Origin of the sequence: Pseudomonas sp. IPO3778 (assembly GCF_013386825.1) — a bacterium.
Lineage (GTDB): Bacteria > Pseudomonadota > Gammaproteobacteria > Pseudomonadales > Pseudomonadaceae > Aquipseudomonas.
Map to the genome: position 1 here is coordinate 1 of NZ_JACARC010000045.1, position 57,091 is coordinate 57,091.

At 61.3% G+C, this 57,091-nt stretch carries 52 protein-coding genes and 1 pseudogene (1 of these 53 cut by a window edge); 22 read left to right on the top strand and 31 right to left on the bottom strand.

Features of this window, described 5'->3' with window-relative positions:
- Positions 1-187 precede the first annotated feature (187 nt).
- The 7 genes from HX855_RS24140 to HX855_RS24170 all read left to right on the top strand — a co-directional run bounded on the left by HX855_RS24140 (position 188) and on the right by HX855_RS24170 (position 6,169).
- Positions 188-769, top strand: a complete 582-nt coding sequence (locus HX855_RS24140; RefSeq protein WP_177089773.1) for an alpha/beta hydrolase — start codon at positions 188-190, stop codon at positions 767-769.
- A 49-nt stretch (positions 770-818) separates the two neighbouring features.
- A complete protein-coding gene (locus HX855_RS24145; RefSeq protein WP_177089772.1) occupies positions 819-1,745 on the top strand; it encodes a sigma 54-interacting transcriptional regulator in 927 nt (308 codons plus the stop codon).
- A 149-nt stretch (positions 1,746-1,894) separates the two neighbouring features.
- A complete protein-coding gene (locus HX855_RS24150) occupies positions 1,895-2,677 on the top strand; it encodes a MetQ/NlpA family ABC transporter substrate-binding protein (protein WP_063033612.1) in 783 nt (260 codons plus the stop codon).
- Positions 2,678-3,236: 559 nt separating this feature from the next.
- Positions 3,237-3,902, top strand: a complete 666-nt coding sequence (locus HX855_RS24155) for an amino acid ABC transporter permease (RefSeq protein ID WP_177089771.1) — start codon at positions 3,237-3,239, stop codon at positions 3,900-3,902.
- Entirely contained in the window at positions 3,883-4,542 is a 660-nt protein-coding gene (locus tag HX855_RS24160; RefSeq protein ID WP_177089770.1) for an amino acid ABC transporter permease, read from the top strand. The genes HX855_RS24155 and HX855_RS24160 overlap by 20 nt, the downstream gene beginning before the upstream one ends.
- The gene (locus HX855_RS24165; RefSeq protein WP_177089769.1) at positions 4,539-5,315 is read left to right on the top strand and encodes an amino acid ABC transporter ATP-binding protein; all 777 of its coding nucleotides are present in this window, start codon (positions 4,539-4,541) and stop codon (positions 5,313-5,315) included. Before HX855_RS24160 ends, HX855_RS24165 begins: the two co-directional genes overlap by 4 nt.
- Positions 5,312-6,169, top strand: coding sequence for a transporter substrate-binding domain-containing protein (locus tag HX855_RS24170; protein WP_177089768.1), 858 nt, complete (start codon positions 5,312-5,314; stop codon positions 6,167-6,169). The genes HX855_RS24165 and HX855_RS24170 overlap by 4 nt, the downstream gene beginning before the upstream one ends.
- Positions 6,170-6,345: 176 nt before the next feature.
- On the opposite strand, the gene HX855_RS24175 is transcribed toward HX855_RS24170, so the two are convergent.
- Complete coding sequence (locus HX855_RS24175) at positions 6,346-7,506, bottom strand: AAA family ATPase (RefSeq protein WP_177089767.1); 1,161 nt, start codon at positions 7,504-7,506, stop codon at positions 6,346-6,348.
- Positions 7,507-7,628: 122 nt separating this feature from the next.
- On the opposite strand from HX855_RS24175, the gene HX855_RS24180 reads away from it, so the two are divergent.
- The 4 genes from HX855_RS24180 to HX855_RS24195 all read left to right on the top strand — a co-directional run bounded on the left by HX855_RS24180 (position 7,629) and on the right by HX855_RS24195 (position 15,152).
- Positions 7,629-8,732 carry an efflux RND transporter periplasmic adaptor subunit gene (locus tag HX855_RS24180; protein ID WP_177089766.1) on the top strand — a complete coding sequence of 368 codons (1,104 nt, stop codon included), beginning with the start codon at positions 7,629-7,631 and terminating at the stop codon, positions 8,730-8,732.
- Positions 8,729-9,799 (top strand): efflux RND transporter periplasmic adaptor subunit, encoded by a 1,071-nt coding sequence (locus HX855_RS24185; RefSeq protein WP_177089765.1) that lies wholly within the window; start codon positions 8,729-8,731, stop codon positions 9,797-9,799. Before HX855_RS24180 ends, HX855_RS24185 begins: the two co-directional genes overlap by 4 nt.
- Positions 9,796-12,849 carry an efflux RND transporter permease subunit gene (locus HX855_RS24190; RefSeq protein ID WP_177089764.1) on the top strand — a complete coding sequence of 1,018 codons (3,054 nt, stop codon included), beginning with the start codon at positions 9,796-9,798 and terminating at the stop codon, positions 12,847-12,849. The genes HX855_RS24185 and HX855_RS24190 overlap by 4 nt, the downstream gene beginning before the upstream one ends.
- 119 nt (positions 12,850-12,968) lie before the next feature.
- Positions 12,969-15,152, top strand: coding sequence for a glycoside hydrolase (locus HX855_RS24195; RefSeq protein WP_177089763.1), 2,184 nt, complete (start codon positions 12,969-12,971; stop codon positions 15,150-15,152).
- A gap of 111 nt (positions 15,153-15,263) precedes the next feature.
- Here HX855_RS24195 and HX855_RS24200 read toward each other — a convergent pair whose 3' ends face one another.
- The 13 genes and pseudogenes from HX855_RS24200 to HX855_RS24255 all read right to left on the bottom strand — a co-directional run bounded on the left by HX855_RS24200 (position 15,264) and on the right by HX855_RS24255 (position 27,163).
- The gene (locus HX855_RS24200) at positions 15,264-15,890 is read right to left on the bottom strand and encodes a bifunctional 2-polyprenyl-6-hydroxyphenol methylase/3-demethylubiquinol 3-O-methyltransferase UbiG (RefSeq protein WP_177089762.1); all 627 of its coding nucleotides are present in this window, start codon (positions 15,888-15,890) and stop codon (positions 15,264-15,266) included.
- A gap of 39 nt (positions 15,891-15,929) precedes the next feature.
- Positions 15,930-16,574 carry a methionine ABC transporter permease gene (locus HX855_RS24205; protein WP_177089761.1) on the bottom strand — a complete coding sequence of 215 codons (645 nt, stop codon included), beginning with the start codon at positions 16,572-16,574 and terminating at the stop codon, positions 15,930-15,932.
- On the bottom strand, positions 16,564-17,682 hold the full coding sequence (locus HX855_RS24210; protein WP_177089760.1) for a methionine ABC transporter ATP-binding protein: 1,119 nt from the start codon (positions 17,680-17,682) through the stop codon (positions 16,564-16,566). Before HX855_RS24210 ends, HX855_RS24205 begins: the two co-directional genes overlap by 11 nt.
- A 2-nt stretch (positions 17,683-17,684) precedes the next feature.
- A complete protein-coding gene (locus tag HX855_RS24215) occupies positions 17,685-18,494 on the bottom strand; it encodes a MetQ/NlpA family ABC transporter substrate-binding protein (RefSeq protein ID WP_177089759.1) in 810 nt (269 codons plus the stop codon).
- Between the two features lie 11 nt (positions 18,495-18,505).
- Positions 18,506-18,595 (bottom strand): annotated as a pseudogene (locus tag HX855_RS33485) (outer membrane lipoprotein carrier protein LolA); the annotation flags it as partial.
- A gap of 17 nt (positions 18,596-18,612) precedes the next feature.
- The gene (locus tag HX855_RS24220; RefSeq protein WP_177089758.1) at positions 18,613-19,965 is read right to left on the bottom strand and encodes an LLM class flavin-dependent oxidoreductase; all 1,353 of its coding nucleotides are present in this window, start codon (positions 19,963-19,965) and stop codon (positions 18,613-18,615) included.
- Positions 19,965-21,158 carry an SfnB family sulfur acquisition oxidoreductase gene (locus tag HX855_RS24225; RefSeq protein ID WP_177089757.1) on the bottom strand — a complete coding sequence of 398 codons (1,194 nt, stop codon included), beginning with the start codon at positions 21,156-21,158 and terminating at the stop codon, positions 19,965-19,967. Before HX855_RS24225 ends, HX855_RS24220 begins: the two co-directional genes overlap by 1 nt.
- Positions 21,159-21,181: 23 nt before the next feature.
- On the bottom strand, positions 21,182-22,423 hold the full coding sequence (locus tag HX855_RS24230; protein WP_177089756.1) for an SfnB family sulfur acquisition oxidoreductase: 1,242 nt from the start codon (positions 22,421-22,423) through the stop codon (positions 21,182-21,184).
- 183 nt (positions 22,424-22,606) lie between these two features.
- The gene (locus tag HX855_RS24235) at positions 22,607-23,392 is read right to left on the bottom strand and encodes a hypothetical protein (RefSeq protein ID WP_177089755.1); all 786 of its coding nucleotides are present in this window, start codon (positions 23,390-23,392) and stop codon (positions 22,607-22,609) included.
- Positions 23,393-23,729: 337 nt separating this feature from the next.
- A complete protein-coding gene (tcyN, locus tag HX855_RS24240; RefSeq protein WP_177089754.1) occupies positions 23,730-24,476 on the bottom strand; it encodes an L-cystine ABC transporter ATP-binding protein TcyN in 747 nt (248 codons plus the stop codon).
- Positions 24,477-24,479: 3 nt separating this feature from the next.
- Entirely contained in the window at positions 24,480-25,145 is a 666-nt protein-coding gene (tcyL, locus tag HX855_RS24245; protein ID WP_177089753.1) for a cystine ABC transporter permease, read from the bottom strand.
- The gene (tcyJ, locus tag HX855_RS24250) at positions 25,145-25,939 is read right to left on the bottom strand and encodes a cystine ABC transporter substrate-binding protein (RefSeq protein ID WP_177089752.1); all 795 of its coding nucleotides are present in this window, start codon (positions 25,937-25,939) and stop codon (positions 25,145-25,147) included. Before tcyJ ends, tcyL begins: the two co-directional genes overlap by 1 nt.
- A 231-nt stretch (positions 25,940-26,170) precedes the next feature.
- The gene (locus tag HX855_RS24255; protein ID WP_177089751.1) at positions 26,171-27,163 is read right to left on the bottom strand and encodes a D-cysteine desulfhydrase; all 993 of its coding nucleotides are present in this window, start codon (positions 27,161-27,163) and stop codon (positions 26,171-26,173) included.
- A gap of 166 nt (positions 27,164-27,329) precedes the next feature.
- Between HX855_RS24255 and epsC the strand changes: the two genes are divergently transcribed.
- Positions 27,330-28,256: a serine O-acetyltransferase EpsC gene (gene epsC / locus HX855_RS24260; RefSeq protein ID WP_177089750.1), complete on the top strand. Its 927-nt coding sequence runs from the start codon at positions 27,330-27,332 to the stop codon at positions 28,254-28,256.
- Positions 28,257-28,682: 426 nt separating this feature from the next.
- Positions 28,683-30,644 carry a choline BCCT transporter BetT gene (gene betT, locus HX855_RS24265; protein WP_218176012.1) on the top strand — a complete coding sequence of 654 codons (1,962 nt, stop codon included), beginning with the start codon at positions 28,683-28,685 and terminating at the stop codon, positions 30,642-30,644.
- 6 nt (positions 30,645-30,650) lie between these two features.
- Here betT and HX855_RS24270 read toward each other — a convergent pair whose 3' ends face one another.
- Positions 30,651-30,902, bottom strand: coding sequence for a hypothetical protein (locus HX855_RS24270; protein WP_177089748.1), 252 nt, complete (start codon positions 30,900-30,902; stop codon positions 30,651-30,653).
- A 176-nt stretch (positions 30,903-31,078) separates the two neighbouring features.
- The gene (locus HX855_RS24275) at positions 31,079-31,810 is read right to left on the bottom strand and encodes an SDR family oxidoreductase (RefSeq protein ID WP_177089747.1); all 732 of its coding nucleotides are present in this window, start codon (positions 31,808-31,810) and stop codon (positions 31,079-31,081) included.
- Between the two features lie 120 nt (positions 31,811-31,930).
- On the opposite strand from HX855_RS24275, the gene HX855_RS24280 reads away from it, so the two are divergent.
- From HX855_RS24280 to mgrA, 3 genes are all read left to right on the top strand, one after another.
- Positions 31,931-32,821 carry a LysR family transcriptional regulator gene (locus HX855_RS24280; protein ID WP_177089746.1) on the top strand — a complete coding sequence of 297 codons (891 nt, stop codon included), beginning with the start codon at positions 31,931-31,933 and terminating at the stop codon, positions 32,819-32,821.
- 161 nt (positions 32,822-32,982) lie between these two features.
- Positions 32,983-34,311 (top strand): OprD family outer membrane porin, encoded by a 1,329-nt coding sequence (locus HX855_RS24285; RefSeq protein ID WP_177089775.1) that lies wholly within the window; start codon positions 32,983-32,985, stop codon positions 34,309-34,311.
- A 109-nt stretch (positions 34,312-34,420) separates the two neighbouring features.
- Positions 34,421-35,458: an L-glyceraldehyde 3-phosphate reductase gene (gene mgrA, locus HX855_RS24290; protein WP_177089745.1), complete on the top strand. Its 1,038-nt coding sequence runs from the start codon at positions 34,421-34,423 to the stop codon at positions 35,456-35,458.
- A 147-nt stretch (positions 35,459-35,605) separates the two neighbouring features.
- Here the strand turns inward: mgrA and tauD are convergent, their stop codons facing one another.
- From tauD to HX855_RS24325, 7 genes are all read right to left on the bottom strand, one after another.
- The gene (gene tauD / locus HX855_RS24295) at positions 35,606-36,442 is read right to left on the bottom strand and encodes a taurine dioxygenase (protein WP_177089744.1); all 837 of its coding nucleotides are present in this window, start codon (positions 36,440-36,442) and stop codon (positions 35,606-35,608) included.
- Between the two features lie 21 nt (positions 36,443-36,463).
- Positions 36,464-37,294 carry a taurine ABC transporter permease TauC gene (gene tauC, locus HX855_RS24300; RefSeq protein ID WP_177089743.1) on the bottom strand — a complete coding sequence of 277 codons (831 nt, stop codon included), beginning with the start codon at positions 37,292-37,294 and terminating at the stop codon, positions 36,464-36,466.
- Positions 37,291-38,070, bottom strand: a complete 780-nt coding sequence (tauB, locus tag HX855_RS24305; RefSeq protein WP_177089742.1) for a taurine ABC transporter ATP-binding subunit — start codon at positions 38,068-38,070, stop codon at positions 37,291-37,293. The genes tauC and tauB overlap by 4 nt, the downstream gene beginning before the upstream one ends.
- An 18-nt stretch (positions 38,071-38,088) precedes the next feature.
- The gene (gene tauA, locus HX855_RS24310; protein WP_177089741.1) at positions 38,089-39,066 is read right to left on the bottom strand and encodes a taurine ABC transporter substrate-binding protein; all 978 of its coding nucleotides are present in this window, start codon (positions 39,064-39,066) and stop codon (positions 38,089-38,091) included.
- A 212-nt stretch (positions 39,067-39,278) separates the two neighbouring features.
- A complete protein-coding gene (gshA, locus tag HX855_RS24315) occupies positions 39,279-40,862 on the bottom strand; it encodes a glutamate--cysteine ligase (RefSeq protein WP_177089740.1) in 1,584 nt (527 codons plus the stop codon).
- Between the two features lie 214 nt (positions 40,863-41,076).
- On the bottom strand, positions 41,077-41,460 hold the full coding sequence (locus tag HX855_RS24320) for a PaaI family thioesterase (RefSeq protein ID WP_008435797.1): 384 nt from the start codon (positions 41,458-41,460) through the stop codon (positions 41,077-41,079).
- On the bottom strand, positions 41,460-43,784 hold the full coding sequence (locus tag HX855_RS24325) for a Tex family protein (RefSeq protein WP_177089739.1): 2,325 nt from the start codon (positions 43,782-43,784) through the stop codon (positions 41,460-41,462). Before HX855_RS24325 ends, HX855_RS24320 begins: the two co-directional genes overlap by 1 nt.
- 356 nt (positions 43,785-44,140) lie before the next feature.
- On the opposite strand from HX855_RS24325, the gene ompR reads away from it, so the two are divergent.
- A complete protein-coding gene (gene ompR / locus HX855_RS24330; RefSeq protein ID WP_003213175.1) occupies positions 44,141-44,881 on the top strand; it encodes a two-component system response regulator OmpR in 741 nt (246 codons plus the stop codon).
- A gap of 116 nt (positions 44,882-44,997) precedes the next feature.
- Positions 44,998-46,311 carry an ATP-binding protein gene (locus HX855_RS24335; RefSeq protein WP_177089738.1) on the top strand — a complete coding sequence of 438 codons (1,314 nt, stop codon included), beginning with the start codon at positions 44,998-45,000 and terminating at the stop codon, positions 46,309-46,311.
- 124 nt (positions 46,312-46,435) lie between these two features.
- Here the strand turns inward: HX855_RS24335 and rimK are convergent, their stop codons facing one another.
- From rimK to HX855_RS24350, 3 genes are read right to left on the bottom strand one after another with little or no spacing between them, the layout of a single operon-like run.
- Positions 46,436-47,341: a 30S ribosomal protein S6--L-glutamate ligase gene (rimK, locus tag HX855_RS24340; protein WP_088424390.1), complete on the bottom strand. Its 906-nt coding sequence runs from the start codon at positions 47,339-47,341 to the stop codon at positions 46,436-46,438.
- On the bottom strand, positions 47,338-47,802 hold the full coding sequence (locus HX855_RS24345; RefSeq protein WP_375140093.1) for an ATP-dependent zinc protease: 465 nt from the start codon (positions 47,800-47,802) through the stop codon (positions 47,338-47,340). Before HX855_RS24345 ends, rimK begins: the two co-directional genes overlap by 4 nt.
- Positions 47,803-47,836: 34 nt before the next feature.
- A complete protein-coding gene (locus HX855_RS24350) occupies positions 47,837-48,616 on the bottom strand; it encodes an EAL domain-containing protein (RefSeq protein ID WP_177089736.1) in 780 nt (259 codons plus the stop codon).
- 116 nt (positions 48,617-48,732) lie between these two features.
- Between HX855_RS24350 and HX855_RS24355 the strand changes: the two genes are divergently transcribed.
- The 3 genes from HX855_RS24355 to HX855_RS24365 all read left to right on the top strand — a co-directional run bounded on the left by HX855_RS24355 (position 48,733) and on the right by HX855_RS24365 (position 51,872).
- On the top strand, positions 48,733-49,140 hold the full coding sequence (locus tag HX855_RS24355) for an RNA-binding S4 domain-containing protein (protein ID WP_177089735.1): 408 nt from the start codon (positions 48,733-48,735) through the stop codon (positions 49,138-49,140).
- A 108-nt stretch (positions 49,141-49,248) separates the two neighbouring features.
- A complete protein-coding gene (hslO, locus tag HX855_RS24360) occupies positions 49,249-50,151 on the top strand; it encodes an Hsp33 family molecular chaperone HslO (protein ID WP_177089734.1) in 903 nt (300 codons plus the stop codon).
- A gap of 179 nt (positions 50,152-50,330) precedes the next feature.
- Positions 50,331-51,872 carry a phosphoenolpyruvate carboxykinase gene (locus tag HX855_RS24365; RefSeq protein ID WP_177089733.1) on the top strand — a complete coding sequence of 514 codons (1,542 nt, stop codon included), beginning with the start codon at positions 50,331-50,333 and terminating at the stop codon, positions 51,870-51,872.
- Between the two features lie 59 nt (positions 51,873-51,931).
- On the opposite strand, the gene HX855_RS24370 is transcribed toward HX855_RS24365, so the two are convergent.
- From HX855_RS24370 to HX855_RS24390, 5 genes are all read right to left on the bottom strand, one after another.
- A complete protein-coding gene (locus HX855_RS24370; protein ID WP_177089774.1) occupies positions 51,932-52,783 on the bottom strand; it encodes a DMT family transporter in 852 nt (283 codons plus the stop codon).
- A gap of 109 nt (positions 52,784-52,892) precedes the next feature.
- The gene (locus HX855_RS24375) at positions 52,893-53,249 is read right to left on the bottom strand and encodes a DUF1493 family protein (protein ID WP_177089732.1); all 357 of its coding nucleotides are present in this window, start codon (positions 53,247-53,249) and stop codon (positions 52,893-52,895) included.
- 350 nt (positions 53,250-53,599) lie between these two features.
- A complete protein-coding gene (locus HX855_RS24380; RefSeq protein WP_177089731.1) occupies positions 53,600-53,929 on the bottom strand; it encodes a hypothetical protein in 330 nt (109 codons plus the stop codon).
- A gap of 304 nt (positions 53,930-54,233) precedes the next feature.
- Positions 54,234-54,827, bottom strand: coding sequence for a putative adenosine monophosphate-protein transferase Fic (locus tag HX855_RS24385; protein WP_177089730.1), 594 nt, complete (start codon positions 54,825-54,827; stop codon positions 54,234-54,236).
- Complete coding sequence (locus HX855_RS24390) at positions 54,827-54,997, bottom strand: YhfG family protein (protein ID WP_003213201.1); 171 nt, start codon at positions 54,995-54,997, stop codon at positions 54,827-54,829. Before HX855_RS24390 ends, HX855_RS24385 begins: the two co-directional genes overlap by 1 nt.
- Positions 54,998-55,206: 209 nt before the next feature.
- On the opposite strand from HX855_RS24390, the gene HX855_RS24395 reads away from it, so the two are divergent.
- Positions 55,207-57,091: the 5' portion of an ATP-dependent DNA helicase RecQ gene (locus HX855_RS24395; RefSeq protein ID WP_177089729.1), read on the top strand. Its footprint extends 53 nt past the window's final position; only the first 1,885 of its 1,938 coding nucleotides appear in the window; the start codon lies at positions 55,207-55,209; the stop codon falls past the right edge of the window.

Here is a 57,091-nt window from a genome sequence, read left to right on the forward strand (position 1 = left end):
CGTAAGGGCGGAACCCTAAGTCGCCGTTACCTAAATAACGGATATGCACCCCCAACCCCCTAAATCCCCACAAACACCTCCCCAACAACCATTTTGGTTATTAATAAATAGCTTCTTATTCCTTAACGAATATATACCCGGTGCCTATACTGACCCACAACGTTAAACGCTGCAGGAGGGCACACCCATGCACAGCGAGTCGATTCGTTATCTGATCGTGCCGGGCTGGCAAGGATCGCCAGAAGATCATTGGCAAAGTCACTGGCAGAACAGCCTGCCCAACAGCGCGCGCGTGGAGCAGGCCGACTGGCTCACCCCACGTCGCGAAGACTGGGTAGCAGCACTGGCCGAAGCCATTGCCGCCGACAGCACCCCGGTGATTCTGATTGCCCATAGCCTGGGCTGCATCACCGTCGCCCACTGGGCAGCCACCGCACCGGTGCAGTTTCTCCGCCAGGTACGCGGCGCCCTGCTAGTGGCCCCGGCCGATGTCGAACGCCCCGCCTGCGCCCCCGCCCTGCGTAATTTTGCCCCCATCCCCAGCGACCTGCTGCCGTTCCCAAGCCAGGTCGTCAGCTCCGACAACGACAGCGCCGTCAGCGCCACGCGGGCCCTGGAACTGGCCCGTCACTGGGGCGCCGAAGCAGGAATTCTCGCAGGGGCCGGGCACATCAACGTGAAGTCCGGCCATCACCGCTGGGAACAGGGCTTCGCCTACCTCTATCGCCTGCAAAATCGCCTGGAACACCACTCCCGGCGCCGTGCATAAAATTTTTTAGACGCCCCTTCCCCTTCGTGGACAGGGGCGGGAGCCTGCCATGAGCCTGCATGAAACCTTCGGCCAGCCGCTGCTGACCTTCCCCGACGCCGAAAAAAGCCCCCTGAGCATCCGTGCCAAGGCGCTGGTGTTTGTCGACCCGCGTTCGCGCCAATTGCGTGAAGACCTCGAAAGCCTCGCCCCCCGCGCCTTGCCCGTGCTGATCCGGGGTGAAACCGGCAGCGGCAAGGAGTTGCTCGCACGGCATATCCACCGGGGCAGTGACCGCACCGGGTTATTTGTCTCGGTCAATTGCGGCGCCATCAGCCCGACATACGCCGATGCCGAATTGTTCGGCTATGCCGCCGGCGCCCACAGCGGTGCGGCCAGCAGCCGTGCCGGCTGGTTTGGTTCGGCCAATGGCGGCACGTTGTACCTGGATGAAATCGGTGATTTGCCATTGCCGATCCAGGTCAAGCTGCTGGCGGCGCTGGAAAACCACGAAGTCACCCGCGTCGGCGCCCATCAGCCGAGCCCGGTGGATGTGCGGTTGGTGGCGGCCACCAGCATCGACCTCGCCCAGGCCGTAACGGCGGGCAAGTTTCACGAGCGCCTGTTCCATTACCTCAGCGAAGGCCAGTTGGAGCTGCCGGCCCTGCGCGAGCGGGTGGGCGACATCCTGTCACTGGCCGAGTATTTCCTCGGCATCTACAGCCAGCGCCTCGACCTGCCGGTGCCGCTGATCAGCGACGACGCCCAGCGCGTGCTGGAGCATCACAGTTGGCCGGGGAACACGCGGGAGTTGGAGAACGTGATTCACTTTGCCCTGCTGGTCAGCAGTGGCGACGAGATTTTGCCGGAGCACTTGAACCTGCCGCTGCCGTCGGTGACGCAGATCGAGCACCAGGTACGGCAGGTCCTCAGCAACGGCACCGAGGCCGAGCGCGGCGCGCTGAAGCGTCTACTGGAAGGGCTGGGGTCCGTATGAACAAAATGGAATATCACCGTGAATAAAAAGTATTGTTCTGGAATAAAAAATCTCGGTATCGTCCGCTTCACGCCGCGATAGCACTTCGCTGGCACCCCACTAAAAAAGCGGCCGTCAGAGACGACCCGGATTTTCGATAAGGACACTGCATGAAAAAGGTTCTGTTGTTTACCGCATTGGCGGCTGCTCTCACTGCCAGCTTTGCCCAGGCCAACGAGAAACTGGTGGTAGCGGCGACCCCGATCCCCCACGCCGAGATCCTGGAGCTGGTCAAGCCGACCTTGGCCAAGGAAGGCGTGGACCTGGAAATCAAAGTCTTCACCGACTACGTACAGCCGAACGTACAGGTGGCCGAGAAGCGTCTGGACGCCAACTACTTCCAGACCCTGCCGTACCTGGAAAACTTCAACAAGGGTAAAGGCACCAACCTGGTCACCGTGGTCGGCGTGCACGTTGAGCCCTTCGGCGGTTACTCGAAGAAGATCAAAAACATCTCTGAGCTCAAAGATGGCGCCACCGTTGCCATCCCGAACGAAGGCAGCAACTCCGGCCGTGCCCTGTTGCTGCTGCAAAAGGCGGGCGTGATCACCCTGAAAGATCCGACCAACGCCCTGGCCACGCCGAAAGACATCGCCAGCAACCCGAAAAACCTGAAATTCAAAGAGCTGGAATCGGCGCTGCTGCCACGGGTACTGGACCAGGTTGACCTGGACCTGATCAACACCAACTACGCCCTGGAAGCCGGCCTGAACCCGGCCAAGGACGCGCTGATCATTGAAGACGCCAAGTCGCCGTACGTGAATTTCCTGGTTGCCCGTCCGGACAACAAGGACAGCGACGCCATCCAGAAGCTGGCCAAAGCCCTGACCAGCCCTGAAGTGAAAGCCTTCATCGAGAAGAAATACAACGGCGCTGTCGTGCCGGCGTTCTGATCGAGCCCCAAAACCTCCTTCAAGGTTTAAACGCCGACGGCTTCTACAGCGTCGGCGTTTTTTATGGTTGGAATGCGGTCAAAACTGTGGGAGCTGGCTTGCCTGCGATAGCGGTGCATCAGTCACCCCATTGATATCTGACACAACGCTATCGCAGGCAAGCCAGCTCCCACACTGGATCGGTGTCGGCTTAAAGATTCCGGCTGTTAATGGCCCTGCGCAGCGCCATCAGCCACTTCACCAGTTCCTGCGGATCAATCGGTTTTTCCTCGGTCATCGCTCATTCCCTCGCCTGTTGATTGGCCGTCAGTCTGGCCACGCGCTGCCCATCCCTGAAGTGCAGCCCCGATAAAAAGAACCTTCCTACTTCCCCTGGCAACAGTAGCTGTCATCTGCGTGCACCGCGAATCCGCAGGTTATCTATTTGGGTGATATCAATATGCTATTTCGGTATTTAAATTTTACTTTTTATGCCTTTAAAGTCGGCGCTACTCAGCGTTACCCACGTTGAACCGGACCGCACCACCGCCGCATTATCCTGTGGCGTCAGGGATTTCAGATGACCTTCGATTACGCATTTATCCTCAGCACACTGCCGGCGTTTCTCAAGGCCGTGGGCGTGACCTTGCAAGTCGGCCTGATCGCCATCGGCACCTCCCTGTTGGTGGCCTTGATCAACGCTGCGCTGCTGGTGTTTCGCACGCCCTACGTGTGGCGCCTGGTGGCGTTGTACGTTGAGCTGGCGCGCAACACGCCGCTGCTGATCCAGTTGTTTTTCGTCTACTTCGCGTTGCCGGCCCTGGGGGTGAATATCTCCGGGTTCTGGGCGGCAATCATCACCATGACGTTTCTCGGCGGCGCTTACCTGACCGAAGTGCTGCGCGCGGGTGTGGAGGCGGTGCCGCTGGCACAGATCGAGTCGGGCAAGTCCATCGGCCTGTCCCACTGGCAACTGCTGCGCCATGTGATCCTGCCCCAGGCCGGGATCCTCAGCCTGCCGGCGCTGTTTGCGAACTTCATTTTCCTCCTGAAGGAAACCACCATCGTGTCGGCGGTGGCGGTGCCGGAGATTCTCTACACCACCAAAAGCTACATTGCCCTCTACTACAAAACCTACGAAATGCTCGCGGTGCTGACGCTGATCTGCGTGCTGTTATTCCTGCCGCTGTCGCTGCTGCTCAGCCGCCTTGAAAGGAGGCTCCAGCATGGCCAGTTCGGGTCTTGAATTACTCTGGGTGTCGTTGCCGCAACTGGGCAAGGGCGCTGCGCAAACCCTGTCGATCTCATTTCTGAGCATCGCCTTCAGTACCGTCGGCGGTGTGTTGTACGGCGTGTTGCGCACGCTGAACTCGAAAACCATCAACCTGATGCTGCGGGTTTACCTGGAGCTGTTCCGCGCCATCCCGGTGTTGGTGTGGCTGTATTTGCTGTTCTTCGGCCTGCCGATTTTCTTTGGCCTGAGCATCCCGAGCTTCTGGTGCGCGGTGCTGGTGTTGTCACTGTGGGGCGCCAGTGAAGTCGGCGAAGTGGTGCGCGGTGCCTTGCATTCGCTGCCACGGGGCCAGCGCGAAGCCGGCCTGTCGATTGGCCTGTCGGACCCGCAGCTGTACGGCTACGTGCTACTGCCCCAGGCCCTGAAGCGCATGACCCCGCCGACCATCAACGTCTACACGCGCATCATCAAGACCAGCTCCCTGGCGGTGCTGATCGGTGTGGTGGACGTGATCAAGGTCGGCCAGCAAATCATCGAGCGCACCTACGAGTCGGTGTTGATCTACGGCGCGCTGTTCCTGTTTTTCTTCTTTATCTGCTACCCGTTGTCGGCCGCCTCCAAGGTGCTGGAACGGCGCTGGGCCCAAGCATGAGCGCATTGATCGAGTTCCAGGGTTTCAACAAATACTTCGGCGAGCAGCAGGTGCTCAAGGGCATCGACCTGAGCGTGCAAAGCGGCGAAGTGGTGGTGATCCTCGGCCCCAGCGGCTGCGGCAAAAGCACGCTGCTGCGGTGCCTCAATGGCCTGGAAGTGGCCCACAGCGGCAGCCTGCGGTTTGCCGGCAAGGAGCTGCTGGACAAGGCCACCGACTGGCGCCAGGTACGCCAGGATGTGGGCATGGTGTTCCAGAGTTATCACCTGTTCCCGCACATGAGCGTGCTCGACAACCTCTTGCTCGGCCCGCTGAAAGTGCAAAAACGCGAACCCCGCGAAGCCCGTGCCCAAGCCGAAAAACTGCTGGAACGGGTGGGCCTTTCGGACAAACGCGACGCCTACCCGCGCCAACTCTCGGGCGGCCAGCAGCAACGCATCGCCATCGTCCGTTCGTTGTGCATGAACCCGCAGGTCATGCTGTTTGACGAAGTCACCGCCGCCCTCGACCCGGAAATGGTCAAGGAAGTGCTGGAGGTGATCCAGGGCCTGGCCCGGGACGGCATGACCCTGCTGATCGTCACCCATGAAATGGCCTTCGCCCGCGCGGTCGCCGACCGCGTGGTGTTTATGGAGGCCGGTCGCATCCTCGAACACAACACCCCCGAGGCATTCTTTACGAACCCGCAAACCGCACGCGCGCAGCAGTTCCTGGAGAAGTTCTCCTTCGTTTCAACACTGCCCAAAAGAACCAAGGAACTGGAGCTGATATGAAAACTGCCAAGTTGTTACTGCCATTGCTCGCCGTCGCATTGCTGGCCGGGTGCGATAAGAAGGCCGAAGAGTCGGCAAAACCCGCCGCCGCCGTGAGCTACATCGACAAGATCAAGGCGCGGGACAAGCTGATCGTCGGCGTGTTTACCGACAAGCCGCCGTTTGGTTTTGTGGATGAAGCCGGCCGCTACGTGGGCTTTGATACCGACATAGGCCGTCGTTTTGCCAAGGACCTGCTGGGGGACGAGAACAAGGTCGAATTTGTTGCCGTGGAACCGGCGAGCCGCATTCCGTTCCTGCAAAGCGACAAGGTCGACCTGATCCTCGCCAACATGACCGTGACGCCTGAGCGCAAGGAAGCGGTGGACTTTACCAACCCCAACCTGAAAGTGGCGGTGCAGGCGCTGGTACCGCAAGACAGTTCGGTGAAAAGCCTGGACGACCTGGCCACCCGCACCACCATCGTCACCACCGGCACCACCGCTGACATCTGGCTGACCAAGAACCACCCGGACTGGAAACTGCTGAAGTTCGAGAAAAACTCCGAGTCGCTGCAAGCATTGTCGGCGGGCCGTGGCGATGCGTATGCCCAGGACAACCTGGTGCTGTTCAGCTGGGCCAAGCAGAACCCGGGCTACCGTGTGCTGGAGCAGAAACTGGGGGATGAAGCGCCGATTGCGCCGGCGGTGAAGAAGGGCAACCTCGAACTGCGGGATTGGGTGAATGCCGAACTGGCGAAGCTGGGCGAGGAGAAATATTTGCTCAAGCTGTATGACCAGTATGTGCGCAAGGAACTGAGCGATGACACCAAGCCGGAAAGCGTGATTGTTGAAGGCGGGAAGTGGCAGGGCTAACCCGTAAATGATCGTTCCCACGCTCCGCGTGGGAATGCCGCCTTGGACGCTCTGCGTCTGCTGTTGGGACGCGGAGCGTCCCGGTATGCATTCCCACGCAGAGCGTGGGAACGATCATTAAACTCGGTCGAATGTGGGAGCGGGCTTGCTCGCGAAGAGGCCCTGACAGGCGCCGCCTAGCTCGGCCAATGCCACGCCGGCTCATCCAGCACCCGCTGCCCCACCACCTGGGTCTGCCCCATCACCTTCTCCAGCACAATCGAATTACACCCTTCATCCTGCTGCAACGCCGCAATCAAGCGGCTGGCATGGGACACCACCCACACCTGACACTGCTGTGACACCTGGATGATCAACCGTGCCAAGGCCGGCAACAGGTCCGGGTGCAAACTGGTTTCCGGCTCGTTCAGCACCATCATCGTCGGCGGCCTCGGTGTCAGCAGCGCCGCCACCAGCAACAAATAACGCAAGGTCCCGTCTGACAGTTCCGCCGCCGACAACGGCCGCAGCAACCCTTCCTGATAAAACTCGATGGCAAAGCGACCACCCTGCAATGGCGTGATGTTCAACCGCGCGCCAGGAAACGCATCGCTGATCGCCCGCTGCAAAGCCTCGGGGTCGCCGATCTCGCGGATGGTCTGCAACGCCGCCGCCAGGTCCCGGCCGTCGTGATGCAACACCGGTGTGCGCGTGCCCAGTTGCGGCTGGCGCACCGGGGCGTCGACGTCGCTGCGAAAGTGGTCATAAAAGCGCCAGCCGCGAATACTCTCCCGCAACAACAGCACCTCCGGCGAACCCCGCAGGCTGCCGACCTGATCGAACAGGCTGTGGTAGTTCGGCGTGTGCTGGGCCAGTACATCCCAGGCGCGGCCTTCGCGAGCGCGCACCATTGGCCCGGAGCGTTGTACCAACAGGCTCGCCGGGCGGTACACGTGGCCGGCCCAGATGCATTCCTTCTTGATCTCCGGGTCCAGGGAGAAATAGGACTCGCCGGGCTCCGGCAAACCCAGGGAGATCGCGTAGCTGAAATCTTCCCCGGCAAACCCCAGGCGCAAGCGCTTGGCACCCTTGGGCGCGGTCGCTTCCACCGCCACCTCGCCACTGAGCATGCGCCGGCTGATGGTTTCCGGCCCGGCCCAGAAGGTCGAGTCCAACCCGCCCTCACGGGCCAGGGCGTTGATCACGCCGCCCTGGGCCGTCTCCGCCAGCAGTCGCAGGGCGCGGTAAAGGTTGGACTTGCCGCTGCCATTGGGGCCGGTGATCAGGTTCAACCGATCCAGGGGCACCACTAATTTGTTGATGGAGCGGTAATTGGCTACCGCGAGGGTCTTGAGCATGGGAAAAATTATCGGCGTGGGAACCCTTGGAGTATGGGATTCTCCATGCAGATAAGGAACCCTGTTCTAAGCTCACAGTCGCATAGACACTGGCACGTCGGCATCACGCAAAAGGAGCCTGCATGGGCGGTCCCACCTCGACATTTATCCTCGGCCTTGGCCTGCTGGCGCTGCTGAGTGGCTGCGGCCAGGAAAAACCCGAACCCAAGGAACATTCCCGGGTGTTCGTGCTGACCGTGAAACCCACAGACTTTGCCGCCGCCGTCACCTTGACCGGTGACATCCAGGCGCGGGTGCAGACGGACCTGTCATTCCGCGTTGGCGGCAAGATCATCCAGCGCATGGTGGATGTCGGTGACCGGGTCAGTGCCAAGCAGGTGCTGGCCAAGCTCGACCCGAAAGATTTGCAGACCAATGTCGATTCCGCCCAGGCCCAGGTGGTCGCCGAACAGGCACGGGTCAAACAGACCGCCGCCGCCTTCGTGCGCCAGGAAAAACTCCTGCCCAAGGGCTACACCAGCCGCAGCGAATACGACGCCGCCCAGGCCGCGCTGCGCAGCAGTCAGAGCGCGCTGACCGCCGCCCAGGCGCAGTTGGCCAACGCCCGCGAGCAGTTGGGCTACACCTCGCTGATCGCCGACGCGCCGGGCATCATCACCGCCCGCCAGGCCGAGGTGGGCCAGGTGGTGCAAGCCACCGTGCCGATTTTCAGCCTGGCCCGGGATGGCGAGCGGGACGCGGTGTTCAACGTCTATGAGTCGCTGCTGGTGGAGCCGCCACCGGACAAACCGATCACCGTCAGCCTGCTGGATAATCCGCAGATTACCGCCGTGGGCAAGGTCCGCGAAGTCACCCCGGCCGTGGCCGCGAATACCGGCACGGTGCAAGTCAAAATCGCCCTCGACGCGCTGCCCAAGGGCATGCAATTGGGTTCGGTGGTCAGCGCCACGGCCAACGGTCCGGCCAAGGCCAGCATTGAATTGCCGTGGGCTGCCCTGACCAAAGACATCAGCGCGCCGGCGGTGTGGTTGGTGGACGCTGACGGCAAGGCGCAACTGCACAAGGTCACGGTCGCGCGCTACCTCACCGGCAAAGTGATCATCAGCGACGGCCTCAAGGGTGGCGAAAAAGTCGTGGTGGCCGGTGGGCAATTGCTGCACCCCGGCATGATCGTGGAAATCGCCCAGCCGCCGGATCAGGCCCAGGCCCAGGGAGTGCAGCCATGAAGCGCCTGACAGTTTTACTCGCCGCCAGCCTGTGGTTGGTGGCGTGCTCCAAGGAAGAACCGGCGCCGGAACCGGTGCGCCCGGTGTTGTCGATTGAAGTGAAGTCCGAAGACCAGGAAAACCTCGGCCGCTTCGCCGGTACCATCCAGGCCCGCTACGAAAGCAACCTGGGTTTCCGTGTGCCCGGCCGCATCGCCCGCCGCGCGGTGGACGTGGGCGCTGAGGTGGAGCAGGGCGCGTTGCTGGCCGTGCTCGACCCCACCGACCAACAGAACCAGTTGCGCGCCGCCCAGGGTGACCTGGCCCGGGTGCAGGCCCAGTGGATCAACGCCCAGGCCAACGCACGCCGCCAGCAAGAGCTGTTCAACCGTGGCGTCGGCGCCCAGGCCCAACTGGACATCGCCCAGACCGACCTGAAAACCACCCAAGCGTCCCTCGACCAGGCCAGGGCTTCGGTCAACCAGGCCAAGGACCAGCTCAACTACGCCGAACTGCGCACCGATCACGCGGGCATTGTCACCGCGTGGAATGCCGAGGCCGGCCAGGTGGTTGCGGCCGGGCAGCAAGTGGTGACCCTGGCGCGTCCCGACATCAAGGAAGCCGTTATCGATTTGCCCGCCGGCCTCGCCGAGCGCCTGCCGCCGGATGTGGTGTTCCTGGTGGCCGGGCAGATGGACCCGAACGTCAGCACCACCGCCACCGTGCGCGAGATCGAACCCCAGGCCCAAAGCGCCACCCGCACCCGCCGTGCGCGCCTGACCCTGGCCGAGACGCCCCCCGCGTTTCGCCTCGGCACCGCCATCAGCGTCACCCTCAGTTCGGCCATCGCCCCCCGCATCGAGCTGCCCCTGACGGCCTTGCAGGAAGCGGACGGCAAAACCCGCATCTGGGTGATCGACCCCCAAAGCCAGACCGTGCAGCCGCGCGATGTCACCCTCGTCAGCCGTGACGCCGACAGCGCCTTGCTCAACGCCGGCGTCAAACCCGGCGAGCGCGTGGTCAGTGCCGGCGTGAACAGCCTGAAACCCGGGCAAAAAGTCAAAATCGACGAGGACAGCCCGCGATGAAAGGGAGCTTCAACTTATCCGACTGGGCCCTCAAGCATCAGTCCTTCGTCTGGTACCTGATGTTCGTCGCGCTGCTGATGGGCGTGTTCTCGTACATGAACCTGGGCCGCGAGGAAGACCCCTCGTTCACCATCAAGACCATGGTGATCCAGACCCGCTGGCCCGGCGCGACCCAGGAAGAAACCCTCAAGCAGGTCACCGACCGCATCGAGAAAAAACTCGAAGAGCTGGACTCCCTCGACTACGTGAAAAGCTACACCCGGCCCGGTGAGTCCACGGTGTTTGTGTTCCTCAAGGACACCACCAGCGCCAAGGCCATTCCTGAGATCTGGTACCAGGTCCGCAAGAAGATCGACGACATCCGCGGCAGCTTTCCCCAAGGCTTGCAGGGGCCGGCGTTCAACGACGAGTTCGGTGATGTCTTCGGCTCCATCTACGCCTTTACCGCCGATGGCCTGTCGATGCGCCAGTTGCGTGATTATGTGGAGCAGGCGCGCGCCGAGATCCGTTCGGTGCCGGGGCTGGGCAAGGTCGAGATGATCGGCCAGCAGGACGAAGTGATTTACCTGAATTTCTCCACCCGCAAACTCGCAGCCCTGGGGATTGATCAGCGCCAGGTGGTGCAGAGCCTGCAATCGCAGAACGCGGTGACGCCCGCCGGGGTGATCGAGGCGGGGCCGGAGCGGATTTCGGTGCGCACCTCCGGGCAATTCGCCTCGGAGAAGGACCTGGCCAACGTTAACCTGCGGCTCAATGACCGGTTCTATCGCTTGGCCGACGTGGCGGAAATCACCCGTGGCTATGTCGACCCGTCGACGCCGATGTTCCGCTTCAACGGCAAGCCCGCCATCGGTTTGGCCATCGCCATGCAGAAGGGCGGCAACATCCAGGACTTCGGCAAGGCCCTGCACACACGCATGGACGAGCTGACCGCCGACCTGCCGGTGGGTGTGGGTGTGCACAAGGTTTCCGATCAGGCGGAAGTGGTGGAAGAGGCCGTCGGCGGCTTCACCAGCGCGCTATTTGAAGCGGTGATCATCGTGCTGGTGGTGAGCTTTATCAGCCTTGGCGTGCGCGCCGGGTTGGTGGTGGCCTGTTCGATTCCCCTGGTGCTGGCGCTGGTGTTTGTGTTCATGGAATACAGCGGCATCACCATGCAGCGGGTGTCGCTGGGCGCCTTGATCATCGCCCTCGGCCTGTTGGTGGACGATGCAATGATCACCGTGGAGATGATGATCACCCGCCTGGAAAAAGGCGAAACCAAGGAACAGGCGGCGACGTTCGCCTACACCTCCACGGCGTTCCCGATGTTGACCGGCACGCTGGTGACCGTCGCCGGGTTTGTGCCGATCGGCCTCAATGCCAGCTCGGCGGGTGAATACACCTTCACCTTGTTCGCGGTGATTGCCGTGGCGATGCTGGTGTCGTGGGTGGTCGCGGTGTTGTTCGCGCCGGTGCTCGGCGTGCATATCCTCAGCAGCAAGGTCAAACCTCACAGCGCCGAGCCGGGCCGCGTGGGGCGGGCGTTCAATGGCGGCATGCTCTGGGCCATGCGCAATCGCTGGTGGGCCATCGGCATTACCGTATTGCTGTTCGTAGCCTCGGTGTTTTCCATGCAGTTTGTGCAGAACCAGTTTTTCCCGTCTTCGGACCGTCCGGAAATCCTCGTCGACCTCAACCTGCCGCAAAACGCCTCGATCAATGAAACCCGCAAGGCCGTCGACCGCTTTGAAGCCATCATCAAAGACGACCCCGACATCGCCCGCTGGAGCACCTACATCGGCCAGGGCGCAATCCGTTTCTATCTGCCTCTGGACCAGCAACTGGAGAACCCGTACTACGCGCAGTTGGTGATTGTCAGCAAAGGCCTGAAAGAACGCGGCGCGTTGATTGCCCGCCTGCAAAAACGCCTGCGGGAAGATTTTGTGGGCGTGGGCAGCTTTGTGCAGCCACTGGAAATGGGCCCGCCGGTGGGGCGTCCGATCCAGTACCGGGTGTCTGGCAAGGACATCGACCAGGTGCGCAAACACGCGATCGAACTGGCGACCATGCTGGATAAAAATACCCATATGGGCGAGATCATCTACGACTGGAACGAGCCGGGCAAAGTCCTGCGGGTGGACATCGCCCAGGACAAGGCGCGGCAATTGGGGCTGTCGTCGGAAGATGTGGCGCAGTTGATGAACAGCGTGGTCAGTGGCGCGTCGGTGACCCAGGTGCATGACGATATCTACCTGATCAACGTGGTCGGCCGTGCCGAAGATGCCGAGCGCGGTACGCCGGAAACCTTGCAGAACCTGCAGATCGTCACGCCCAACGGCACCTCGATTCCGCTGCTGGCATTCGCCACCGTGCGCTATGAACTTGAACAGCCGCTGGTGTGGCGACGCGACCGCAAGCCGACCATCACCATCAAGGCGGCAGTGCGCGACGACATGCAGCCGACCGACCTGGTGAAACAGCTCAAGCCGGAAATCGACCAGTTCAACGCCGCATTGCCGGTGGGTTACAAGGTCGCTACCGGCGGCACCGTGGAAGAAAGCGGCAAGGCCCAGGGCCCGATTGCCAAAGTGGTGCCGCTGATGCTGTTCTTGATGGCGACCTTCCTGATGATCCAGCTGCACAGCGTGCAGAAGATGTTCCTGGTGGCCAGCGTTGCGCCGCTGGGGTTGATTGGCGTGGTGTTGGCGCTGATTCCCACGGGCACGCCCATGGGCTTTGTGGCGATCCTGGGGATCCTTGCATTGATCGGCATCATCATCCGCAACTCGGTGATCCTGGTGACGCAGATCGACGCCTACGAACGCGACGGCTATACGCCGTGGGACGCGGTGGTGGAAGCCACCGAGCACCGGCGCCGGCCAATCCTGCTGACCGCAGCGGCGGCCAGCCTGGGCATGATCCCCATCGCCCGGGAAGTGTTCTGGGGGCCAATGGCCTATGCGATGATCGGCGGCATTATCATTGCGACGTTGCTGACGCTGCTGTTTTTGCCGGCGCTGTATGTGGCCTGGTACAAGATTCGCGAGCCGAAGAAAGACCAAGCCTGACAGCCAGTGCGATGACATTCCTACATGGACGTGGGAATGTTCCCTGAAACATTTTTTGCCCTTGGCTCCCGGTCAATTGTTTTACCCTCCGGGCCTGATCCTTTGCCAAGGCTTGGCCCATGCCTTATTTCCTGCTGGTTTGTACCTTGTTGCTGTCGCCCGTGGCCCTTGCCGGCACGGTGCTGGAGAACGCCCTGTGGCGCGTTGAGCTGGACCCGGCGACTCTCGCGATCCATGTCACTCCCCGCGACAAGACCGCCGTCCAGGCTTCAGGCGGTGTCCCTGCGCACAGGGTCAACCCGCTCTCCCAAAGCGCCAGTCAGGCCAGTTGGCAATGGGACGATGGCGCCTATCGCCTGAGCGCCACCCTCGATCAGCGGGATCTCGCTCTGACAATCACTGCCCGTGATGCCGGTGAGCTGCCGATCCTCCAGCAACCCGCCAGTGCCATGGGCAAGGGCCTGATCTGGCCCCTGGCCGAAGGGCACTACGTGCCGGCGGGCAGTGCCGTGTGGCAAAAATTCCTGCTGGAACAGGGCGACGTCAACACCACCCAAGACCTCAGCCTGCCGCTGTGGGGGGTGGACCACGGCACGTTCACCCTCAACTGGCTGATGACCAATCCCTATAACAATCGCCTGCATTGGCAGGCTGACGGCAAAGGGCTGGCGTTGTCCGCTGCCCATGAATTCACCACGCTGGACCCCGCCGCGCCGATGACCCTGCTGTTGCACCTGGGCGAAAGCGACCCGCTGGCCGGTGCCAAGCGTTATCGCCAATGGCTGGTGGCACAGGGGCGTTATGAACCGTTGGCGGACAAGCTGCGGCAAACCCCTGAAGCGGAAAAACTGCTGGGGGCCAGCCATCTCTACCTGTGGGGCAATGATCTTCTGGGCCCGGGCGATGTGCGCGATTGGCCGCAACTGCTCAAGCTTTTACGCAGCGGCAAAGGGCTGGCGGCTGAATTGAATGGCCTGCTCGACAAGGAAGCGGCCCATGTTCGGCAGGTCAAGCAGCCCTATGAACAAGGCGTACTCCTGCGGGGCCTGAACGCCGCAATAAACAAAAAAGCCCGGCAGGGTTGGCAGCCCGCCACCGAGCCCGACATGATCCAACTCGCCGAGGGTTATGGTGCATTGCGCAGTGAGTTGGCCGTGGCCTTTGCCGGTGCCTTGAGCGCCACGCCCGAGACCTGGGGCAACACCTTGTCGGTCACCCGCGCGCTGAAAGACGCGGGTCTTAAACGCCTGCTGGTGACCCAGGGCGAAGGCTGGGAAGGCGGGCTCTGGCACCCTGAAGCGGTCAAGGCCGGGGTCGACGCCGGTTACTTGATGGCGCCCTACGACTCTTATGAAACGGCGTTGTCCGCCACCGAAAATCCCGACTGGACCACCGCCCACCTGGGTAGCAAGGCCTACGGCGAGTGCGCGATTGTGTTGAAGGGCGGCCAATTGAAGACCGGCTTCCAGAAGTCTGGCCACTACACCGACCCGCGTTGTGTGCGGCCGTTGCTGGAAGCGCGAATCAAGGCCGTGCAAGCCAAGTCCGGGTTCAATGCCTGGTTCCTTGATGCCTATGCCACCAGCATGTTGTTCGACAGCTATCGCCCGGGTGCGAGCCTGACCCAGGCACAGAATGCCGAAGGCAACATCGACGCTTCGCGCTGGATCAGTACGGTGCTCAAGCTGCCGGCAGGGTCCGAGGACGGCAACGCGATTACTGCGCAGGGCATCCTGTTTGCCCACGGCATGCAAACGCCAGTGCTGGGCTGGGGAGACAAGGAGATGACCCAGGACAAGCAGTCGCCGTATTACGTGGGCGCCTGGTACCCGCCGGAACAGCCGGCGGTGTTCTTCAAGTCAGTGCCGTTGAAGGAACCGTTTCGTACGGTCTACTTTGACCCGGCGATGCGCCTGCCGCTGTACCAGGCGGTGTTCCACGGCTCGGTGATCACCACGCACCATTGGCTGTTCGACAGCCTGAAGCTGAGCAATGTGCGGCGGGAGAACGAGCTGACGCAACTGCTGTACAACGTGCCGCCGCTGTATCACTTGAGTGCGGCGACGGTGAAGCAGCGTTTGCCGTTGATTCAACGTCAGGATGAATTTTTCCGCCCGCTGCATGAGCGGTTGGCGACTCAGGCCATGACGGATTTCCGCTGGTTGACGGCAGACAGGCAGGTGCAGCAGACCACGTTTGCGGATGGGACGCGGTTGGTGGCGAATTTTGCTGAGGGCAGTATCACGGCGTTTGTGCCGGGTGCGCAGGCGGTGGTGTATCAGGTGGATCAGGGGGGGCTGTGAATCCATCGCAGGCAAGCCAGCTCCCACATTTGACCGCGTTGCCAGCGCTTGCACCGATCAAATGTGGGAGCCGGGCTTGCCCGCGATAAGACCAGTTCAGGCAATGCAGCTCTAAACTTTCTTCCACACACTCGCCAGCCACGGCTGTTGTTCCCGAGGCAATCCCGCCGGCCGGAAGTAATGCTCCAACTCCACAAACCCTGCCGCCGTCAGCAGTTCCTGCCAGGCTTGCAAGTCGTGGTACGAGCCATACCGCGGCCCATTCCAACCTTCCTGGTTTTCACCCCGAGGGTTCGAACTGAACAACACGCCACCCACCTTCAACGCCCCATGCAACTGCCCGAGCACCCGCGGCAGTTCCTGCTTGGGAATATGAAACAGCACCGCATTGGCGAAGATCCCGTCGAAGCGTCCGGCGGGCAAATCGAGCTTCAGAAAGTCCTGCTGCAGCACTTCACAGCCGCTGTCTTCCCGGGCCATTTGCGCAAAACGCTCGGAGCCATCAAGCCCCACCGCGATGTGCCCCATGCGGGTAAACGTCTGCAAGTCCCGCCCCGGCCCGCAGCCGAAATCCAGCACGGTAAACGGCGCGTCGCCCTGGATATGTCGCAACAACGCATCGATGTTCTGGCTCACGTCGTGGTCACGGGTGCCTTCACGAAAGTCCTCGGCCACCTTGTTGTAGTGGCCGAGGGTGGTGGACGTGATCTGGTCGAGGTCATCAGGGGCGAGTTTCATGGCGGGTCATACCGGGCGCTGAGAGGGCCCGACTATACCTCACCTCTTGTTCAGAACCCTGGCCAACCGATCGCCGCCCAACTGAATCACCGCCACCAGGATCACCAGCAGCACGATCACCGTGAGCATGATCTGGGTATCAAAACGCTGATACCCATAGCGATAGGCAATATCCCCCAGGCCGCCAGCCCCAATCGCCCCGGCCATGGCCGAGGAGTTGATCATCGTCACCAGGGTAATCGTGAACCCACCGACAATCCCCGGCAGCGCCTCCGGCAACAGCACGTGCCGGACGATATGCCAGCGCCGGCAACCCATGGCTTGCGCCGCCTCGATCAGGCCGTGATCGACTTCGCGCAAGCTGACCTCGGCGATCCGCGCAAAAAACGGCGTGGCCGCAATGGTCAACGGCACCACGGCCGCCCACACGCCATAGGTGGTGCCGACGATCAGCCGGGTGAACGGAATCAGCGCCACCATCAGAATCAAAAACGGAATCGAGCGGAATAGGTTAACGAACGCCCCCAGCACCCGATTCAACGCGGGCGCCTGATAGATGCCGCCCTTGTCGCTGGTCACCAGGAACACCGCCAGGGGAATGCCCACCAGCAGCGCGATCAGCGACGACACGCCGACCATCAACAGCGTGTCGATGGCGCCCTGCAATAAACGATCAAACCACATAGCCCAGCACCTCCACCTGTTGTGCCCAGCGCCCGGCGCGGGTGCGCAGTTCTTCAGCGGAGAAGGCCGAGCCACTCACCGCCAGCAGCAATTGCCCCAAGGCATGGCCCTGGATGCGCTCCACGCCGCCTTGCAGCAAGCGCACGCGGCCGCCGAGGGCGCTGAACAGCGCGGCTAAATCCGGTTCGTCTTCGGCGCTGCCGGTCAATTGCAAACGCAGCACCACGGCGGCGTCTTTTGAGGCCGGGTGGGTGTGTAAACGGTTTTGAAGCTCCTCGGGCAACCCATGTTGCAGCGGGGCCAGCAGGGTTTTGCTGACCTCGTGCCGGGGGTTGCCAAACACTTCCCATACCGGGCCTTGCTCGACCACGTGGCCATGTTCCAGCACCACCACGCGGTCGCAAATTTCTCGAATCACGGCCATTTCATGGGTGATCAATACGATGGTAAGGCCCAGGCGCTTGTTGATCTCCCGCAGCAGGCCGAGGATCGATTGGGTGGTTTCCGGGTCGAGGGCTGACGTGGCTTCGTCACACAACAGAATCTGCGGGTCATGCACCAGCGAACGGGCAATGCCCACCCGCTGTTTCTGTCCGCCGGACAGCTGCGCCGGGTAGGCCTTGTGCTTGTCCTGCAAACCCACCAGCTCCAACAGCTCGCGCACTTTATTCTCGCGCTGTGCCTTGGGCACACCCGCGACTTTCAGCGGCAGTTCGACGTTCTGCCACACGGTCTTGGCCGACATCAGATTGAAGTGCTGGAAGATCATGCCGATGCGCCGACGCAGGGCCACCAGGCGGTCTTCGTCGAAGTCGCCGATGTCCACCTGGTCAATCAGCACCCGGCCGCTGCTCGGCTGTTCCAGGCGGTTGATGGTACGGATCAGCGACGACTTGCCGGCGCCGCTGCGGCCGATGATGCCGAACACTTCGCCGCGCTGGATCGCCAGGTCAATGCCTTGCAGGGCCGGCACGGCTTGGCCGTCATAGGTCTTGCCCAGGTTGATGAATCGCACATGGGCATGGTTCAGCGCCGGGTGCAGCTCGGTCTGCTGCGCGTCCAGGTGCGGTGGTTGCGACTCGCGTAGTTGTGCTGTGGCGGCGCTCATGATCAACCTTCCCAGCCGACTTGGTAGAGCGTGCCCAGGGATTTATCCAGGGCGGCCCGCACCACCGGCGAGTGCTGGTAGATGTCGATGAACTTGATCAGGCGCGGGTCGGTTTTGCTTTTCGGCTGGATCACGAACTGGATCACGTATTCCTTGTGGTCGATCCCGTCGAACAGCAAGGCCGACTCAGGATCGAAGGTCTTGGACAGGCGGATATAGGCCGGGTAGCCCTGCACCAGGTCGGCATCGTCATAGGCGCGCACCAGTTGCACGGCTTCCACTTGCAGGATCTTGATCTTTTTCGGGTTGGCGACGATGTCTTCTTCGGTGGCCTTGTAGCCCACGCCCGGCTTGAGGGTGATCAACCCTGCCTTGGCCAGCAGTTGCAGGCCGCGACCGCTGTTGATCGGGTCGTTGGCAATGGCAACCGTGGCGCCTTGGGGCAGGTCATTGAAGTTTTTGTACTTTTTGGAATACAGGCCGACGTTGTTGATGATCCCCGGGGCGAACGGCACCAGGTCAAAGCCTGCGGCGGCCTTGGCGTTCTCCAGGAACGGGATGTGCTGGAAGTAGTTCACGTCGATGTCGCCGGCCGCGAGGCTGACGTTGGGCGCGATCCAGTCGGTGAACTCCACCAGTTCGACTTTCAGCCCTTGTTTACCGGCCTCTTCGACGGCGGCTTCCAGGGGAATCGCGAAGGCGGCGGTGGTGCCGACTTTCAACGGCGCATCGGCGGCGAACACCGCCGAGCTGAACAATCCGAGGGCGAGGGCCAGTGCTTTGACTGGGTGGCTGAGCAATGTTTTTTTCATAGTGGGTTTCCAATGGTAGGAGCGAGCTTGCTCGCGAAAAACTTGAGGGCGCCGCGGGGTGTCAGGTGCCCCGCGTTATCGTTAGCGATTTTCGCGAGCAAGCTCGCTCCTACAGGGGTCAGTGGCGGTAGGTGGAGCCGGTGTGTTGTCCAGGCAGGTGCGCGGAGCTGTGGAACACTTTTTCCCGCAACGTCCCGGTCTCATACGCGGTCTTGTACGAGCCCCGGCGCTGCAGTTCCGGCACCACCAGTTCGATAAAGTCGACGTAGCTTTCCGGGGTCACGATGCGCGTCAGGTTGAAGCCATCCAGGCCGGTTTCGCTGATCCATGACTCCAGCTCGTCAGCCACCTGCGCAGGCGGACCCACCAGGGTGATGTAGCGGCCGCCGAGGGCGTGTTGCTCGAGCAATTTGCGCCGGGTCCAGTCGTTGTTTTGCAGGTTTTTGGTCGCCGACTGGATGGCGTTGCTCTTCACGTACTGGATCGGTTCATCGATGTCGTATTGGGAAAAATCAATCGCCGTGGACGCCGAGAAATGCGCCACGCCGGCTTCCGCGCTGGCATAGCTCAGGTACTCGGCGTGCTTGGCCCAGGCCGCTTCTTCGGTGGCACCGACGATCACGTTCAGCCCCATGAACACCTTGATGTCGTCGGGGTTGCGTCCGGCTTCCACTGCACTGGCGCGCACCTTGTCCACCTGGATTTTGGTCGAGGCCTTGTTCTGCCCGCTGATGAACACGCACTCGGCATGGCGCCCGGCGAACAGCAAGCCACGGTCCGAACTGCCCGCCTGGAACAGCACCGGCGTGCGCTGCGGTGACGGCTCGCACAGGTGATAACCCTCTACCTGGTAGAACTCGCCCTTGTGCTCGACCTTGTGCACTTTCTCGGGCTGGGCATACACCCGCGCCTGTGGGTCGTTGATCACCGCGTCGTTTTCCCAGCTGCCTTCCCAGAGTTTGTAGAGCACTTCCAGGTATTCGTCGGCCTGGTCGTAGCGCCGGTCATGCTCGACCTGCTCGCTGAGGCCCATGGCCTTGGCGGCGCTGTCGAGGTAGCCGGTGACGATATTCCAGCCCACCCGGCCACGGCTCAGGTGATCGAGCGTGGAAATGCGCCGGGCGAACAGATACGGCGGTTCGTAGGTGAGGTTGGCGGTGAGGCCGAAGCCGAGGTTTTTGGTGACGGCGGCCATGGCCGAGACCAGCAGCAACGGGTCGTTGACCGGCAGCTGGATCGACTCTTTGAGGGGCACGTCGATCGAGTTTTGATACACGTCATACACCCCGACGATGTCGGCGATGAACAACCCGTCAAACAGCCCGCGCTCCAGCAGCTGCGCCAGTTCGGTCCAGTACTCGAGGGTTTTGTACTGGGTCGAGTTGTCCCGTGGATGGGTCCACAGGCCGTGGTTGATGTGCCCGATGCAGTTCATGTTGAAGGCATTGAGCAGGATTTTTTTCTTCGCCATCAGATCGTCCCCCGCAGTGGCGGGTTTTCATCGTTGAGGTAGTAATTGCCAACCGCGTGGTACTTCCAGCGCACCGGGTCGTGCAGGGTGTGCACCCGGGCGTTGCGCCAGTGGCGGTCCAGGCCGTGTTCGGCGAGGGTCGCCTGGCTGCCGGCGAGTTCGAACAAGGTGCTGCCGGCGGCCAGGGAAATCTCGGTGCTCAGGGCGCGCACTTCGGCAACGGCGATGGACGCGGCCGCCACGGTGTCGGCATTGCTGTCGGCCTGGGCGCGATCGAGGAAATCACCTGCGCGTTCCAGCAAGGCCTCGGTAGCGTGCAGGCGGATGCTCAGGTGGCCGAAGCTTTTCAGGGTCAATGGATCTTCCGTGGCCTTGTCGCTGGTGGCGTCGATCCAGGGGCGGGTTTTGGTGCGCACAAAGTGCAGGGCATCTTCATAGGCGGCGCGGGCGATGCCGGTGTCGATGGCCGCGTGAAGGATCTGCGCCAGCGGGCCGACGGTGGTCGGGCGTTCGAAGGCGCTCTGGAACGGGATCACGTCCTGGGCTGCCACCCACACGTTATCGAACACCACCGAACCGCTGCCGGTGGTGCGCTGGCCGAAGCCGCTCCAGTCGTCGATCACGCTCAGGCCCTGGCTGTCACGGGTGACAAAGGCCAGTTGCTGCACGCCGTTCTCGTCCACCACAGAAGTGGGAATACGTTGGGCGTAGATCGCACCGGTGGAGTAAAACTTGCGACCGGTGATACGGAAGCCGTCACCGTCGCGAGTGATTGTCGTGATGCGGTCATGGGCCGTCCTGGTGCCCAGTTCGGCCAGGGCATTGCCGAAGCGCTGGCCGGCGAGCACTTCGGCGTACAGGCGTTTTTGCTGCGCCGGGCTGCCGTTTACCCGCAGCACTTCCAGGGCATAAAAATGGTTTTGCGGGATCTGCCCCAAGGAAGCATCCGCCTGGGCAATCAGTGCCGTGACCTTGGCCAGGGTGACGTTGGACACCCCGGCGCCGCCGAATGCCCTGGGTACGCTGATGCCCCACAGGCCGGAGCGGGAAAACACGTCCAGTTCCGGCAAGGGCAGGCGGCGTTCGCGGTCGCGCAGGGCGCTGTCGCGGCGAAAGTCTTCGGCCAGGTCGCTGGCGACAATAAGGGCTTGTTCATCGCTGGTAATGACCGCGACGTGATGAGAAAGAGTCATAGGTTTCTCCAGAGGTCTGGTCGTTAAATCCAGGAATGTCGGGCCGGCAAAGTGCCGTTCAGGTGATAGGCGCCCACCGCGTGATATTTCCAGCGCACCGGGTCGTGCAGGGTGTGCACTCGGGCGTTGCGCCAGTGGCGGTCGAGGTTGAATTCGGCGAGGGTGGCGCGGCTGCCGGCCAGTTCGAACAGTTTTTCGCTGGCCAGCAATGAAATCTCGGTGGTCAGCACTTTGGCTTCTGCCACGGCAATCGAGGCCCGTGCGGCGGACTGCGCGGTGATCGGCGCGGCACTGACTTGATCCAAAACCTGGCCCGCCTTGCGCAGCAGGGCTTCGGCCGCATGCAGTTCGATTTTCAGCTTGCCGATATCGGCGATCACATACAGGTCATCGCTGGCCCGCTCGACCTTGGCGTCGACCCATGGCCGCGAGCGTTCGCGTACAAAACTGATGGTGTCGTCCAGCGCACCACGGGCGATGCCGGCGTCGATGGCGGCCTGGATCAATTGCGAAACCGCGCCCTGGATACCCGGCGATTCGCTGAGGCGCCAGCTCTGCACCACCAGGTCGGCGTCCACCGCTACCTGATCCAGCAGCACCGTGCCGCTGGCGGTGGTGCGTTGGCCAAAACCGGACCAGTCATCGACGATGCGCAGCCCTTCGGTGCCACGGCGCACGAACGCCATGACGGTTTTGCCGTCATCGTTCAACGCCTTGACCGCCACCCAGTGGGCGAACAACGCGCCGGTGGAGTAGAACTTCTGGCCGCTGATGACGTAGCCGTCGCCCTTGGCGGTGATGCGTGACTTGAGGTCCAGGGTGTTTTGGGTGCTGCGTTCCGGGCCGCCATTGCCGATGCGCCACCCGTCCAGCACGCTCTGGAACAGCTGCTTTTTCTGGCGCTCGCTGGCCGCACCTTGCAGCACGTGCAGGATGCCGAAATGGTTCTGCGGGATTTGCCCCAGCGCCGGGTCGGCCGCGCTGATGATCGCGAACACCTCGGCCAGGGTCACGAAGGACACTTGCGGGCCGCCGTACTCACGGGGAATGGAAATACTGCCCAGGCCACTGCGGGTGAAGTGCTCGATTTCAGCCCAAGGCAGTTTGCGCTGCTGATCGCGCCGGGCCGCTTGCAGGCGCGCGGCCTGGGCAAGCGTGTGGGCGGCGCTGAGGGCCTCGGCGTCGTTGCGCAGCACCTTGGCGGGCAACAACAGCGGGGCGACGTCCAGCTCACTCTGGGGGGGTGTTTGTGCCAAGTTGGACATCAGCGCCGCTCCTTGGCTGCACGCAATGCCCTGGCGTTACGCACCGGGGTAATTTTGACCATACCTACCTCACATCCGTTGAAAAGATAAAAAATCAGGAATGTCCGGTGGTCCGGTGCATATACCCTAATCGTGTTAATTATTTAAATAAACTAACTTCTAGGAATATGCATAGAAGGTCTGTCACCCAGGTTCGCAGGGTGAACCGGGGCGGCGGGGCTGGTAGACCAGCGGGGCCGTGGCGGGGTGGATCGGAGCCTGGGGAATGAGTGCGGCGATGCGCAGGGTGCGGGCCGGCGCCCAGCGGGAATTGTTGCCGACCCGGTCGAGAATGCAGTAGGTCACTTCAAGGCGATGGTCATCCCCGGCCTCGACGATGATCGCCGACGGCACCCACACCTGCACGGCCTTGCCCACATCGCCGGCCTGGATTTTCGGCAGGTCCAGGCGCACATCGCCCCAGCGCAGGGTGATCTCGTCATCGACCGCCATGTTCTGGTAGGGCTCGATGGTCAGGGGCACGCCGCGGCGAACCTGGCTGCTGTTGACGCCGTGGCGGCAGATGGTCTCAGGCAGGCCGACGGTGGCCAGGTTCTGGTTTTCGTCGTTACTCAACGCGCAAGGATGGCCGCCGGGGCAGTCGGTCTTGACCTGCACCTGGGTGATGGCCGAGCGCGCCGGGCCGTGGCCCACCTGCATGACCCGGTAATGAATCCGCGCCGGGCCATTTTGCACAAAGCTTTCCGGTACCTTCAGGCGGGTGAACAGGCCGATTTTGCCGGCGGTGACACGCCGGGAAGCGGCAAAGCAGTTGTTCCAGAACAACTCGATCAGGTCGCCCTCGTCCATACCGCAGTAAGGCGCGATATCGACCTGCAGGTTTGTCGCCGCGAGGGCATTGATGCCTTCTCGATGGGCCTGGGGCAACGTCGGGGCAGCGAGCAGCGCCTGAGTGGAAATACGCGTCATAAATAATCTCCTTGATGCAGCCAGCAGCAATCGTTCCGGACATCAAGCGCGGGCAGGCGGCGTAGTCCGAAAGGAACGATTTAATGAAAAACCAGAATGGATCCAATCCTCTGGGCGTTAGATAAGAGGCTTGGTTAGTTGGCGTCAAGGGGCTGGGCGGAGCAAACAGGGCGTTATGGATTATTCAGAAGGGTCTTACTGGCGGGACGCTGCAAGTGCGTGTTTCGAGGTGACTTTTACCCAATGAATAAAGGGCTTTTCCCAAAAAACGCTAAAGAGGCGAGTTGCCTTTCGGCAACTCTATAAAGCGAAGTTTCTTACAAGCGATGGGGGTAAGTTAGTTGTTGATGAACTTGCTGAGAAACTGCCGGGTGCGTTCTTCTTTCGGGTTGGCAAACAGTGCCTTGGCTTCGCCTTGTTCAACGATTACACCCTTGTCGAAGAAGATCACCCGGTTGGCCACATCCCGGGCAAAACTCATCTCGTGGGTCACGATGACCATGGTGCGGTTTTCTTCCGCGAGGCTGCGAATGGTCGCCAGCACTTCACCGACCAGTTCCGGGTCCAGGGCCGAGGTTGGTTCATCGAACAGGATCACCTCCGGCTCCATCGCCAAGGCCCGGGCAATCGCGACCCGTTGCTGCTGCCCACCGGACAGTCGCCGTGGGTAGGCGTCTTCCTTGCCCGCCAGGCCGACCCTGGCCAACAGCTTGCGGCCGAGGGCATCGGCGGTGGCCCGTGGCATCTTCTTGACCACGATCGGGCCTTCGATGACGTTCTCCAGGGCGGTGCGGTGCGGGAACAGGTTGAAGTTCTGGAACACAAACCCCACGTGCTGGCGCAGGCGCCGCACCAGGCTTTGTTGCTGGTTGAGCGGGCGGCTGCTGTCGATCTCGATGTCACCGACCTTGATCCGGCCACTGGTGGGTTCTTCGAGGAAATTCAGGCAGCGCAGGAAGGTGGTCTTGCCGGAACCGCTGGGGCCGATGATGGCGACCACTTCGCCTTCCTTGACCTCAAGGTCGATCCCGTTCAGCACCACCTGACCCTTGAATTGTTTGGTCAGTTTTTCAACCACGATCATGCTTCAAGACTCCAGGTCATGCCGGTTGACTCGCGCTTCCAGGCGGTTTTGCACGTGCGCCAGGGCGCTGGCAAGAATCCAGTAGATCAAGGCGGCGGACAGATACATGGTGAAAATTTCGAAGGTACGGGCCGACACCAATTGCGCCTGGCGGAACAGCTCCGGCACCTGGATGGTGGCGGCCAGGGCGGTGTCCTTGACCAGGGAAATAAAGCTGTTGCCCAACGGCGGCAAGGCCGTGCGCATGGCCTGGGGCAGGATGGCCCGGCGCAGGGTCTGCGCACGGGTCATGCCGATACTGGCCGCTGCTTCCCACTGGCCGCGCTCGATGGAGCCGATGGCGGCACGCAGGATTTCACAGGCGTAAGCGGCCATGTTCAGCGAGAAGCCGATCATGGCCGCCGGGATCGGATCCAGCTCGATGCCCACTTGTGGCAAGCCGTAGTAGATCAAAAACAGCTGTACCAGCAAGGGCGTGCCGCGAAAGAACGACACGTAGACGCGGGCAGTCCAGCTCAACAACTTGAAGCGCGACAGGCGCATCAAGGCCAGGCCGAAGCCCAGCAGCAAGCCGAAAAACATCCCGCCAAGGCTAAGGATTACCGTGAAATACGCGCCCTTGAGCAGAAAGGGCGCGGAGTCCAGCGCGAGTTGGAAACCTGCTTCCATTATTGAGTAACGTCAGCGTTGAAGTACTTCTCGGACAGCTTCTTCAACGTGCCGTCGGCGCGCAGTTCGTCGAGGGCCTTGTTCACCGCAGCCAGCAGTTCAGGCTCGCCTTTGCGCAGGGCAATACCGGCTTCCTGACGGGAGAACGCAGCACCTGCCGCGGCAGTGTCCTTGGCTTTCTTGGCGTATTCCAGCGCCGCCAGGCGGTCGATCAGGATGGCGTCGACACGGCCGATGCGCAGGTCCTGGAACTTGGTAGGGTCATCGTTGTAGGTTTTGACAATGGCTTTCGGTTGGTTTTCCTTGAGCCATTGTTCGTAGTTGGTGCCCAGGCCCACACCGATTTTCTTGCCGGCCAGGTCGTCGGCGGTCTTGATGGTGTCGACGTTTTTCGCCAGGGTCAGCGCCTGGATCCCGGAGACGGTGTACGGCGTGGAGAAGTCATACTTTGCCTTGCGCGCGTCGGAGATGGTCACCTGGTTGACGACCGCGTCCAGGCGCTTGGATTCCAGGGCGGCGAGGATGCCATCCCACGGCGTGGCTTGCAGCTTGACCTTGACGCCCAGCTTCTTGGCCAGCGCTTCAGACAACTCGACCTCGAAACCGCTGAGCTTGCCGTTTTCATCGACGAAGCTGAACGGCGGGTAGGTGCCTTCCAGGCCAATCTTGATTTCGCCGGCTTTCTTGATGTCAGCCAACTGCTCGCCAGCCACTGCCTGGCCCAGCCACCCGGCGCCAAGCGCCAGCCCCAACGTGCCAACCAGTAACGTGCGACGGAATACAGAAATAGTCATGAAGAGCCCCTGTGTTTTTTATGTTGAGCGATGCAGGTGACGCGGTAGTCGTATCCTGCCTTAAAAGCGCCGTGTGTGGGAGCCGGGCTTGCCCGCGATTGCATCAACTCGGTGTTTTGGATCCGCCCAGTCATGCGTATCGCCATCAAGCTCGCCTACGGCGCGACTATAAAGCCGGCTTTTAAGACTTGAAAATAATATAAAATCAAAATGATATTCCCTTATGGAATATCAAAAGCTCGAACCATACGCAAACAACGCCGGTGCACCACCGGTATGCAGGAAGATGATCGGTCCCTCTTCAAAACGCTGTCGACCCATGCCGTCCAGCAAGCCGGCCATGGCCTTGCCCGTGTAGACCGGGTCCAGCAGCAAACCTTCCTGGCTGGCCACCAGCTTGATCGCCGCCAGCGTGCCGGCATTCGGCTCGCCATAACGGGGGGCGAAGTACTCGTCCCACAGGATCACCTTGAACGCGTCCGGCACCGGCACGCCGAGCAATTCGGCCGTGCGTTCGGCCAGGTTTTGCACCTTGGGCCGCTGGTCTTCGTCCGTACGGGACACGGTAACGCCAATCACCGGCAAGTCCGGCAGCACTTCGCTCAACGCCAGTGCCAGGCCGCTGTGGGTGCCGGCGCTGCCCGAGGCCAGGACCACGGCGGCGAACTGAATGCCACTGTCTTCAATCTGCCCGGCCAGCTCCAGCCCGGCGCGCACGTAACCCAGTGCGCCCAAAGCATTGGAGCCGCCGATGGGCACCAGGTACGGCTTCTTGCCGTTGCTGCGCAAGCGGTCGGCGAGGGCGTTGAGTTGGGCGTCGACGTTGTCCAGGTTCTCCACCAATTCGACCTTGGCGTCGAACAGGTCCAGCAGCAGGCGGTTGCCGTTGCCCAGGTAGTTGGGGTCTTCGGTGCCCGTCGGGTTTTCCAGCAGGGCGACGCAGCCCAGGCCCAGCTTGGCCGCCAATGCAGCGGTCTGGCGCACATGGTTGGACTGGATCGCGCCGGCGGTGACCAGGGTATCGGCACCTTGGGCGATCGCGTCGGCGGCGAGGTATTCGAGTTTGCGCAGCTTGTTACCGCCCATGGCCAGCGGGGTGGTGTCGTCGCGTTTGACGTAGATATCACGCCCCAGCCAGGCCGAAAGCCGCTCGAGTTTTTCCAGGGCGGTGGCGCCGCCCAGCAGTTCCAGACGGTTAAAACGGTCGAGCTGTTGTTTGATCATGGCTACGCACGGGTGGTCAGAGATGCAGCGACTATAGGCAGGCACTTTTCAGTGGGCAACCGCCAATCGCTTATGTCGGCGGGTTATTAGCATTGCACTATTGGTTCTTAAGGGCGCTCCGGTGCCTTGCCGTAAAGTGATCGGCATTTCGTCAGGAGTGAAGACCGTGAGTGAGCGTTCCAGTCATTGGCAATTACAGACCATCGTCAGCCAACTGCGCAGCGCCCGGGACCAGTGGCGCACCCGCAACGGCCGGGTCAGCGGCGAGCAGGGCGGGCGCGAGCTGCCTTCGCGGGAGGCCGTGGCGCAGATCCTTGAAGCGTTGTGCGGTGCGCTGTTTCCCATGCGGTTGGGGCCGGTGGACCTGCGTGAAGAAAGTGAAGACTTCTACGTCGGCCATACCCTGGATGTGGCGCTGAATGCGTTGCTCGCCCAGGCGCGGTTGGAGCTGCGTTACGCCGCGCGCCAAGGCGGCCAGGATGACAGTGCGGTGGACGCCCATGCCATCCACCTGATCCAGGATTTCGCCCTGGCCTTGCCCGCCTTGCGCAGCCTGCTGGACACCGACGTACTCGCCGCCTACCACGGCGACCCGGCGGCCCGCAGCGTGGATGAAGTGCTGCTGTGCTACCCGGGGATTCTGGCGGTGATTCACCATCGCCTGGCTCACCATCTGTACCGTGCAGGCTTGCCGTTGCTGGCGCGCATCAGTGCGGAAATCGCTCACTCGGCGACCGGGATTGATATCCACCCGGGTGCACAGATCGGCCCGAGCTTCTTTATCGACCACGGGACGGGTGTGGTGATTGGCGAGACGGCGATCATCGGCGAGCGGGTGCGTATCTATCAGGCTGTGACCCTGGGCGCCAAGCGTTTCCCGGCGGACGAGGATGGGCAACTGCAGAAGGGCCATCCGCGGCATCCGATTGTTGAGGATGATGTGGTGATTTATGCCGGGGCGACGATCCTGGGGCGGATCACGATTGGCAAGGGTTCGACCATTGGCGGCAACGTGTGGCTGACGCGAAGCGTGCCGGCGGGGGCGAACCTGACCCAGGCGAATCTGCAGCATGATGACGGGACGCAGAAGTAAAACACTGCTCTCTCTAACGATCACATAGATCAAATGTGGGAGCTGGCTTGCCTGCGATAGCGGTGTATCAGCAACAGATGTATGGCTGACCCACCGCTATCGCAGGCAAGCCAGCTCCCACAATGGATCGCATTCCAGTCTCGGCCAGTATTTCGCTCAGCAATCGCTGAACGTTTTGTCATCCCCACACGTCATACCATTCCTTGAGCTAGTGTAGGAAACACCTACCACTCGGCCCTGCGATTAGTCCTCAAACCCCTATCCATGTTTAACTTGACTGTTCGTTCAAGTTAAATCGGTGGTTCGCTGCCCGCTCACAACAGGAGGCTTACCTTTGCTGAGTCTGTTTTTCACAGCCACATCCCACACCCTTGAGGTGCGCCCTTCATGAGTGCATCGTCCACACCTTCAAGCGGTCAGGTCCGCATGAACCCGCCGGTGTTTTACTTCGCCGCGAGTGTCATCCTGCTGTTCGGCCTGACGGTCATCGCTATTCCCGAACAAGCCGGCGCCTGGTTGCTGGCTGCACAAAACTGGGCGGCCAATACGGTCGGCTGGTACTACATGCTGGCGATGACCCTGTATCTGGTCTTCGTGGTGGTCACCGCGTTATCGGGCTACGGCAAGATCAAACTCGGTGCCGACCACGACGAGCCCGAATTCAGTTATTTGTCCTGGGCCGGCATGCTGTTCGCCGCCGGGATCAGCATCACGCTGTTTTTCTTCTGCGTGTCCGAACCGCTGACGCACCTGGTGCAACCGCCCCAGGGCGAAGCCTTGAATGGTGACGCCGCGCGCCAGGCCATGCAGATCCTGTTTCTGCACTGGGGCCTCCACGGCTGGGGCGTGTTCGCCTTCGTCGGCATGGCCCTGGCGTACTTCGCCTACCGGCATAACCTGCCGCTGGCGTTGCGCTCGGCGCTGTACCCGCTGATCGGCAAGCGCATCAACGGCCCCATCGGGTACGCAGTGGACGGCTTCGGCATCATCGCCACGGTGTTCGGCCTCGGCGCCGACATGGGCTTCGGTGTGTTGCACCTCAACTCCGGGCTGGACTACCTGTTCGGCGTGGCCCACACCCAGTGGATCCAGGTCGGCCTTATCACCTTGATGATGGGCGCGGCGATCCTGGTGGCAGTCTCCGGCGTCGACAAGGGCGTGCGAGTGATGTCCGACATCAACATGCTGCTAGCCTGTGCGCTGCTGCTGTTCGTGTTGTTCGCCGGGCCCACCCAGCACTTGCTCAACACTCTGATCCAGAACATCGGCGACTACCTGGGCGCCTTGCCGACCAAGAGTTTCGACCTCTACGCCTACGACAAACCCAGCGACTGGCTGGGCGGTTGGACGGTGTTCTACTGGGCCTGGTGGATCGCATGGTCGCCGTTCGTGGGCCTCTTCATCGCGCGTATTTCCCGCGGCCGCACCATCCGTGAATTCGTGTTCGGCGTGCTGTTGATTCCACTCGGTTTCACCCTGGCGTGGATGTCGATCTTCGGCAACAGTGCCATCGACCAGGTGCTCAACCACGGCCTCACGGCGCTCGGTCAGTCGGCCATCGATGACCCGTCGATGAGCCTCTACCTGCTGCTGGAAACCTACCCGTGGAGCAAGACCGTCATCGCGGTCACAGTGTTTATCAGCTTCGTGTTCTTCGTCACCTCGGCCGACTCCGGCACCGTGGTGCTCTCGACCTTGTCGGCCAAAGGCGGCAACGCCGATGAAGACGGGCCGAAGTGGCTGCGAGTGTTCTGGGGTGCGATGACGGCATTGGTGACCAGTGCGCTGCTGTTTGCCGGCAGCATCGACTCACTCAAGTCTGCGGTGGTGCTGACCTCGCTGCCGTTCTCGATGATTTTGCTGCTGATGATGTGGGGGCTGCACAAGGCGTTCTACCTCGAATCCCAGAAGCAGATCGCGCAGATGCATTCCCTCGCGCCGGTGTCGGGCTCACGCAAGGGCACCGGCGGTTGGCGCCAGCGCCTGAGCCAGGCGGTGCACTTCCCGTCACGGGATGAGGTGTACCGTTTCCTTGAGACCACGGTGCGTCCGGCCATTGAAGAAGTGACCGCGGTGTTCGTCGAGAAGGGCCTGAACGTGGTGGCCCAGCCGGACCCGGCCAACGACAGCGTCAGCCTGGAAATCGGCCACGGCGAGCAGCATCCGTTCGTGTACCAGGTGCAGATGCGCGGCTATTTCACGCCGTCATTTGCGCGGGGCGGGATGGGCTCCAAACAGCTCAACAACCGCCGCTACTACCGTGCCGAAGTGCACCTGAGTGAGGGCAGCCAGGACTACGACCTGGTGGGCTACACCAAGGAGCAGATCATCAACGATATCCTCGACCAGTACGAACGGCACATGCAGTTCCTGCACCTGGTTCGTTAGGGCGGCTCAGGCCCTGCTGAGATAGAGGGCCAGGGCCACCAACGGCGCACCGAACACCCCACTGCCGATCACCAGCTCCGAGACCACGGGCTGGCCGGCAGTGACGACGCCCACCGCGCCGTTCACCACCGCCACCACCAGCCAGATCCCGACAAAGCTGTAGGCCAGAATGTGCCGGCTGACGCCCAGCTTTTGGCCGATGAACAGCATCAGTGCGAGCAGGATCAGGCCAGAGGTGATGACGAGGGTGGTGTGCATGGCTGAAGTCTCCTGATACCCGCTGATTCACAGCGAACACCAAACCTGTGGCGAGGGAGCTTGCTCCCGTTGGGCTGCGAAGCGGCCCCAAAATCTTGGGAGCGCTACGCACTCCAGCGGGAGCAAGCTCCCTCGCCACAATATTAGTGCGTCGTAGAGTGAGTGGTTGTGTGGTTTCAGACCAGGCCGCCATTGGCCCGCAGGATTTGCCCGTTCACCCAGCCACCGGCCGGGCTCACCAGGAACGACACCACGCGGGCGATATCTTCCGGTTGGCCAAGGCGTTCCAGTGGCGGCATCTTGGCCAGGCCCTGGATCTGCTCTTCGCTTTTTCCATGCAGAAACAATTCGGTCGCCACCGGGCCAGGCGCAACCGCGTTGACGGTGATGCGCCGGCCGCGCATTTCCTTGGCGAACACCTGAGTCAGGGATTCCACCGCCGCTTTGCTCGCGATGTACACCGCATAACCCGGGAAGTTGAGGCCGACGGTGCTGCTGGAGAAGTTGACGATGCGCCCGCCGTCGTTCATGCGGGTGGCGGCTTCACGCAGGGCATTGAAGGTGCCGCGGGTGTGGATGTCGAAGTTCTGGTTGTACAGCTCGTCGCTGTGCTGGGCCAGGGGCAGTACTTTGAGAATCCCGGCGTTGTTGACCAGCACATCGACCTTGCCCAGTTGGGCTTCGGTCTCGTCGAACAGTCGCTTGACGTCGGCGGCGCTGGCCACGTCGCCCTGGATCGCTATGGCTTGGTGGCCGGCCTGGCGCAACTCCACCACCAGCTTCGACGCTTCCGTGGCGCTGTTGGCGTAGTTGATGGCGACGGCGTAACCGTCGGCCGCCAGTTGTTTGGCAACCACGGCGCCGATGCCGCGGGAGGCGCCGGTAACGATAGCAACTTGAGTGGTCATGATCAGTTTCCTCGGGGGTTAGTGGCGGGGTGTGGAAGCAGATTCACATGTTTACCCAGGCCGATAAATGCGCCAGAGTTGCCTTGACTGTTCAAGAATCGCCAACAATGGAGGCACAACGTGGACCAGGTCAAAGCGATGAAGGTGTTCGTACGAATCTACGAGCGCAGCAGCTTCACTCTAGCCGCGGATGACCTGAACCTGCCCCGCGCCACCCTGACCCACACCCTCAACCAGTTCGAGGCCTGGCTCGGCACGCGCTTGCTGGAGCGCAGCACCCGCCGCGTGCGCCCAACGCTGGACGGCGAGGCCTACTACCTGCGCTGTGTGCAACTGCTGGCGGAGCTGGAAGAGGCGGAACTGGCCTTCCGTTCAGTGGCACCCAAGGGCCGCCTGCGGGTGGACCTGCATGGCACCCTGGCCAAGTACTTCGTGATTCCGGCACTCCCGCAATTCATGGCGCGCTACCCGGACATTGAACTGTCCATCAGCGAGGCGGACCGTTTCGTCGACCTGATCGCCGAAGGTGTGGATTGCGTGCTGCGTGCGGGCACCCTGGGGGATTCGGCGCTGATCGGCAGGCGTGTCGCGACGCTGCGCCAGGTGACCTGCGCGAGCCCGGCGTACCTGCGCAAATATGGCGAACCGAAAAGCCTCGCCGACCTCGGCGAGCACCGCGCGGTGAACTACGTTTCGCGCACCACCGCCAAGCTGTTCCCGTTCGAATTCATGGTCGGTGGCCAGGTGCAGGAAGTGACGATCGAGGGGGCGCTGTCGGTGTTCGGTGCCGAGATTTACTCCGCCAGCGCCGTCGCCGGGCTGGGGATTATCCAGTGCCCGCACTACCGCATGGCCGAGCTGATCAGCCAGGGTGTGATGCAGGAAATCCTCACCGATACACCGCCGCCCCTGATGCCGGTGTCGGTGCTTTATCCGCAAAACCGACACATGTCGCCGAGGGTGCGCGTGTTCGTCGATTGGCTCGCCGAAATCTTCGCCACCGCCCGCTAAGCCACGTATTTACTGGGCTCCTTAAATTTAATTTCATCCGGGTAAAGGGTGTTTTGACTCCGAACTGTCACATGGCCATCGCCTAATTGTGTGAAGCGTTTGACGCTTTCATTTCAGAACAGTGACGGAGACCGGTACCAATGAAGACGTTATTAAGCCCCATGGTGGGTGCCGCCATGGCGAGCTTTATGCTGTCCGCCCACGCCGATTTTATCGATGACAGCCACGCCGATGTGACCCTGCTGAACCGCTACCTCAACCAGCAGGGGCGCGATGTGGTGAACAGCAATAACAAGGCCCACAGCGTGCGTGACTGGGGCCAGGGTTTTGAATTCAACTTCAAGTCGGGCTACACCGAAGGCACCGTAGGTTTCGGCCTGGACCTGCAAGCGTTCTATGGCTTGAAACTGGATTCCGGTGGCGACCTGGGCGACAAGGATCACCAGGGCCGTTACCCCGGCAGCATGTTCCCGCTGGATGACGGCAAGTCGGCCGACCAGTTCGGCGTGCTCAGCCCGACCTTCAAAATGCGCTTCGCCCAGGATGAATTGCGCGTTGGTACGCTCTACGGCAACAACCCGGTACTGGCCAACACCGACGGTCGCCTGTACCAGCAGACCAACACCGGCGTGCAGTTGGTCTCCAAAGACTTGACCGACTTCACCTTTACCGCCGGTGACATCCTCAAGACCAAGATCCGCAACGAAACCGGCGACCAGGGCATGATCACCGCCGGCGGCACCAAAGAGAGCGATCGCTTCCTCTACGGCGGCGCGGACTACAAAGGCTTGCCGGATACGACCATCAGCTTGTGGTATTCGAACCTCGAGGATTACTACCAGCAGTTCTTCCTCGGTGCCAAGCGCCATGATGCCTTGCCGGTGGGCGCGATCGACACCGATGTACGCCTGTACCGCAGCTTGGGTGTGGGTGAAAACGCCGCCGGGGACAAAGACTTCTCCGCCGCAGGTCTGTACGGCGACGGCACCTCCAAGGGCCGTATCAACCAGTCCACCGTCAGCCTGTTGGAAAGCTACAGCCTGGACGGCCATACCGTCGGCCTGGGCATCCAGAAAAACAGCGGCGACAGCGACTTCCCGTACCTGGATTCCGGCCTGAACAGCGGCGCCAGCAACCAGGGCCCGGGCTCGGGCGCCGACACCCCGGCACTCACCAACATGCAATTGAACAAGTTCCAGCACGCCGGCGAGCGCACCTGGCTGGCCCAGTACAAATATGACTTCGGCAAACTCGGCCTCAATGGCCTGACGTTCGCCACGTCCTACGCGCACGGTGATGACATCCGCACCGTCCAGGGCACTACCAGCGAATGGGAACGTAACATCACCCTGGCCTACCAGGTGCCGACCGGTACCCTCAAAGGCCTCGGTGTGACATGGCGAAATGCCCACGCCAGCCCGGACATTACCGGTGCCACCGTGCAAGATGAAAACCGCCTGTATGTGAGCTACGTCGTTCCACTCTGGTAGGAAATTGCTGTACAAAGAGCGGGCACACTTAAGCGATTCAGCCGCTTAAAAGGCTTGGGAATATCTTTATTCCCAGGCCTTATTTGCTCATAAGACCAGAGAGGATTCGATGACTTACATTGCTGCCGAAAACCGCTATGAATCTATTCCTTATCGCCGCGTAGGCCGCAGCGGACTGGTGCTGCCGGCACTGTCCCTGGGGCTGTGGCACAACTTTGGCGACAGCACCCCCATCGACACCCAGCGCGCCCTCCTGCGCACCGCGTTCGACTTAGGCATCAACCACTTCGACCTGGCCAACAACTACGGCCCTCCGTACGGCAGCGCCGAGATCAACTTCGGCCGGTTGCTGCGGGAAGATTTCAAGCATTACCGCGATGAACTGATCATCTCCAGCAAGGCCGGCTGGGACATGTGGCCGGGCCCTTACGGTCAGGGCGGCGGTTCGCGCAAATACGTACTGGCGAGCCTGGACCAGAGCCTGCAACGCCTGGGCGTCGACTACGTGGACATCTTCTACTCCCACCGCTTTGATGCCGACACCCCACTGGAAGAAACCGCCAGCGCACTGGCCACCGCCGTGCAACAGGGCAAGGCGTTGTACATCGGGATTTCGTCCTATTCCGGCGTGAAAACCCGGGAAATGGCGGCGCTGCTCCAGGAATGGAAAGTCCCGCTGCTGATCCACCAGCCGGCCTACAACCTGCTCAATCGCTGGGTGGAAAAAGACCTGCTGGACGTCACCGAAGAACTCGGTGCCGGGGTGATTGCGTTCACGCCATTGGCCCAGGGCCTGCTGACCGACAAATACCTCAACGGCGTGCCGGCGGATGCGCGGGTGAACCGTCCGGGGGGTGGTTCGTTGCAGGCCAAGCATTTGTCCGATGCCAACATCGCCCATGTGCGTGCGCTGAATGAAATTGCCAAGCGCCGTGGCCAGAGCCTGGCGCAGATGGCGTTGGCGTGGACGTTGCGTGATCCGCGGGTCACCAGTGCCCTGATCGGTGCGAGCCGGCCGGAGCAGATCATTGAAAACGTCGGGGCGTTGCAGAACCTGAGCTTCAGTGCGCAAGAGCTGGCGGAGATTGATCGGTTTGCCCAGGAAGGCGGGATTAACTTGTGGGAGAAGCCGTCTACGGCTGAATAAGCGGTAGAGCCCGATTTCTGCATCAGCCCCGATTAACTGTGGGAGCCGGGCTTGCCCGCGATGGCGGAGTGTCAGTCGATGGATATGTCGCTGACCCACCGCTATCGCAGGCAAGCCAGCTCCCACATTTGATTTGTGGTGTGCCTGTTAAAACGGCACATCTCCAAGAATCGTCGCCCGGTGCATCACCCGCCGTTGCGGCCGGTAATCATCTACGGCGTAATGCTGGGTCACGCGGTTATCCCAAAACGCCACATCATTTTCCTGCCAGCGCCAGCGAATGGTGAACTCCGGCCGGGTGGCGTGGGCAAACAACAGCTTCAACACCGCTTCGCTTTCCGCCGGCTCCAGTTCGTTGATCTTGCTGGTGAACCCTTCATTCACAAACAGCGATTTACGCCCACTCACCGGATGGGTACGAATCACCGGGTGGGACAGTGGCGGGTTCTTGCGCCGGGCGTCTTCCCAGCGAGCCAAATCCTCTGGCGTGTTGCCGTAACGCTCCTGGGGGAACGAGCGTGTGAAGTCATGGGTCGCCGTCAAACCCTCCAGCAGTTTTTTGAACGGTGCCGACAACGCCTCATACGCGGCAATCCCGCTGGCCCACAACGTATCGCCGCCAAATTCCGGCAACAGCTTGGCGCTGAGCACCGCGCCGAGGGCCGGGGTGGGAAGGAAGGTCACGTCGGTGTGCCAGATGGCGTTATCGCGTACGTCGGTCAAGGCGGTGTCGAGGATCAGCACTTCAGGCTGCTCCGGCACGTTGGGGTAGATCGGGTGAATGTGCAGGTCGCCGAAATTCGCCGCGAACCGTGCCTGTTGTTGCGGGTTGATTGGCTGGTCACGGAAGAACAGCACCGAATGCTTGAGCAGCGCCTGTTCGAGGGCGTCGCGGTGTTCGGTGTTCAGCGGTTGGGTGATGTCGACGCCACTGATCTGGGCGCCAAGGGCGATGCTGAGAGGCGTTACGGTCAGGCTGCTCATGGGATTCTCGTCGAAGATTTCTTAGTGTGCCTGGCCATGCCAAGGCACCAGTTTGCGCTGCAGGGCACGCAAGCCCATTTCCATGGCGAAGGCGATCAGCGCGATCACGAGGATCCCCAGCACCACCACGTCGGTGACCAGGAACTGCGCAGCCGACTGCACCATAAAGCCCAGGCCGCTGGTGGCGGCGATCAGCTCGGCGGCCACCAGGGTCGACCAGCCGACACCCAGGCCAATCCGCACGCCGGTGAGAATGTCGGGCAGGGCGCTGGGCAGGATCACATGGCGAATCAACTGGGCCCGGGTGGCGCCCAACGACTGCGCGGCGCGCAATTTGGCCGGGTCGACCGTGCGCACGCCGGTGGCGGTCGCGATGGCAATCGGCGCAAAAATCGCCAGGTAGATCAGCAGCACCTTGGACAGCTCGCCGATGCCGCACCAGATCACGATCAGGGGCAGATAGGCCAAAGGCGGAATCGGCCGGTAGAACTCGATCAGTGGGTCCAGAATGCCCCGGGCGATGCGGTTGGAGCCGATGGCAATACCGACCGGCACGGCGGTCAGCACGGCAAAACCGAGGCCCAGGCCGATGCGCTTGAGGCTCGCGCCCAAGTGCTGCCAGAGGGTGGAATCCATGTAGCCGGTGGTTGCCAGCAGCCAGCCTTTTTGCAGCACGGCGGAAGGTGGCGGCAGGAACAACGGCTCGATCAGCCCGCTGGCAGTCACAGCCCACCAGATGGCGACGAGCGTCACCAGGGTCAGCACGCTGATCCAGCGGGTGCTTAGGCTGCGGCGCACCGGCACCACCGGGGTAGGCGCGGTGCGGGTTGCCGGTAATTCGTAACTGCTCATGCGGACACCTGCCGTTGGGAGAACACCTTGCCCAGCACGTGTTCGCGGGTTTCGATAAAACGCGGGTCGGACTTGATCGCCCGCGCCGACTCACCGGCGGCGTAGCGCTGGCCGAAGTCCAGGCTCAGGTGCTCGACGATCTGCCCGGGGTTGGGCGCCAGCAGAATCAGATCCGTGGCGAGGAACACGGCTTCTTCGATGTCGTGGGTAATTAGAAACACCGGCTTTGCCGTACGCCGCCAGACTTGCAGCAACAGCTCTTGCATCTGTTCGCGGGTAAAGGCATCGAGGGCGCCGAAGGGTTCGTCCATCAGCAATACGCGCGGGTCGGCCGCCAACGCCCGGGCCAGGCCCACGCGTTGCTTCTGGCCGCCGGAGAGTTGCCAGATGCGGCGGCTGTCGAACCCGGCGAGGTCCACCAGGGCGAGCATCTCCCGGGCGCGAACTTCCCGTTGGGCCTTGGGCACGCCCGCCAACGCCAGGCCGAAGCCGACGTTGGCCAGCACGTCCTGCCAGGGCAGCAGGGCGTCGTCCTGGAACACCACGCCGCGTTCGGCGCTCGGGCCTTTCACCGGCACACCGTCAAGGGTGATGCGCCCGGCGCTGGGTTCGACAAAGCCGGCGATCAGGTTCAACAGCGAAGTCTTGCCACTGCCGGAAGGGCCGAGGGCCACCAGCAGTTGCTGGGGCCCAAGGCTCAGGGAAATATCTGCCAGTACGGGCTCCGGGCTGCCTGGGTACTGTGCGCTGATGCGCTCCAGTTGTAGCAAGGCCATCGCGGTTAACTCCTGGTATCAGTTAGTGATGAACTTCGGGCTGACGTACGGGGCGTAGTCCGGCAGTACGGCGTCGACCTTGCCCTGTTCCTTGAGGAACGCGGCGGTGTCGGTCACGGCTTTGGTGGTCGGTGCGCCCAGCAAGGTGACCTGGTCAGCCGCCAGCGGGTAGACGTTGCCTTGCAGCAGCAACGGAATGTCGCTGGCCTTGGCCCCGGAGAGCTTCACCAGTTTGTCGACGTTGCCTTTGTCAGCCAGCCAGGCTTGTGGGTCTTTGCGGTACGCGGCGTAGGCATCCAGGGTGACTTTGGCAAAGGCTGTGACGATTTCCGGGTGCTTCTCGGCGAAATCCTTACGCACGATCCAGGCATCGAACGTCGGCGCGCCAAACTTGGCCAATTCGCCGGAGGTGATCAGCACCTTGCCGTTTTCCTTGGCCACGCCCAGGGCCGGGTCCCACACATAGGTGGCGTCGATATCACCGCGCTTCCAGGCGGCGATGATGGCCGGTGGCGCGAGGTTCAGGATGGTCACTTTCGAAGGGTCAATGTTCCAGTGCTTCAGCGCGGCCAGCAGGCTGTAGTGGCCGGTGGAAACAAAGGGCACGGCAACTTTCTTGCCGATCAGGTCCTGCGGGCTGTTGATCCCGGAACCATTGCGGGCCACAAGGGCTTCGGCACCGCCGATCTGGGTGGCGATCAGGAAGGTTTCCACGGGCACCTTGCGGGTCACGGCAGCAGTCAGCGGGCTGGAACCCAGGTAGCCGATCTGCACGTCGCCGGAAGCGATGGCGGCGATGATGTCGGCACCGTTGTCGAATTTGCGCCAGTCGATCTTGGCGCCGGTGGCTTTTTCGTAGGCGCCGTCGGCCTGGGCGACTTTCGCCGGGTCAACGGTGGTCTGGTAAGCGATGGTCACGTCGGCGGCCTGGGCAAACAGGCTGGCACCGGCCAGGGACAAGGCCGCCAGGAGGCGAAGGGGGAAGTGCAGTTTCAAGGGGAAAGTCCTCATCAGGCGGCCGGAGGTCGGCGTCCAATGAGACTAAATGATCTAAGAATCCGAAAATAAATAACATTTTCGAATTAGCTTATTATGTAGGAGCGAGCTTGCTCGCGAAAAACGTCAACGATAACGCGTGCTGTCTGGGTGAACGCGTTGTTCTCAGGTTTTTCGCGAGCAAGCTCGCTCCTACAGTAGGTTGCGACTGGTTAGTTACTGATAGCGAGGATGCTCGCCTGGTACGACCCGACAAACACGTCAAAGTCGCCCACTTCGTTCTGCTCCAGCTCCGCCTGCTGCGCCAGCGAATTACGCGCCAGTTCCTCAAAGCGTGCCTGTTCCTCAGCCTTCAACGGCTCGCTGCGGAAGTACTCGGCATGCACCTGGCTCTGATGCAGCGAGAACTGCGCAAAGCTCTCTTTACGCTCGCTCATCGCCGCCAACACCTGGGCCGACGGGGTCAGGGACGAATCCTTGACCTTAGCCAGCTGGGCGTCCAGCGCCTGGCTGTGTTCATTGATGCCCTGGCTCTGATCCAGCAAGGCCGCCAGCGGAGCGATCTGCTCCAGCAGCTCGGCTGCCCATTCCTTCATGTCCACCGACTCACCACGGCGCTGCAATTGCAGGCCCGGGCGGCGACCTTCCTTGACCACGCTGAGGAAGTTGGAGGTGGCGTTGCCGCACTCGTTGTTGGCGAACAGCGGGCTGTCATTCAGCGCGCAATACAACAGGAACGCGTCGAGGAAGCGCGACTCTTGCAAGTCGATGCCCATCGGCAGGAACGGGTTGATGTCCAGGCAGCGCACTTCGATGTACTGAATGCCACGGGCCATCAGCGCCTGGATCGGCCGTTCGCCGGTGTAGGTCACGCGCTTGGGCCGGATGTTGGAGTAGTACTCGTTTTCGATCTGCAGGATGTTGGTGTTGAGCTGAACCCACTCACCGTCCTTATGGGTGCCGACTTCGACGTAGGGTGCGTAGGGCGTTGCCACCGCTTCGCGCAGGCTGTCGGTGTAGCTCGGCAGATCGTTGTAGCACGGCGTCAGGCCGGCCTGGGCGTTGCTCTGGTAACCCAGGTCACTCATGCGCAGGCTGGTGGCGTACGGCAGGTACAGGGTATCGGCGTCGAGCACTTCGAGCTGGTGCGAGCGACCCCGCAGGAAACCCGCGTCCAGGGCCGGCGAGGCGCCGAACAGGTACATCAGCAGCCAGCTGTAGCGGCGGAAGTTACGGATCAGCGCGATATAGGCCGTGGACTGGTAGTCCCGGTCGGTGCCCACAAAGCCTTCGGCTTCCTTGAGCAAGGGCCAGAGGTCTTCCGGCAGGGAAAAGTTGTAGTGGATCCCGGCGATGCACTGCATGGTCTTGCCGTAACGCAGGGCCAGGCCTTTGCGATACACGTACTTGAGCTGTCCGATGTTGGAGGTGCCGTAGTAGGCAATCGGAATATCTTCCTCGGCCGGCAACGGGCACGGCATCGATGGACTCCACAGGTACTCGTTGCCGAGCTTGCTGTAGGCAAAGCGATGGATCTTGTCGAGGCTGCTCAGGGTATCGGCCGGGTTGGGCAACGCCGGCGTGATGAACTCCAGCAGCGACTCGGAATAGTCGGTGGTGATCTGTTCGTGGGTCAGTGCAGCGCCCAGGGCCTCGGGATGCGGCGTTTGTGCCAGTCGGCCTTCGCCGGTGACGCGCAGGCATTCGCGCTCGATGCCGTGCAGGCATTGCTCGAGCAAAGAGAGGTGTTCGTGCTTGCCGAGCAGGGCCAGGCGGCGGTTGAGAAGTTCGCTCAAGTTGGATTCCTTCACGCGTCAGTCGCCCCAATATGGGGGTGGTCAGGACGGTCTACAAGGGTGAAGTGGAAACTGGCGTTATCGCCTGGTTTTTGAGCCGGATTGACCCACTCTGAAAGAGCCGCCCTCGTCCCTGAATCTGGCTATCGCGCACGAAGAAAAGTTCGGCGCAACTTTCGCAGCGCCGAAATTAACTCAAATCGATGACAGGGAGCTATAGGACAGCGAAGGTGCCTTGTGCTTTTGCGACCAGTTTTTCATCCTGGTACACGTCCGCTTCGACCACCAGCGTGCGCCGGCCGGGGTGAATCACCCGGGCGGTGCACAGTACGTCCCCGTCGGAAACGGCGCGGATATAGTTGATTTTGCATTCGATGGTCGCGCTCTGCTGGTCGAAACCATGGGAGCTGGAACACGCCAGCCCCATGGCAATGTCCACCAGGCTGAAGATCGCCCCGCCATGGAGCTTGCCAGCGCGGTTGCGCAGCTGCGGTTCCAGGGTCATGGCCACCTCGGCAACGCCGGTCTCCAGGCGCTGCAGGCGGCAGCCAATGAGTTCGCTGAAAGCGCTGTGGGTCAAGCCGGCTGGCAGTTCCATTAACGTTTCTTCAGTTGTTTGGCGTTGGCGAACAGCGAAGCCATGGCGTTATTGGCCGGGGCTGGCGCAGCGGTTTCCCTGCGCGGGGCGCTGCCTTGGGACTGGCGTGGCGCCGAGCCCGGGCGTGCACCGCGGGCACCGTCGATCTTCTCGCCCGGGGTGTCGCTCATGCGCATCGACAGGCCGACGCGTTTGCGCGGGATGTCGACTTCCATGACTTTCACCTTGACCACGTCACCGGCTTTTACCGCTTCACGCGGGTCCTTGATGAACTTCTCCGAAAGTGCAGAGATGTGCACCAAACCGTCCTGATGCACGCCGATATCCACAAACGCGCCGAAGTTGGTCACGTTGGTGACCACGCCTTCGAGGATCATCCCCAGTTGCAGGTCCTTGAGGTCTTCAACGCCTTCCTGGAACTCGGCGGTCTTGAACTCGGGGCGCGGGTCGCGGCCAGGTTTTTCCAGCTCTTGCAGGATGTCGGTGATGGTCGGCACGCCGAAGGTTTCGTCGGTGTACTTCTTCGGGTCCAGGCGCTTGAGGAACGCAGCGTCGCCGATCAGCGAGCGGATATCGCGGTCGGTTTCAGCGGCAATGCGTTGGACCAGCGGGTAGGCTTCCGGGTGAACAGCCGAAGAATCCAGCGGGTTGTCGCCGTTCATGACGCGCAGGAAACCGGCGGCTTGTTCGAAGGTTTTTTCGCCAAGGCGTGCGACTTTTTTCAGCGCTGCACGGGTCTTGAACGCACCGTTTTCGTCGCGGTGGGTCACGATGTTCTGTGCCAGGGTGGAATTGAGGCCGGAAATGCGCGCCAGCAACGCCACCGAGGCGGTGTTGACGTCGACACCGACTTTGTTCACGCAGTCTTCAACCACGGCGTCCAGGCCACGTGCCAGTTTCAGCTGCGACACGTCGTGCTGGTATTGGCCGACACCGATGGATTTCGGGTCGATCTTCACCAGTTCGGCCAGCGGATCCTGCAGGCGGCGAGCGATGGACACCGCGCCACGGATCGACACGTCGAGGTCCGGGAACTCCTTGGAGGCCAGTTCAGACGCGGAGTACACCGAAGCGCCAGCCTCGGAGACCATCACCTTGGTCATCTGCATGCCTGGGTATTTTTTGATCAGCTCGGCGGCCAGCTTGTCGGTCTCACGGCTGGCGGTGCCGTTGCCGATGGCGATCAGGTCCACCGAGTGCTTGGCGCACAGGGCTGCGAGGATCGCGATGGTCTGGTCCCACTTGTTGTGGGGCACGTGGGGGTAAACCGTGGCGTGGTCGAGCATCTTGCCGGTGGCGTCGACCACGGCAACCTTGCAGCCGGTACGCAGGCCCGGGTCGAGGCCCAGGGTAGCGCGTGGGCCGGCGGGTGCGGCCAGCAGCAGGTCGTGCAGGTTATGGGCGAAAACGCTGATGGCTTCGGTTTCGGCGCCGTCGCGCAGTTCGCCCAGCAGGTCGGTTTCCAGGTGGGTGTAGAGTTTGACCTTCCAGGTCCAGCGCACGACTTCACTGAGCCATTTGTCCGCAGGACGATTCTGATTCTGGATGCCGAATTGTTGACCTATCATGCCTTCGCACGGGTGCATGGTGCCCGGCAGTTCGTCGCCAACCTTCAGCGCAGAACTCAGGATACCTTCGTTGCGACCGCGGAAAATCGCGAGGGCACGGTGGGACGGCATGCTTTTCAGCGGTTCGTCGTGTTCGAAGTAATCGCGGAACTTGGCGCCTTCCTCTTCCTTGCCGGCGATCACGCGGGCACTCAGGGTGGCTTCCTGCTTCAGGTAGCTGCGCAGTTTTTCCAGCAGGTTGGCGTCTTCGGCGAAGCGCTCCATGAGGATGTACTTGGCACCTTCGAGGGCAGCCTTGACGTCGGCGACGCCTTTTTCGGCATCGACAAAGCGTGCCGCTTCGCTTTCCGGCGCCAGGGACGGGTCGTTGAACAGGCCGTCGGCCAGCTCGCCGAGGCCGGCTTCCAGAGCAATTTGGCCCTTGGTGCGGCGCTTCTGCTTGTACGGCAGGTACAAGTCTTCGAGGCGGGTCTTGGTGTCGGCGAGCTTGATGTCCCGTTCCAGTTGCGGGGTCAGCTTGCCTTGCTCTTCGATGCTGGCGAGGATGCTGATACGCCGTTCGTCGAGTTCTCGCAGGTAGCGCAGGCGCTCTTCCAGATGCCGCAACTGGATATCATCGAGGCTGCCGGTGACTTCTTTACGGTAACGGGCGATGAAGGGCACCGTGGAGCCCTCATCCAGTAGAGCGACGGCCGCTTCGACCTGTTGTGGGCGTACACCGAGTTCCTCGGCGATGCGGCTGTTGATGCTGTCCATAAAACCACCTGAAATTCTGAAAGCAGGCTCGCAGGCCCGGAAAACAAGGCTTGCGAGGCTGGTTGAGCGGCCCGACTGGCGCCGCTGCCTGGGTCAAGAGGCAGCCTATTGACCCTCGAAATCGAAAAAATCACGACAAGCGGGTGAAAAAATCCCCTGGCAGTAAACGGTAACGAACTGACGTTGCCCTGCACAAAGGCGCCGCATTATAACCAGCGTTCCGGCCTTGGGGGGATTGCGCCGGTGGTTGCAGGGCGCGAGTCCGCTGGCGGTAGAGGAAAAATCTGCTAACAATGCACACGGTGCGTATAACGGCAGCTACGCCATAATGCGCGCCGAGATAAGAGGAGCATCTAATGAGCAGCACTGCACAAACTGCTGAAGGCGAAAAAATTCTCATCGTTGATGATGATCCGGGGCTGAGCAGCCTGCTGGAGCGTTTCTTCAACTCCAAGGGCTATCGCGCCCGCGCGGTGCCGAACACCGAACAGATGGACCGCCTGTTGGGACGTGAAGTCTTCAACCTGGTGGTGCTGGACCTGATGCTGCCCGGCGAAGACGGCTTGACCGCCTGCAAACGCCTGCGCGGCGCCAACAATCAGATCCCGATCATCATGCTGACCGCCAAGGGCGATGAGCTGAGCCGCATCAAGGGCCTTGAACTGGGCGCCGACGATTATCTGGCCAAGCCGTTCAACCCGGATGAGCTGATGGCGCGGGTCAAGGCCGTACTGCGTCGCCAGGCCGCCCCGGTACCGGGCGCTCCAGGCAGCGAAGACGAAAGCGTGACCTTCGGTGACTACGAGCTGTCGCTGGCCACCCGTGAGCTCAAGCGTGGCGATGAAGTGCACATGCTGACCACCGGCGAATTCGCCGTGCTCAAGGCACTGGTGATGAACGCCCGCCAGCCACTGACCCGCGACAAGCTGATGAACCTGGCCCGTGGCCGCGAATGGGACGCCCTGGAGCGCTCCATCGACGTACAAATCTCCCGTCTGCGCCGGATGATCGAACCCGATCCATCCAAGCCGCGTTATATCCAGACGGTGTGGGGTGTGGGTTACGTGTTCGTGCCGGATGGCACTGCGACCAAGTGACCGATGATTTGCAGAAGCGGGCTTACCGGTGTTGACTCGATAAGAGTCAGCCGGTTACTCGGCGTTTGCAATTCTGCGAGCCTGGCTCGCTCCTGCAAGGTGTTCAGCTGTCTTTTATGAAAACCCCGTTGTGGTTCCCGCAGAGTTTCTTCTCCCGCACCCTTTGGTTGGTGCTCATCGTCGTACTGTTTTCCAAGGCCCTGACCCTCGTTTATCTGTTGATGAACGAAGACGTGCTGGTGGACCGGCAGTACAGCCATGGCGTGGCCTTGACCTTGCGCGCCTATTGGGCCGCAGACCCTGAAAATCGCGAGAAGATCGCCAAGGCCGCCACCCTGGTCCGGGTCGCGGGCGCAGGCGTGCCCGAGGGCGAGCAACATTGGCCCTACAGCGAAATCTACCAGCGCCAGATGCAGGCCGAACTGGGTGACGACACCGAGGTGCGGCTGCGCATGCATGTGTCACCGGCGCTGTGGGTGCGGGCGCCGAGCCTGGGCCAGGACTGGCTGAAAGTGCCGCTGTATCCGCACCCGTTGCGGGGGCAGAAGATCTGGAACGTGCTGGGCTGGTTCCTGGCGATTGGCCTGCTGTCCACCGCGTCTGCCTGGATTTTCGTGCGTCAACTCAACCAGCCGCTCAAGCGGCTGGTGTTTGCAGCACGCCAACTGGGCCAGGGCCGTAGTGTGCGCCTGCCTATCAGCGACACGCCGAGTGAAATGACCGAGGTGTACAGCGCGTTCAACCAGATGGCCGAGGATGTCGAACAGGCGGGTCGCGAGCGCGAACTGATGCTGGCGGGGGTGTCCCATGACCTGCGCACGCCGCTGACGCGCCTGCGGCTGTCCCTGGAGTTGATGGGCAATCACACTGACCTGACCGACGACATGGTCCGCGACATCGAGGACATGGACGCGATTCTCGACCAGTTCCTGGCGTTTATCCGCGATGGCCGGGACGAGGTGGTGGAAGAGGTCGATCTGACGGACCTGGTACGTGAGGTGGTGGCACCCTACAACCAGAACGGCGAGCAGGTGCGTATGCGCCTGGAGCCGATCCAGCCGTTCGCGTTGCGCCGGGTATCGATGAAGCGGTTGCTGAACAACCTGATTGGCAACGCCCTGCATCACGCCGGTTCCGATGTGGAAGTGGCGGCGTATGTCTCCGGGGATACCAGTGCACCTTACGTGGTGCTGAGTGTGATGGACCGGGGCGCCGGTATCGATCCGGCGGAGCTGGAGGGCATCTTCAACCCGTTCACCCGTGGCGACCGTGCCCGGGGTGGCAAGGGCACCGGCCTGGGGCTGGCGATTGTGCGGCGGATTGCTTCGATGCATGGCGGCAATGTCGAATTGCGAAACCGGCCGGACGGCGGTCTGGAAGCGCGAGTGCGCTTGCCATTGGGGCTGATGTTGCCTAGAGACGCGGTCTAAATGTGGGAGCGGGCTTGCTCGCGAAGGCGGTGGGTCAGTCCATAGAAATGTCGACTGACCCACCGCCTTCGCGAGCAAGCCCGCTCCCACACTAGTTTTGCGGCGCTTTATAGGTCGGGTGTATTCAACCCTTGCCTTTGGTGCGCGTCATATTCGGCCCACCACTCTTCTCCAGATGCTGAATGATGATCCCCGCCACATCCTTGCCCGTGGTGGTCTCAATCCCTTCCAGGCCCGGTGACGAGTTCACCTCCATCACCAGCGGCCCGTGGTTGGAGCGCAAGATATCCACACCCGCCACACTCAAACCCATGACCTTGGCTGCCCGCAGGGCCGTCATGCGCTCTTCCGGGGTGATCTTGATCAGGCTGGCACTGCCGCCACGGTGCAGGTTGGAGCGAAACTCACCCGGCTTGGCCTGGCGCTTCATCGCGGCAATGACCTTGTCGCCCACCACGAAGCAGCGGATATCCGCACCGCCGGCTTCCTTGATGTACTCCTGCACCATGATGTTCTGCTTGAGGCCCATGAACGCCTCGATCACCGACTCGGCGGCCGTCGCGGTTTCACACAGCACCACGCCGATGCCTTGTGTGCCTTCCAGCACCTTGATCACCAGCGGCGCGCCGTTGACCATTTCGATCAGGTCGGGGATGTCATCCGGGGAGTGTGCAAAGCCGGTGACCGGCAAGCCAATGCCCCGACGAGACAGCAACTGCAGTGAACGCAGTTTGTCCCGCGAACGGGCGATGGCCACCGACTCATTGAGGGGGAACACACCCATCATTTCAAACTGGCGCAACACTGCGCAGCCATAGAACGTTACCGAAGCACCGATACGCGGGATCACCGCGTCGAAGCCTTCCAGCGGTTTGCCCCGGTAGTGGATCTGCGGCTTATGACTGGCAATGTTCATATAGGCGCGCAACGTATCGATCACCACCATCTCATGGCCACGTTCGGTGCCGGCCTCGACCAGGCGACGGGTGGAATACAGACGCGGGTTACGCGACAGCACAGCGATCTTCATGCAACACCTGTGGCAGAGGTAGTAGAGACCGGGAACACCGGCTTGTCTTGAACGTATTTGACGCCGGGACTGACCACCAGTTGGCCGTCAATCAGGGCCTTGGAGCCCAGCAACAGGCGGTAACGCATGGCCTTGCGGCAGGCGAGGGTGAATTCCACCCGCCATACCCGATCGCCCAGGGCCAGGGTGGTGCTGATCACATACCGCACCTGGGCCTGGCCGTTGGAGCTTTTAATGGTTTTCATCGCCACCAGCGGTGCTTCGCAGCGCCGGTGACGCAGTTGCACCACGCTGCCCAGGTGCGCGGTGAAGCGCACCCACTTTGCACCGTCGCGCTCAAACGGCTCGATCTCGGTGGCGTGCAGGCTTGAGGTACTGGCGCCGGTGTCGATCTTTGCGCGCAGGCCCGCCACTCCCAAGTCGGGAAGTGCCACCCACTCACGTAGACCCACAACGGTCAAATGGTCAAATGTCTTCAATATGAATAACCAGCAATTAATTCGCCCAGGCGTCGGGTGATACCTCGGCCAAGGCTTTGAATGCAGGCTTGGCGAACCAGTAGCCCTGCATCAGAAATATTCCACAGTCGGCGAGAAAGTCTCGTTCGCCAGCACTTTCGATGCCTTCGGCGATGACAGTAACGCCCAACTGCTCACAGATTGTGACAATCCCCCGGACGATCACCTGACGGACACGATCACGGTCGACATCGCGGATCAGCGCCATATCGAGTTTGATCAAGTCAGGTTGGAAATCGGCCAGCAGATTCAGCCCCGAATAGCCCGCCCCGAAATCGTCGATGGCGGTCTTGAAGCCGAATTCGCGGTATTCACGCAGAATATTGGTCAAATGGCGATAGTTATCTACGTGCTCGCTTTCCAGGGTCTCGAAAATCAGGCGATCCAACGGAAAATTATGCACGCGGGCCGCCTCCAGGGTACTGCGAATGCACAGTTCGGGCCGATAGACCGCATTGGGCATGAAGTTGATTGAAAGGTACGTCTGCATGTTGAGCGTCGCGGCGGTGGCGATCGCCTTGGTGCGGCATTGCTGGTCGAAACGGTAGCGATTGCTGTCGTTGACCTGATCCAGCACCGACAGCGCTCCCTCGCCATTGACGCCGCGCACCAGGGCTTCATGGGCAAAGACCGACTGGTCGCGCAGGTCCACGATAGGCTGATACGCAAAGGCAAACTCAAAGCCCAGCGGCTCGCTTTGCTGGCAACCCGCGCAGCCTTGTTTGGGCGAGGTGAGTGAAATGGGGAAGTCGGTCACACGTTAACCTCGCGAAAACAGGTTGCTACCTGGCGTATCTTAGGTGAGCTCAAGGGTTTATGCGTTGAAGGGTTTCAACGGTAAAGTTGCGACATTTTTCAGAGCGAGGAATTCAAGTGGCTCAGAAGCAGGAAGAGGAAGAAAAAGTCCGGTTGGACAAGTGGCTGTGGGCGGCGCGCTTCTACAAAACCCGTGCCCTGGCCAAGACCGCTATCGAAAGTGGCAAGGTGCATTGCCGTGGCGAACGTTGCAAGCCCGGCAAGGAGCCACGCATTGGCGATGAGTTTCAGATTCGTGTCGGGTTTGACGAGCGTACCGTGGTCGTTCAAGCGCTTTCGACCGTCCGCCGAGGGGCGCCCGAAGCGCAGGCCTTGTACGCCGAAACCGAAGCCAGCATCGCCAAGCGCGAAAATGCGGCTGCAATGCGCAAGGCCGGTTCCCTGGGCATGACCACCGATGGCAAACCGAGCAAGAAACAGCGTCGCGACCTGTTCAAATTTCGCGGCAGTGGCAACGACGATTGAGTCTGCCGGTAATCGCCCAGGGTGCAGACTGGCTTGGAACAAACCGGGATTGTTCATAGACTGTTGCATCTTCGCGTTAAAACTCCCCAATTTCAGATACCCAGACCTATGACTGATCTACCGGATACCGACTTCACCCAACGCTTCATCTTCGACGACAACGACGCCCGCGGCGAACTGGTCGCCCTGGAGCGCAGCTATGCCGAAGTCCTTGCCAAGCACCCCTATCCGGAGCCGGTCGCGCAATTGCTCGGCGAGCTGATGGCGGCCGCCTCGCTGCTGGTAGGCACCCTGAAGTTCGATGGCCTGCTGATCCTGCAAGCCCGCTCCGACGGCCCGATCCCGATGCTGATGATCGAATGCTCCAGCGAGCGCGAGATCCGTGGCCTGGCCCGCTATGAAGCCGACCAGATCGCCCCCGACGCGACCTTGGCCGACCTGATGCCCAACGGCGTGCTCGCCCTGACCGTCGACCCGACCCAGGGCCAACGCTACCAGGGCATCGTTGACCTGGACGGCGCCAACCTCTCGGAATGCTTCACCAACTACTTCGTCATGTCCCAGCAAGTGGGCACCCGCTTCTGGCTCAACGCCGACGGCAAGCGCGCCCGCGGCCTGCTGTTGCAGCAACTGCCGGCCGACCGTATCAAGGACGAAGAAGACCGTGCCGCCAGCTGGCAGCACATCACCGCGCTGGCTACCACGCTGACTGCCGAGGAGCTGCTGGGCCTGGACAACGAAACCGTCCTGCATCGCCTCTACCACGAAGAGGCGGTACGCCTGTTCGACGTGCAACCGCTGAGCTTCCGTTGCAGCTGTTCCCGCGAGCGCTCTGCCAACGCTCTGGTCAGCCTTGGTCTGGAAGATGCTCAGGATCTGGTGGTGGAACACGGTGGTCATATCGAGATCGACTGCCAGTTCTGCAACCAGCGCTATCTGTTCGACGCTGCCGATATTGCTCAATTATTCGCCGGCGCAGGCGTAGACACCCCTTCAGGCACCCGCCACTAAAACGTTTAAGCACAGGTAAATCACCTGACAAACGCCGGATTTCCGCCGTTCTGACCGGAGGGCCCTACTCTTTTTGGGCTTTTCTGGCATAATCCGGCCCACTTTTTTCGCGGTAGTAGTGCGCCACTTTCTACTACAAAACGTTTGGAGCACTCGGCCATAGGCCGACGGGGAACCTCATGACGCAAGCCAATAACGCCGTATACACTGACCTGAGTGTTGACGATCTGGTCAAAGAAGCCCTGCAGCGCGGTGAAGGCGTGCTTGCCGATACTGGCGCGCTGGTCGTAGAAACCGGTCACCGTACCGGCCGTTCGCCAGTCGACCGTTTCATCGTTGAAGAGCCTTCCACCCAGGCTGCCATTGCCTGGGGCCCGATCAACCGCAAGTTCCCGGCCGACAAGTTCGACGCCCTGTGGGCTCGCGTCGAGGCATTCAACAACGCGCAAGAGCATTTCGTTTCCCACGTTCACGTAGGGGCTGCAGAAGACCACTACCTGGCCGTGAAAATGACCACCCAGACTGCCTGGCAGAACCTGTTCGGTCGTTGCCTGTTCATCAACCCGGCCCAGTACAACCCTGCCGGTCGTGACGAGTGGCAAGTGCTCAACGTGGCCAACTTCGAATGCGTGCCAGAGCGTGACGGCACCAACTCCGACGGTTGCGTGATCCTCAATTTCGCCCAGAAAAAAGTCCTGATCGCCGGCATGCGTTACGCCGGTGAAATGAAAAAAGCCATGTTCTCGGTGCAGAACTTCCTGCTGCCCGCTGCCGACGTGCTGCCCATGCACTGTGCTGCCAACATCGGCGAAGCTGGAGACGTGACCCTGTTCTTCGGCCTGTCGGGCACCGGTAAAACCACCCTGTCCGCCGACGAAAGCCGTTACCTGATCGGTGACGACGAGCACGGTTGGGGCGAGGGCGTGGTGTTCAACATCGAAGGCGGTTGCTATGCCAAGTGCATCGACCTGTCCGAGAAGAACGAGCCGGTTATCTGGAAAGCCATCAAGCACGGCACCGTGCTCGAAAACGTGGTGATCGACGATGCCAAGCACGCCGACTACACCAACGTCAGCCTGACCCAGAACAGCCGTGCCGCCTACCCGCTGGAGCACGTGGCCAAGCGCTCCGAGCAAAACCTCGGTGGCGAGCCAAACGCGGTGATCTTCCTGACCTGCGACCTGACCGGCGTTCTGCCGCCCGTGTCGATCCTCAGCGAAGAGCAAGCGGCCTACCACTTCCTGTCTGGCTACACCGCACTGGTGGGCTCGACCGAAATGGGTTCGGGCAGCGGCATCAAGTCGACCTTCTCCACCTGCTTCGGCGCGCCGTTCTTCCCACGCCCGGCCGGTGAATACGCAGAACTGCTGATCAAGCGCGTGCGCGGCTTCGGCTCCAAGGTCTACCTGGTCAACACCGGCTGGACCGGCGGCGGCTACGGCGTTGGCAAGCGCTTCAACATCCCGACCACCCGTGGCGTGATTGCAGCGATCCAGAGCGGCGCGTTGATCGGTGCCGAAACCGAGCACCTGGACACCATCAACCTGGACGTGCCGTTGGCAGTACCGGGCGTCGAGACTGGCCTGTTGAACCCACGTAACACCTGGGCTGACAAGGCTGCTTACGACGAAGCCGCGAAAGCGCTGGCGGGTCTGTTCATTGAGAACTTCAAGAAGTTTGAAGTGAGCGATGCGATCAAGGCAGCGGGTCCGAAGTTGTAAGAGTCGACCGTTGTTAAAAAAGCCGCCCCTTTGTGGGCGGCTTTTTTGTGGGCGAAGGATCAGTCGACGAGGTGCAAAACCACGGCGCCCACCAACACCAGCACGACCCCGGTGACTTGCACTGCTGAGAGCCGCTCCTTGAAAAATACAAACCCCAACACCGCGGCAATCCCGCCGGATAAGGTACTGATTACGGTCACCACCGAAACCGACCCCGTCATCGCGCCCCACGAGAATGCCGAAAATCCACCCAGGTTCATCAGGCTCGCGCCGGTCAGCGTTGCACAGTTTTTCAGCGGCGGGATTTTCAGGCCGTCTTTGACTTTGAGCACCATCAGCACCAGTACGCACAGGCCTACCAGATAACCCAGCCAAAGCATCGTGACCGGGCCAAGCGTCGGCAGGGTGTAGCGGCCTTGTACCCAAAAGCTTGTGCCGTAGAGCAACGCTGCGAGCATCGCGTAGGCAATCGAGCGGCTGGAGCTGTTGTGAGGGACGCCGGTGTCCTTGTGAATGCTGGACAGGATCACGCCAATCACGCAAAGGGCGATACAGCCAAGTTGGATCAGGCTGATGTGTTCGCCGCTGGCCCATGACAGCAAAGTGGTCACGACGCCGTAGGACGTTACCAGCGGCGCGACGATGGCCGCTTTGCCCAGGGCGAAGGCCTTGGACAGTGCGAGGGCGCCGGAGACGGTCAGCAGGGCTGCTGCGGCGCCCAGGAGCCAGACGCTCAACGGTGCCGCGAGGGATTTGACGAGGAAGACCGGGAATACGGCCAGCAGCAGAGTCATGATCAGGAAGCCCAGGGCCTGGCCGAAGTACACCGCACGTTTCACGCCGACGGCTCGGGCGTTGAGGCCCACGAGGAAGTCCGTGCCGCCCCAGAGCAGGGCGGCCAGCAGGCCCATTAATACGTCCATGTAAGGTCCTTGTTATTTTTTTGAGGGCTGCGGTGTATCAGTTTATAGGTGCATCGACTCTGCCGGCCTCATCGCGGGCAAGCCCGGCTCCCACATGTCAGCTGAGGTTTTCCAGGGTTTGGGTGTCCCACCGGTGAGTCTTGATAGCCAGGTAGAGCATGCCGATGGTCAGCGGGATTTTATCGCCGCGACCTTTGGCTCGGCGTTTCAGGAACACATCGAAGACCGGAGGCTGGAAGTAACGATAAGCGTCGTAGTCGTTCAAGTCGACGGCGAAGTCTTGTTCCAACGCTTCCATGAGTTGTTTGGCTTCGCTGCCGTTGCAGCCCAGGTCGAGGTTGATTGAGGTTTCAAGGCGGATGGTCTTGTGTTCAGGCAAGCCGATTTCTTCGTGCAGCAGTTCCAGGAGTTGCTGCATGGCGGCGTCTTCGGGGAAGTTGGGAGCCAGGTTCATGGTGGGTATAGGCACAAGTGAAGTAGATGGGGATAACTGACTTTAATCGACGGTACGGTTTTCGTCCCGGAATCAAACGGATCCCGGTTGTGAGAGCGAGGATTGAAGTAACACCAGTCTGGATTGGGCCATTCTCTACGAGGTGTTGCCGCAGGCAATAGAGGATTCGACAGTTGTTGAAAGCAGTTTAGGACGAGGATGGCAGGGCTTGGGGCGCTTTCTGACAGAGTTATCTTCTAAATGCGGCGATTCACACGGGGCGAGTTGGGTTTGCCCAGGACAACGCTAGGTCAGAGGGGAGGGAGGGTTCTGACAATTGGTTGCCACGGGCAAGTCCGCTCACTCGATTTTTAGCTGGGCGGCTGCTGTGGAGGTGTTCGGTTGATGGCCTCGGAGGAGGTGAGTTGCATCATTCCGGTTTGGGCGACCTCCAGTAGATCGCAACCGTCCTGGACGAGCAGGTACAGGGCATTGGTGATGTGGGAAATGTCTTTGAGGTCGGCCTGTTCGAAGGTCAGGCAGGAGAAGGTTTCCAGCAGGTCGGCTGCGGCGCGGATGCGTTGGTGGGCGGCGGACTGGATGTCTTCGGCGGCGGCTTCGGTGTCGATGAGCAGGGGGTGGGTATCGGTGAAGTTGGTGCCAAGTGGAAGGTAGCGTTTTGTCGCTTCAGGTGTTTGCATTTGAAGGTACTCGGTTTGCTGTTAAGTAACCGTCATCACCGTGGCCAAACGATGGGTGGCGGACTGTGCGCAGGTTGGCCAACCGGAAACAGCAATCCGGCACGTCCGTGGACGTCCCACACACAGCCGCCATAACATTGCGCTGAGAAGACGATAGACGTCCGCCAGACAAGTGATGGCACTTATGTGTGCTGTTTTCGAGTGACCAAACCCGGTCGCTGAATTTGCAGCGACGGGGCGAACCTTGGCGGGAGTGTTGGGCTAGAGCAATAAACAGATCGTTACCAGCTTTAACGATCAGTGGCTAGCGCGGGGTGCTGATGCACCGCTCAAAAATCGCCTCCAGCCCCCGGTAATCACACGCCACCGCGTCAATATTCGCCGGTATCCACGCCGCGTTCTTCACCAGCCACCAATTCACTGAAAACCCAGCATTGACGATGATCTGCTCGAACAGAATCCGCTGTGCCCGGCCATTGCCTTCGCGAAACGGGTGGATCACGTTGAGGTCGCCATAAGCCTCGGCGATCTGGGTCACCAACTCGGCCTGGGTAACGCCGACAAACCAGTTGGCCTGCGCCATGTGCTGGATGATCTTCGCGGCTTCGGGCGGGATGCGCTCCGGTGTGCAGAACAGCGTGTCGCCTTTCTGGATGTTGACCGTACGCAGTTCGCCGGCCCATTCGTAGATGTCCCCGAACAGGGTGCGGTGGATGTGTTGCAGGCGTTCAAGGTCGTAGGGCGGTGGGTAGAGGGGGAGGTGGCCTACGGCGATTTCAGATAATTCCCGCTCTGCCTGGTGCAGGCGCTCTTCGTCGAACAGATCGAGGCGGTTGCGCAGGACGCTGCTACCGGGGTAGCAGTACGGGTCCTGGCCCACGCCGTATTTGTCGAGCATCAGCGTGGGGTGTTGCGGTACTTGGCGAGGACGGCTTCGCGGGTCGGCAGGGGTTTGTCGACGTCGGCGGGCTGGGTGTCGAACCCTTCCAGGCGCAGGCTGGCCAGGTAGTTGGAACGGCGGATCTTGTCGTAATGATCCTGCTTTTGCTCAAACGTCAGTTCGGCCATGACAGCGTCCTCTCGGTGCGAGGTTTGATTGTAGCGCAATGGGTTTCGAGATGCGTCCTGCGCGATGTTGGAACGTTTCCTACTGGTGCCTACTCCACTGCCCAGGCTGTGTATCATCCTGACTCTTTTTAACTTGCGACCTTTCTCGATTCGCTGAATGTGCTGGTCTATGTTTTGGGCTCGTTCAGCGGTCAATGGAGTGACAGCTTATGCACAACACCCTCCAACAGGTCTTTGGTTATCCACAGTTTCGTTTGGGCCAGGAGGCGGCGATCAGCGCCGTGCTGGCCGGCCGTTCGGCGGCGGCGATTTTCCCCACCGGCTCCGGCAAGTCCCTGTGCTATCAACTTTCCGCTGTACTGCTGCCGCATCTGACGCTGGTGGTGTCGCCGTTGCTGGCGTTGATGCAGGACCAATTGGGTTTCTTGCAGCGCCACGGCATTTCCGCGGGCAGTATCGATTCGGCCCAGAGCCGGGATGACGCCAATGACGTCATGGCCCGGGCGCGTTCGGGCGAGCTGAAAATCCTGATGGTTTCCGTGGAGCGCTTGAAGAACGAGCGCTTCCGCAATTTCCTGCAAAGCGTGCCGATCTCGCTGCTGGTGGTGGACGAGGCGCACTGTATTTCCGAATGGGGCCATAACTTTCGTCCGGATTACCTGAAGCTGCCGGACTACCAGCGTCAGTTCCGCATTCCCCAGGCACTGTTGCTGACCGCTACGGCCACGCCCAAGGTGATCGCTGACATGCAGGCGAAGTTCGCCATTGCACCGGACGACGTGATCACCACGGGCTTCTACCGCGCCAACCTCAACCTGCTGGTAGAGCCCGTCGCCGGCCAGGACAAGCGTCGACGTCTGGTGGCCTGGATGAACGAGCGGGCCAATCAGCCGAGCATCGTCTACGTCACCCTGCAAAAAACCGCCGAGCATATTGCCGAACATCTGAATCGCAACGGCATCCAGGCCGAGGCTTACCACGCAGGGTTACCCAACGATAAGCGCGAGGGCATTCAGCGGCGATTCATGGGCGGCCAGTCCAATTGCATCGTCGCCACCATCGCCTTTGGCATGGGCATCGATAAGAGCGACATTCGCAACGTGGTGCACTTCGACCTGCCAAAATCCATCGAAAACTACAGCCAGGAGATTGGCCGCGCCGGGCGTGACGGGCAGCCGTCTGATTGTCTGGTGCTGGCTAACCGCGACAGCCTGAATATCCTGGAGAACTTTGTGTACGGCGACACGCCGGAGCAGGAAGGCATTCGCCGCGTCCTTGAGGAGATACAGGCCGCCCGTGGTGAGGGGCAATGGGAGTTTTTGCTCCGGTCACTGTCAGACCACAGCAACATCCGCGAGCTGCCACTGAAGACCTTGCTGGTGCAGCTTGAGCTCAAGGGCGTGATTGCGCCGCGCTACGCGTTTTACGCGGAATACCGCTTCAAGTACCTGATTGAGCCTGAAGCACTGCTGGCGCGTTTTTCCGGCGAGCGCCAGCAATTTGTGGCGGCGATTATCCAGGTCTGCAAACGGGCAAAAACCTGGGCTACGGTGGATTTCGACGCGCTTTATCAGCAGCATCAAGCCGAGCGCAACCGTGTGGTGAAGGCCCTGGATTACTTTCAGGAGCAGGGCCTGATCGAGATGGAAAGCAAGCAGATGACCGAGGTCTACGCGCTGCTGGATACCGACTTTGATCCACAGGTGTTGAGCGCGCAGTTATACACAGGCTTCAAGCAGCATGAGGTGACGGAAGTGGCGCGGATTCACGCCATGCTGGATTTGTTTGCTACAGAGGCGTGTCTGGGTTACCGCCTGGCGCATTATTTCGGCGATGAAAACGCACCCCGGCAATGTGGGCATTGCTCGGTCTGTCACGGCAACGTAGCGCACTTGCCGGCGCCGCCAGCCTTGCCGCCGCTTGTGGATAAAAACTTCCAGGCGCTGTGCGGTGAATTTATCCACAGGCATCATGAGTACAACGGGCACTTGCCAGGCGCTGAGCGTTTGACACGGTTCCTGGGCGGGATCAGCGTGCCGTTGTTTACCAAGCTGAAGGCGCGAGCCATTCCTGGTTTCGCCGCGCTTGAGGAGT

Coding starts and splice junctions, on each gene's coding strand:
- HX855_RS24215 (WP_177089759.1), bottom strand. CDS start 18,494: ATGAAAAAAACATTGCTCAGCCACCCAGTCAAAGCACTGGCCCTCGCC.
- HX855_RS24320 (WP_008435797.1), bottom strand. CDS start 41,460: ATGGAACTGCCAGCCGGCTTGACCCACAGCGCTTTCAGCGAACTCATT.
- HX855_RS24225 (WP_177089757.1), bottom strand. CDS start 21,158: ATGACTCTTTCTCATCACGTCGCGGTCATTACCAGCGATGAACAAGCC.
- tcyJ (WP_177089752.1), bottom strand. CDS start 25,939: ATGACTATTTCTGTATTCCGTCGCACGTTACTGGTTGGCACGTTGGGG.
- tauC (WP_177089743.1), bottom strand. CDS start 37,294: ATGAGCAGTTACGAATTACCGGCAACCCGCACCGCGCCTACCCCGGTG.
- HX855_RS24255 (WP_177089751.1), bottom strand. CDS start 27,163: ATGATCAAACAACAGCTCGACCGTTTTAACCGTCTGGAACTGCTGGGC.
- HX855_RS24195 (WP_177089763.1), top strand. CDS start 12,969: ATGCCTTATTTCCTGCTGGTTTGTACCTTGTTGCTGTCGCCCGTGGCC.
- HX855_RS24275 (WP_177089747.1), bottom strand. CDS start 31,810: ATGACCACTCAAGTTGCTATCGTTACCGGCGCCTCCCGCGGCATCGGC.
- HX855_RS24325 (WP_177089739.1), bottom strand. CDS start 43,784: ATGGACAGCATCAACAGCCGCATCGCCGAGGAACTCGGTGTACGCCCA.
- ompR (WP_003213175.1), top strand. CDS start 44,141: ATGAGCAGCACTGCACAAACTGCTGAAGGCGAAAAAATTCTCATCGTT.
- hslO (WP_177089734.1), top strand. CDS start 49,249: ATGACTGATCTACCGGATACCGACTTCACCCAACGCTTCATCTTCGAC.
- HX855_RS24365 (WP_177089733.1), top strand. CDS start 50,331: ATGACGCAAGCCAATAACGCCGTATACACTGACCTGAGTGTTGACGAT.
- HX855_RS24235 (WP_177089755.1), bottom strand. CDS start 23,392: ATGACGCGTATTTCCACTCAGGCGCTGCTCGCTGCCCCGACGTTGCCC.
- HX855_RS24270 (WP_177089748.1), bottom strand. CDS start 30,902: ATGCACACCACCCTCGTCATCACCTCTGGCCTGATCCTGCTCGCACTG.
- mgrA (WP_177089745.1), top strand. CDS start 34,421: ATGACTTACATTGCTGCCGAAAACCGCTATGAATCTATTCCTTATCGC.
- HX855_RS24145 (WP_177089772.1), top strand. CDS start 819: ATGAGCCTGCATGAAACCTTCGGCCAGCCGCTGCTGACCTTCCCCGAC.
- HX855_RS24380 (WP_177089731.1), bottom strand. CDS start 53,929: ATGCAAACACCTGAAGCGACAAAACGCTACCTTCCACTTGGCACCAAC.
- HX855_RS24190 (WP_177089764.1), top strand. CDS start 9,796: ATGAAAGGGAGCTTCAACTTATCCGACTGGGCCCTCAAGCATCAGTCC.
- HX855_RS24385 (WP_177089730.1), bottom strand. CDS start 54,827: ATGCTCGACAAATACGGCGTGGGCCAGGACCCGTACTGCTACCCCGGT.
- tauD (WP_177089744.1), bottom strand. CDS start 36,442: ATGAGCAGCCTGACCGTAACGCCTCTCAGCATCGCCCTTGGCGCCCAG.
- HX855_RS24230 (WP_177089756.1), bottom strand. CDS start 22,423: ATGTCCAACTTGGCACAAACACCCCCCCAGAGTGAGCTGGACGTCGCC.
- HX855_RS24165 (WP_177089769.1), top strand. CDS start 4,539: ATGAGCGCATTGATCGAGTTCCAGGGTTTCAACAAATACTTCGGCGAG.
- rimK (WP_088424390.1), bottom strand. CDS start 47,341: ATGAAGATCGCTGTGCTGTCGCGTAACCCGCGTCTGTATTCCACCCGT.
- HX855_RS24205 (WP_177089761.1), bottom strand. CDS start 16,574: ATGTGGTTTGATCGTTTATTGCAGGGCGCCATCGACACGCTGTTGATG.
- HX855_RS24140 (WP_177089773.1), top strand. CDS start 188: ATGCACAGCGAGTCGATTCGTTATCTGATCGTGCCGGGCTGGCAAGGA.
- betT (WP_218176012.1), top strand. CDS start 28,683: ATGAACCCGCCGGTGTTTTACTTCGCCGCGAGTGTCATCCTGCTGTTC.
- HX855_RS24185 (WP_177089765.1), top strand. CDS start 8,729: ATGAAGCGCCTGACAGTTTTACTCGCCGCCAGCCTGTGGTTGGTGGCG.
- HX855_RS24375 (WP_177089732.1), bottom strand. CDS start 53,249: ATGAACCTGGCTCCCAACTTCCCCGAAGACGCCGCCATGCAGCAACTC.
- HX855_RS24390 (WP_003213201.1), bottom strand. CDS start 54,997: ATGGCCGAACTGACGTTTGAGCAAAAGCAGGATCATTACGACAAGATC.
- HX855_RS24150 (WP_063033612.1), top strand. CDS start 1,895: ATGAAAAAGGTTCTGTTGTTTACCGCATTGGCGGCTGCTCTCACTGCC.
- HX855_RS24285 (WP_177089775.1), top strand. CDS start 32,983: ATGGTGGGTGCCGCCATGGCGAGCTTTATGCTGTCCGCCCACGCCGAT.
- HX855_RS24180 (WP_177089766.1), top strand. CDS start 7,629: ATGGGCGGTCCCACCTCGACATTTATCCTCGGCCTTGGCCTGCTGGCG.
- HX855_RS24335 (WP_177089738.1), top strand. CDS start 44,998: ATGAAAACCCCGTTGTGGTTCCCGCAGAGTTTCTTCTCCCGCACCCTT.
- tauB (WP_177089742.1), bottom strand. CDS start 38,070: ATGGCCTTGCTACAACTGGAGCGCATCAGCGCACAGTACCCAGGCAGC.
- HX855_RS24220 (WP_177089758.1), bottom strand. CDS start 19,965: ATGGCGAAGAAAAAAATCCTGCTCAATGCCTTCAACATGAACTGCATC.
- HX855_RS24210 (WP_177089760.1), bottom strand. CDS start 17,682: ATGAGCGCCGCCACAGCACAACTACGCGAGTCGCAACCACCGCACCTG.
- HX855_RS24370 (WP_177089774.1), bottom strand. CDS start 52,783: ATGGGCCTGCTGGCCGCCCTGCTCTGGGGCGGCACGGACTTCCTCGTG.
- HX855_RS24175 (WP_177089767.1), bottom strand. CDS start 7,506: ATGCTCAAGACCCTCGCGGTAGCCAATTACCGCTCCATCAACAAATTA.
- HX855_RS24170 (WP_177089768.1), top strand. CDS start 5,312: ATGAAAACTGCCAAGTTGTTACTGCCATTGCTCGCCGTCGCATTGCTG.
- tcyL (WP_177089753.1), bottom strand. CDS start 25,145: ATGGAAGCAGGTTTCCAACTCGCGCTGGACTCCGCGCCCTTTCTGCTC.
- HX855_RS24155 (WP_177089771.1), top strand. CDS start 3,237: ATGACCTTCGATTACGCATTTATCCTCAGCACACTGCCGGCGTTTCTC.
- HX855_RS24160 (WP_177089770.1), top strand. CDS start 3,883: ATGGCCAGTTCGGGTCTTGAATTACTCTGGGTGTCGTTGCCGCAACTG.
- HX855_RS24200 (WP_177089762.1), bottom strand. CDS start 15,890: ATGAAACTCGCCCCTGATGACCTCGACCAGATCACGTCCACCACCCTC.
- tcyN (WP_177089754.1), bottom strand. CDS start 24,476: ATGATCGTGGTTGAAAAACTGACCAAACAATTCAAGGGTCAGGTGGTG.